Source organism: Oculatella sp. LEGE 06141 (assembly GCF_015207605.1).
In the GTDB taxonomy this organism is placed as follows: domain Bacteria; phylum Cyanobacteriota; class Cyanobacteriia; order Elainellales; family Elainellaceae; genus Oculatella.
On record NZ_JADEWO010000039.1, the window covers coordinates 1 to 57671 of the forward strand.

General features: G+C 51.2%; 43 protein-coding genes, 2 tRNA genes and 2 pseudogenes (1 of these 47 running past the window's edge). 19 read left to right on the forward strand and 28 right to left on the reverse strand.

The annotated features are described in order from the left end of the window. Together IQ268_RS22115 and IQ268_RS22120 are read right to left on the reverse strand one after the other, a co-directional pair. Positions 1-214: pseudogene (locus tag IQ268_RS22115) on the reverse strand (photosystem II q(b) protein); the annotation flags it as partial. A gap of 149 nt (positions 215-363) precedes the next feature. Beyond that, positions 364-714: a histidine triad nucleotide-binding protein gene (locus IQ268_RS22120; RefSeq protein ID WP_193883803.1), complete on the reverse strand. Its 351-nt coding sequence runs from the start codon at positions 712-714 to the stop codon at positions 364-366. A gap of 266 nt (positions 715-980) precedes the next feature. On the opposite strand from IQ268_RS22120, the gene IQ268_RS22125 reads away from it, so the two are divergent. Further along, positions 981-1397 (forward strand): secondary thiamine-phosphate synthase enzyme YjbQ, encoded by a 417-nt coding sequence (locus IQ268_RS22125; RefSeq protein WP_193883805.1) that lies wholly within the window; start codon positions 981-983, stop codon positions 1395-1397. Positions 1398-1527: 130 nt separating this feature from the next. Here the strand turns inward: IQ268_RS22125 and IQ268_RS22130 are convergent, their stop codons facing one another. Beyond that, positions 1528-1770, reverse strand: coding sequence for a hypothetical protein (locus IQ268_RS22130; protein ID WP_193883807.1), 243 nt, complete (start codon positions 1768-1770; stop codon positions 1528-1530). A 198-nt stretch (positions 1771-1968) separates the two neighbouring features. On the opposite strand from IQ268_RS22130, the gene IQ268_RS22135 reads away from it, so the two are divergent. The 4 genes from IQ268_RS22135 (at position 1969) to IQ268_RS22150 (ending at position 10030) form a co-directional block, all read left to right on the forward strand. Further along, positions 1969-3093 (forward strand): succinylglutamate desuccinylase/aspartoacylase family protein, encoded by a 1125-nt coding sequence (locus IQ268_RS22135; protein ID WP_193883809.1) that lies wholly within the window; start codon positions 1969-1971, stop codon positions 3091-3093. Between the two features lie 146 nt (positions 3094-3239). After that, positions 3240-4151 (forward strand): GTPase Era, encoded by a 912-nt coding sequence (gene era / locus IQ268_RS22140; RefSeq protein WP_228035633.1) that lies wholly within the window; start codon positions 3240-3242, stop codon positions 4149-4151. A gap of 235 nt (positions 4152-4386) precedes the next feature. Beyond that, entirely contained in the window at positions 4387-7062 is a 2676-nt protein-coding gene (locus tag IQ268_RS22145; protein ID WP_193883813.1) for a GAF domain-containing protein, read from the forward strand. 238 nt (positions 7063-7300) lie between these two features. Beyond that, positions 7301-10030 (forward strand): PAS domain S-box protein, encoded by a 2730-nt coding sequence (locus tag IQ268_RS22150; protein ID WP_193883815.1) that lies wholly within the window; start codon positions 7301-7303, stop codon positions 10028-10030. A gap of 66 nt (positions 10031-10096) precedes the next feature. Here the strand turns inward: IQ268_RS22150 and IQ268_RS22155 are convergent, their stop codons facing one another. The 8 genes from IQ268_RS22155 to IQ268_RS22190 all read right to left on the reverse strand — a co-directional run bounded on the left by IQ268_RS22155 (position 10097) and on the right by IQ268_RS22190 (position 18069). Next, complete coding sequence (locus tag IQ268_RS22155; RefSeq protein ID WP_193883817.1) at positions 10097-10384, reverse strand: MSMEG_0570 family nitrogen starvation response protein; 288 nt, start codon at positions 10382-10384, stop codon at positions 10097-10099. Between the two features lie 20 nt (positions 10385-10404). Further along, a complete protein-coding gene (locus tag IQ268_RS22160) occupies positions 10405-11640 on the reverse strand; it encodes an MSMEG_0565 family glycosyltransferase (RefSeq protein WP_193883819.1) in 1236 nt (411 codons plus the stop codon). Between the two features lie 73 nt (positions 11641-11713). After that, positions 11714-12709: a sll0787 family AIR synthase-like protein gene (locus IQ268_RS22165; protein WP_193883821.1), complete on the reverse strand. Its 996-nt coding sequence runs from the start codon at positions 12707-12709 to the stop codon at positions 11714-11716. Next, complete coding sequence (locus IQ268_RS22170; RefSeq protein ID WP_193883823.1) at positions 12703-13227, reverse strand: MSMEG_0567/Sll0786 family nitrogen starvation N-acetyltransferase; 525 nt, start codon at positions 13225-13227, stop codon at positions 12703-12705. Before IQ268_RS22170 ends, IQ268_RS22165 begins: the two co-directional genes overlap by 7 nt. Before the next feature lie 75 nt (positions 13228-13302). After that, positions 13303-14466, reverse strand: a complete 1164-nt coding sequence (locus tag IQ268_RS22175; RefSeq protein WP_193883825.1) for an MSMEG_0568 family radical SAM protein — start codon at positions 14464-14466, stop codon at positions 13303-13305. Between the two features lie 21 nt (positions 14467-14487). Then, the gene (locus IQ268_RS22180) at positions 14488-15540 is read right to left on the reverse strand and encodes a Nit6803 family nitrilase (protein ID WP_193883827.1); all 1053 of its coding nucleotides are present in this window, start codon (positions 15538-15540) and stop codon (positions 14488-14490) included. A 76-nt stretch (positions 15541-15616) separates the two neighbouring features. Next, positions 15617-16099 (reverse strand): MSMEG_0572/Sll0783 family nitrogen starvation response protein, encoded by a 483-nt coding sequence (locus IQ268_RS22185; RefSeq protein WP_193883829.1) that lies wholly within the window; start codon positions 16097-16099, stop codon positions 15617-15619. Between the two features lie 1226 nt (positions 16100-17325). Next, on the reverse strand, positions 17326-18069 hold the full coding sequence (locus IQ268_RS22190; protein WP_193883832.1) for a hypothetical protein: 744 nt from the start codon (positions 18067-18069) through the stop codon (positions 17326-17328). Between the two features lie 679 nt (positions 18070-18748). Between IQ268_RS22190 and IQ268_RS22195 the strand changes: the two genes are divergently transcribed. The 4 genes from IQ268_RS22195 to IQ268_RS22210 all read left to right on the forward strand — a co-directional run bounded on the left by IQ268_RS22195 (position 18749) and on the right by IQ268_RS22210 (position 25713). Further along, positions 18749-21619: a glycoside hydrolase family 10 protein gene (locus IQ268_RS22195; RefSeq protein WP_228035628.1), complete on the forward strand. Its 2871-nt coding sequence runs from the start codon at positions 18749-18751 to the stop codon at positions 21617-21619. A 260-nt stretch (positions 21620-21879) separates the two neighbouring features. Further along, complete coding sequence (locus tag IQ268_RS22200; RefSeq protein WP_193883834.1) at positions 21880-23031, forward strand: NAD-dependent epimerase/dehydratase family protein; 1152 nt, start codon at positions 21880-21882, stop codon at positions 23029-23031. Positions 23032-23149: 118 nt separating this feature from the next. After that, complete coding sequence (locus IQ268_RS22205) at positions 23150-24283, forward strand: glycosyltransferase family 1 protein (RefSeq protein ID WP_193883836.1); 1134 nt, start codon at positions 23150-23152, stop codon at positions 24281-24283. A 56-nt stretch (positions 24284-24339) separates the two neighbouring features. After that, positions 24340-25713, forward strand: a complete 1374-nt coding sequence (locus tag IQ268_RS22210; protein ID WP_193883837.1) for a GH1 family beta-glucosidase — start codon at positions 24340-24342, stop codon at positions 25711-25713. A 91-nt stretch (positions 25714-25804) separates the two neighbouring features. On the opposite strand, the gene IQ268_RS22215 is transcribed toward IQ268_RS22210, so the two are convergent. The 4 genes from IQ268_RS22215 to IQ268_RS22230 form a co-directional block, all read right to left on the reverse strand. Further along, a tRNA-Thr gene (locus tag IQ268_RS22215) sits at positions 25805-25876 on the reverse strand. 85 nt (positions 25877-25961) lie between these two features. Further along, positions 25962-26043, reverse strand: a tRNA-Tyr gene (locus tag IQ268_RS22220). Positions 26044-26110: 67 nt separating this feature from the next. Beyond that, entirely contained in the window at positions 26111-27211 is a 1101-nt protein-coding gene (locus IQ268_RS22225; RefSeq protein ID WP_193883838.1) for a hemolysin family protein, read from the reverse strand. Between the two features lie 270 nt (positions 27212-27481). Further along, a complete protein-coding gene (locus IQ268_RS22230; RefSeq protein ID WP_193883839.1) occupies positions 27482-30892 on the reverse strand; it encodes a putative Ig domain-containing protein in 3411 nt (1136 codons plus the stop codon). A gap of 989 nt (positions 30893-31881) precedes the next feature. Here IQ268_RS22230 and dxr point away from each other — a divergent pair. Then, entirely contained in the window at positions 31882-33102 is a 1221-nt protein-coding gene (gene dxr, locus IQ268_RS22235; protein ID WP_193883840.1) for a 1-deoxy-D-xylulose-5-phosphate reductoisomerase, read from the forward strand. Between the two features lie 13 nt (positions 33103-33115). On the opposite strand, the gene IQ268_RS22240 is transcribed toward dxr, so the two are convergent. From IQ268_RS22240 to IQ268_RS22270, 7 genes are all read right to left on the reverse strand, one after another. Beyond that, positions 33116-34036: a matrixin family metalloprotease gene (locus IQ268_RS22240; RefSeq protein WP_228035629.1), complete on the reverse strand. Its 921-nt coding sequence runs from the start codon at positions 34034-34036 to the stop codon at positions 33116-33118. A 9-nt stretch (positions 34037-34045) separates the two neighbouring features. Continuing rightward, a complete protein-coding gene (secG, locus tag IQ268_RS22245; RefSeq protein WP_193883841.1) occupies positions 34046-34285 on the reverse strand; it encodes a preprotein translocase subunit SecG in 240 nt (79 codons plus the stop codon). A 128-nt stretch (positions 34286-34413) separates the two neighbouring features. Beyond that, entirely contained in the window at positions 34414-36012 is a 1599-nt protein-coding gene (gpmI, locus tag IQ268_RS22250) for a 2,3-bisphosphoglycerate-independent phosphoglycerate mutase (RefSeq protein ID WP_193883843.1), read from the reverse strand. A 105-nt stretch (positions 36013-36117) separates the two neighbouring features. After that, complete coding sequence (locus tag IQ268_RS22255) at positions 36118-37824, reverse strand: ABC-F family ATP-binding cassette domain-containing protein (RefSeq protein ID WP_193883845.1); 1707 nt, start codon at positions 37822-37824, stop codon at positions 36118-36120. A 398-nt stretch (positions 37825-38222) separates the two neighbouring features. After that, positions 38223-39188 carry a bestrophin family protein gene (locus IQ268_RS22260; protein ID WP_193883847.1) on the reverse strand — a complete coding sequence of 322 codons (966 nt, stop codon included), beginning with the start codon at positions 39186-39188 and terminating at the stop codon, positions 38223-38225. Between the two features lie 125 nt (positions 39189-39313). Continuing rightward, on the reverse strand, positions 39314-40093 hold the full coding sequence (locus IQ268_RS22265) for a hypothetical protein (RefSeq protein WP_228035630.1): 780 nt from the start codon (positions 40091-40093) through the stop codon (positions 39314-39316). Between the two features lie 334 nt (positions 40094-40427). Then, positions 40428-41459: an adenosine deaminase gene (locus IQ268_RS22270; protein ID WP_193883849.1), complete on the reverse strand. Its 1032-nt coding sequence runs from the start codon at positions 41457-41459 to the stop codon at positions 40428-40430. 269 nt (positions 41460-41728) lie between these two features. Between IQ268_RS22270 and IQ268_RS22275 the strand changes: the two genes are divergently transcribed. From IQ268_RS22275 to IQ268_RS22290, 4 genes are all read left to right on the forward strand, one after another. Continuing rightward, complete coding sequence (locus IQ268_RS22275) at positions 41729-43069, forward strand: adenylosuccinate synthase (protein ID WP_193883851.1); 1341 nt, start codon at positions 41729-41731, stop codon at positions 43067-43069. A gap of 175 nt (positions 43070-43244) precedes the next feature. Then, entirely contained in the window at positions 43245-43889 is a 645-nt protein-coding gene (locus IQ268_RS22280; protein ID WP_193883853.1) for a 50S ribosomal protein L25/general stress protein Ctc, read from the forward strand. Between the two features lie 135 nt (positions 43890-44024). Beyond that, the gene (locus tag IQ268_RS22285; protein ID WP_193883854.1) at positions 44025-45575 is read left to right on the forward strand and encodes an AAA family ATPase; all 1551 of its coding nucleotides are present in this window, start codon (positions 44025-44027) and stop codon (positions 45573-45575) included. Further along, positions 45553-45912, forward strand: coding sequence for a hypothetical protein (locus IQ268_RS22290; RefSeq protein ID WP_193883856.1), 360 nt, complete (start codon positions 45553-45555; stop codon positions 45910-45912). Before IQ268_RS22285 ends, IQ268_RS22290 begins: the two co-directional genes overlap by 23 nt. 87 nt (positions 45913-45999) lie before the next feature. Here IQ268_RS22290 and IQ268_RS22295 read toward each other — a convergent pair whose 3' ends face one another. Together IQ268_RS22295 and IQ268_RS22300 are read right to left on the reverse strand one after the other, a co-directional pair. Then, on the reverse strand, positions 46000-46818 hold the full coding sequence (locus IQ268_RS22295) for an alpha/beta fold hydrolase (RefSeq protein WP_193883858.1): 819 nt from the start codon (positions 46816-46818) through the stop codon (positions 46000-46002). Positions 46819-46835: 17 nt separating this feature from the next. Further along, a complete protein-coding gene (locus IQ268_RS22300; protein ID WP_193883860.1) occupies positions 46836-47546 on the reverse strand; it encodes a 1-acyl-sn-glycerol-3-phosphate acyltransferase in 711 nt (236 codons plus the stop codon). A gap of 768 nt (positions 47547-48314) precedes the next feature. Between IQ268_RS22300 and metG the strand changes: the two genes are divergently transcribed. From metG to lptC, 3 genes are all read left to right on the forward strand, one after another. Then, positions 48315-49910 carry a methionine--tRNA ligase gene (metG, locus tag IQ268_RS22305; RefSeq protein WP_193883862.1) on the forward strand — a complete coding sequence of 532 codons (1596 nt, stop codon included), beginning with the start codon at positions 48315-48317 and terminating at the stop codon, positions 49908-49910. Between the two features lie 86 nt (positions 49911-49996). Further along, a complete protein-coding gene (locus IQ268_RS22310; protein ID WP_193883864.1) occupies positions 49997-50605 on the forward strand; it encodes an NYN domain-containing protein in 609 nt (202 codons plus the stop codon). A 236-nt stretch (positions 50606-50841) separates the two neighbouring features. After that, the gene (gene lptC / locus IQ268_RS22315; protein ID WP_193883865.1) at positions 50842-51993 is read left to right on the forward strand and encodes an LPS export ABC transporter periplasmic protein LptC; all 1152 of its coding nucleotides are present in this window, start codon (positions 50842-50844) and stop codon (positions 51991-51993) included. A gap of 48 nt (positions 51994-52041) precedes the next feature. On the opposite strand, the gene IQ268_RS22320 is transcribed toward lptC, so the two are convergent. Beyond that, positions 52042-53397, reverse strand: a complete 1356-nt coding sequence (locus IQ268_RS22320; RefSeq protein WP_228035632.1) for a D-alanyl-D-alanine carboxypeptidase — start codon at positions 53395-53397, stop codon at positions 52042-52044. A gap of 176 nt (positions 53398-53573) precedes the next feature. Here IQ268_RS22320 and IQ268_RS22325 point away from each other — a divergent pair, with 176 nt between their 5' ends. Together IQ268_RS22325 and IQ268_RS22330 are read left to right on the forward strand one after the other, a co-directional pair. Beyond that, positions 53574-54242: a cofactor assembly of complex C subunit B gene (locus tag IQ268_RS22325; protein WP_193883866.1), complete on the forward strand. Its 669-nt coding sequence runs from the start codon at positions 53574-53576 to the stop codon at positions 54240-54242. Positions 54243-54303: 61 nt separating this feature from the next. Next, positions 54304-54813: pseudogene (locus tag IQ268_RS22330) on the forward strand (DUF456 domain-containing protein); the annotation flags it as partial. A 49-nt stretch (positions 54814-54862) separates the two neighbouring features. Here the strand turns inward: IQ268_RS22330 and rfaE1 are convergent. From rfaE1 to IQ268_RS22345, 3 genes are all read right to left on the reverse strand, one after another. Next, a complete protein-coding gene (rfaE1, locus tag IQ268_RS22335; protein WP_193883868.1) occupies positions 54863-55891 on the reverse strand; it encodes a D-glycero-beta-D-manno-heptose-7-phosphate kinase in 1029 nt (342 codons plus the stop codon). Positions 55892-55972: 81 nt separating this feature from the next. After that, positions 55973-57067: an energy transducer TonB gene (locus tag IQ268_RS22340; protein WP_193883869.1), complete on the reverse strand. Its 1095-nt coding sequence runs from the start codon at positions 57065-57067 to the stop codon at positions 55973-55975. Between the two features lie 76 nt (positions 57068-57143). Beyond that, a protein-coding gene (locus tag IQ268_RS22345; RefSeq protein WP_193883870.1) for a precorrin-2 C(20)-methyltransferase crosses the window boundary here: on the reverse strand, positions 57144-57671 show its 3' portion. The gene runs 198 nt beyond the window's last position; the window shows 528 of its 726 coding nt (coding positions 199-726); its start codon lies off the right edge, out of view — the gene reads right to left on this strand; it ends in the stop codon at positions 57144-57146.

Genomic DNA, 57671 nt, shown 5'->3' on the forward strand with positions numbered 1-57671 from the left:
TCAAGGAACCAGCGACTGGCTCACGGATGCCGTCAATGTCCACTGGAGGAGCGGCGATGAAGGCGATGATGAAGCAGGTGGTGGCGGTGAGCAGGGTGGGGATCATCAGAACGCCGAACCAGCCTACATACAGGCGGTTATCGGTGCTGGTGACCCACTCGCAAAACCGATCCCACAGGTTGGCGCTTTCGCGCTGTTGAATCGTTGTTGTCATGAGTGCTTTTTGTTGAACGAGAAATGTATGATGGGACAGGCCAATCTGGCTGTCTTACTAAGTATATTAAGGGATATGTTGAATTTTGTAAAGGCCATCGTTTAAACTCTTTACGCAGTTCAGCAACCCAACATTGCCCGCTCGACCGTTTAACCGGGCGGCCACGACATTTGACGGCCACCTAAAATATGCAGGTGCAGATGGTAGACCGTTTGCCCACCATCAGAGCCAGTGTTGATGACGACGCGATAGCCATTGGTAAGGCCAGCTTGCTCTGCAACTCGCTTAGCGGTTAACAACAGATGCCCCATAAGAGCATGGTCTTGGGATTCTGCATCGGAGAGTTTTGCGATCGGCTGTTTGGGAATGACCAGAATGTGAACTGGCGCTTGAGGATGAATATCTTTGAAGGCGATCGCCAAATCATCCTCATACACAATGTCGGCAGGAATTTCGCGACGAATGATTTTGCTGAAAAGCGTGTCTGAAGTCTCGCTCATGAAAAATCTCAGATCGGAACTGCTGAAATTTTAAGGGAATGCGGCGATCTGAAGGTGATTTGCACAAAACGATGGAGGAACGTCTCACGATTAGCACCGCGTCTACCAATACTGTCCGGAGTGACTGGCTTATCCTGGATTCAGAGAGGCAGAGGTAGAGCCGTTGCAAATAGACGGTCTGAGGCAACTCTGTCGATCTGCAAAAACGGGCTTGATGTCAATTATTGATGCCTTGATGATCTTCCTCAGAACTATACGGTTTAGTTATGGCGCACCATCAACAGTTTATTGAAGTAAAAACCAACGGCAAATCGCTACACAAAATTACGGATAAAGTCAGGTCTGTGGTTGCTGAATCGGGAATACAGACCGGATTGTGCAGTTTGTTTTTGCGTCACACCTCAGCGAGTCTCATCATTCAGGAGAACGCCGACCCAGACGTGTTGAAAGACCTGGCGAATTTTATGGCGAAGTTGGTGCCAGAAGGTAACCACTATATTCACAGCACCGAAGGGCCAGACGATATGCCCGCCCACATCCGAACCGTGTTAACCCACACATCAGAACAGATTCCGATCGCGAACGGCAGGCTTGTTTTAGGCACCTGGCAAGGCATTTATGTTTGGGAACACCGCCAGCGTAGCCACCTGCGCGAGCTAGTGGTTCATGTCTCTGGAGAATAAATAATGAATAGAAAAAGACCCTGGCTCCAAGAACCAGGGTCTTTTCATGAAAGCGTTAGCGTCATACAGGAGGAATACATAGGATGGACAGCTACCTCAGAAGTGGCTATCCTCAAACGTTTGAGATGTTTTAGATATAGGTACCAAAGTAAATCAGGGAGCCAACGGCACCAGCAACAGCGATCGCGGCTAGCAGGTTGGTGAAGAAGCGCCCCAGTTCTGTATTGCCGCCTAGCGCGGTGTAGTCATGGCTGGCGGTAAAAAACATAGCCCAAGCCTGGGTCTGATTGAGTTGCTGAAACTGATTGAAGTCTGGGCGAAATACAGTGGGTTCGGCCAGGTAGCGACCATCAAACATAGAATCAGTTTTCATATTTCTTCTCCGACATCAACGATGCGTTTAATCTTTATGTAAATCAATGTAACACAAGATTAAGATATTTAACAATGAGTTGACTAAAATTTCTACTGTGCTATTCCTGCCTTGATGAAAGGCTGGTTACGTCCTGAATCCAGTACTGGCTTCTAAAATTTCTGGATATCCTGAATCAAAACAGCTTGACTCAGCCCTATGCAGCCCTCGATTACGACCGTTCCACTACTACAGCTTGCTTCTGGCGATCGCCTATCGCTGCAAACCTATCGCTTTGTCGGTGCAGAACCGGGCAAAAAAGCTTATCTGCAAGCTAATCTGCACGGAGCAGAACTGGCTGGAAACGCGGTGTTACATCAACTGATGGCATGGTTGATGTCGCTAGAGGAAACGGCACTAAGGGGCGAAATTTGGCTGGTTCCTGTGTGCAACCCGCTGGGGGTAAACCAACGGGCAACTCACTTCGCCAGCGGACGGTTTAACCCATACGACGGTAAAGATTGGAACCGTATTTTTTGGGACTACGAAACGGAAAGCGAGGACATTTTGGCGTTTGCCCAATCTCAGCTCAATCTAGACACGATGAGCATTCAGCAGAACTACCGTCAGCGGATTCAAACTCGGTTTGCTGCCCTTGCAGAACAGCTCAACACCTCGGCTGGTGTGCCGTTTGGCGATCGCTACCGTTATCAGCTCCAGTCGTTTTGTTTAGATGCTGACTATATCATTGACCTGCATACCTCTTCCGACCAGGGATTGACCTATTTGTATTACTTTCGCGGACGGGAGGATAGCGCTGCCTTGTTCTCGCTTCCGGCAGGTATTTTGCTCGATCAATACGATGGTGATGCGTTTGACGAAGCGTTTATTAAACCCTGGTTAGCGTTGGAAGACTGTTTTGCCTCCCTGGGTCGATCGCTGCAATTTGATATAGAAGCCTGGACGCTAGAACTGGGTAGTGCAATGCAGCTTGATCCAGAATCGGTGGCATCTGGGTTGCAGGGCGTTAAGCAATACCTGGCACACAAGGGATTGTTGGCTTCAGATCAGGGTTCGGCTCCCATGCCTGCCCAAACCATGCGGTTGGTGTCTAGAAGCCAGGTGAAGCGATACTATTCGCCTGTGGGAGGCATGATTCAAGCGAGAGTTCCGCTTGGCACACAGGTCACCGCAGGGCAACGCATCTATCAGGTACTTCAGTTTAATAAGGACGGCACGTTACCTATTGTTGTAGAGGTTTATGCTGAAACAGAAGGATTAGTATTTGATGTTGCCATCAACCAGGCGGTGAACGAAGGAGAATATGTGTTGGGGATTATGTAACGGGTTGCAGTGAATGAAGATAACTACTGTGGTGGTCTACTGTTATGCACGATAGCGATAGGCAAGAGAGCGATCGCGCCCACGTAAACAGCGCTCAGGCCGCTGCATTGCCAGACATACCGGGGTTCGATGAAGCGGCCAGTGGAATGATTCCAACGGCTCCAGAGGGGTATAAATCTGGGTTTATTGGCATTTTGGGTCGCCCAAACGTTGGTAAATCAACCCTGATGAATCAGTTAGTAGGGCAAAAAATTGCGATCACTTCTCCGGTAGCGCAAACCACCCGCAACCGCCTGCGCGGCATTTTAACGACTCCGGAGGCGCAGTGTATTTTTGTTGATACTCCCGGCATTCACAAACCGCATCATCAGTTAGGAAAAGTGCTGGTTAAAAATGCCCGGATGGCGATCGATTCAGTGGATATTGTGCTGTTTGTTGTGGATGGAAGCGGAGTTGCTGGGGGAGGCGATCGCTACGTAGCCGAATTGCTAAGCCAGACGCAAACTCCAGTGCTGTTGGGAATTAACAAATCGGATCAGCAGGCCGAAGATGCAGAGGCCATCGACCAAACCTATACCGAACTGGCCAGTGTTCAAGGGTGGACAGTAACCAAATTCTCGGCGTTGACGGGCGACGGTTTAGACAGGCTTCAATCCCTGCTAGTTGAACGGCTAGAACCGGGGCCATATTACTATCCTCCTGATCTGGTCACCGATCAGCCCGAACGATTCATTATGGGAGAGCTGATTCGGGAGCAAATTTTGCTGCTGACGCGAGAAGAGGTGCCGCATTCAGTGGCGATCGCAATTGAACGTGTGGATGAAGAACCGGAGATTACTCGTATTTTGGCAACCATTCACGTCGAGCGTCCCTCTCAAAAAGGCATTGTTCTGGGCAAAGGCGGCAGTATGCTGAAGGCGATCGGTACCGCTGCTCGCCTCCAGATTCAAAAGCTGGTGATGGGCAAAGTGTATTTGGAACTGTTCGTGAGGGTGCAGCCCAAATGGCGACAGTCGCGTACTCGACTGGCTGAATTTGGATATCAGGTCGAGGACTGAGGGCGGTCAACGGCATCGTCCAGTCTCAGGCGACCGTTAGTAAACATAATATTAACTTACGTGTAATCTCAACTTTTCCTTGTGATTCTTGATACTAGGACGGGAACGATGGGGGAATGTCGATTGATGAGCCGTACCTGCCGCGATCGCACATTCAATCAGTGTTGCCTGCCTGACGCTTGGATACGCTGGGATTATGACTTTCAACCCTCCATCAAGACCGAGTCTGCGTTCCTTGAGTTCCTTTGATTCCTCACAGTTAGCCCATCCCCTTGATCTCAATCTGGGTCAAACTACGGACACCCTCTCTTCATCAACCGTTCACACTTGTGAGTGCCAACCCCATGCTTCCGACCACTCAGCTTCAATCTATTTGACGTTAGACGCTGACCAGGTTGTGGTAGCGGTTAACCCCAATGGTGCGGCTTGCCTGGGCTACACACCCGATACAATCGTGGGTCAATCGGTTTTCAACCTGTTCAGTTCAGCCGACCAGCCTAAACTCAAATCGTTTGTACAGCATTCGCTAGACGCTACCGAAATCCGTCAGGATGTGCTGCATCTAATTGGTCGAGGCGATCGCCTGTTAGCTGTTCGTGCAACGCTTCAAGCCTGGTATGGTCAAGGTACTCAACGGTTGCTGGCCTGTCATGGGTTACCGCCTCAGTCGCCGTTGTTACAGCTCAAAACCTGGCAGAAGGCTATTTCAGCTATTTTCCCGGTTAGTATTTTTGTTGCCGATGCAAACGGACAGTGTATCGACACGAGCGGCCACTACCGCGAAATGACAGGCATGACAATTACAGAAGTACGTGGGAACGGTTGGGAAGCCGCAATTCACCCAGACGATCGCCAGCGTGTTTGTGCCGAATGGTTGCAAGCCGTGCAAACAGAAGGTGCCTTTCATACAGAACACCGACTGAATCCCGACCGGGCGGCTGTTGTTTGGGTACTGGCACAAGCCATTGCCGAACGCGATAGCGATGGCAATGTAGTGGGCTATGTGGGGACGCTAACAGACATTACTGAGCGCAAATTGGCGGAAGAAACGCTGCGACAGCAGGCCGACCGGGAGAAGTTGCTGCGGGCGATCGGCCAGCATGTGCGCCAATCCCTTGATCTTAAGCAAACGCTCTACACCACCGTTACTGAAATTCAGCAAATCCTGGAAGCCGATCGCGTTCTCATCTATCGCCTGCACGCCAACGGCAGCGGCAGCGTCATGATGGAAGCCGTTGCTCCGGGGTGCAAAGCAATTCGGGGGCAGTTGCTACCAGAAGCAATACTTCCGCCAAACTACTACCAGCTATACCTGGAAGGACGGGTGAGAACCGTTTCAGATGTTGAGCAAGATTCAATGTCTGACTGTTTGGTGGAGTTACTCAAGCAGCTTGAGGTGAAGTCTAAAATAGTGGTTCCGATTCGGCAAAACGATCGGCTTTGGGGACTGCTGATTGCACACCAGTGCCAATCGAGCCGACACTGGCAACCCGCCGAAATTGACCTGCTCGAAGAAATCGCCTCTCAGGTCGAATTTGCGATCCAGCAGTCGGAGTTGTATCAGCAGGTGCAACGCCTCAACGCCGACCTGGAACGGCAAATCAATTTACGAACGGCTCAGTTGCGGCTTGCCTTTGATTTTGAAGCCACGCTTAAGCGCATTACCGATAAAGTTCGTGACAGTTTAGAGGAAGACCAGATTTTACAGGCGGCAGTGCAAGAACTGGCGCAAGTCATTGGGGTCAATTGCTGTAATGCTGCTTTGTATGATTTGGAGCAGGGTACCTCTACCATTCGCTACGAACACACTATCTCTGTTTCGTCGTCGCATGGACGGGTCGCTCAACTGGCAGCCTATGGCGAAATTTACGATCAGTTGTTTCGTGGGCAGTCATTTCAGTTTTGCTCACTGGTACCCCACCCTACCCGTGGCCATGTGGCCATGCTCAGCAGCCCAATTTTCGACGACCAGGGCGTGATTGGCGACCTGTGGTTAATCAACCACAAATACTATGCCTTCAATGAGCAGGATATTCGGTTAGTCGAGCAAGTTGCGAATCAATGTGCGATCGCCATTCGCCAAGCTCGGCTCTATCAGGCGGCGCAGGCGCAGGTGCAAGAGCTAGAAAAACTGCATCGTCTCAAGGATGATTTTCTCAGCACCGTGTCTCACGAACTGCGAACTCCCATGTCTAGCATCAAAATGGCGACGCAAATGCTGGAACTCATTTTGTTTCGCAACCAGGAAAGCAAGGAATTAGCCACCCTGCCATCCAGTTCCGTGGCCGCTTTAACCGTCCCCCACTCGCTATCGGTCACAACAGCAACCTTACAAAAAGCTTCGCGCTACTTTCAAATTTTGCGAACGGAATGCCAGCGTGAAATTAGTTTAATTAACGATTTACTCGACCTGTCGCGTCTGGATGCTGGAACCGAACCCTTGGTATTGACGGCGGTTAGTGTGCCTCAATGGATCGATCGACTGGTGGAACCGTTTATGGAACGAATGCACCAACAGCAACAGCATTTACAGATAGAGCTTCCGTCTGATTTGCCGCTGTTGACGACCGACCGCGCTGATTTAGATCGCATCACCACAGAGTTGCTGAATAATGCCTGTAAATATACTCCGGCAAACGAAACCATAACGGTATCAGCCAGGATACAGGGCGATCGCTTCCAGTTGCAATTTTCTAATTCGGGGGTAGAAGTGCCGCCCGCTGAGCAATCTCGCATCTTTGACAAGTTTTACCGCATTCCAAACCGCGATCCCTGGCAACATGGCGGAACAGGGTTAGGTTTAGCGCTGGTCAAGAAGCTGGCAGAGCATCTGGGGGGACGCATTCAGGTGTGCAGCACCACTCAACAAACCAGCTTCATTCTGGAACTGCCGTTTGTTCCAACTTCCTGAAGCCAGACCAACTTCCTGAAGCCAGATATGTGATTTCATAGCACCTGCAATCTGGACGTTATTTGAACGTTGCGGTTAACGCATTTCTGTACCGTTAGATGGATTATGTAACGCAATATTGCTATCTATCTCACAGGGTAGTAGTCTGGGTCGTTTGAATAGTGATAGCTGCAAGTAAGGACGTACACTGAGTCCCACTGTCCAACCATACGGATTCACCTAATCCTCTATTCGCGGCATGACACACACCTATTTTTCTGTTGCGCGACGCGGTATTTTTGCCAGTCTAGTTGTTTTAGTTGCAGCCGTACTCAAATTCATTCTGGCATCGTTTGTTACGTTGACCAGCCCCTTTTTGCTGTTTTGGGCAGCGGTAGTCATTAGTGCCTGGTATGGAGGCGTGATTGCAGGGGCGATCGCCACCAGTTGGGCGGGGCTGGCCAGCTATTTCTGGTTCACAGTCCCTTACGACACTGTATTAGATGATAGTTTGGGCAAACCCATTTCGATTCTACTATTTGTATTAGAAGGCGGACTGATTAGCGGCATTGTTGGAGTGTTGCACCAGGATGAACAGCGCTATAGCCTGAGCGCCAAACGACTTTCAGACTTACTACGCCAGCTCACGGAGAGTATTCAGGAGGTGTTTTGGCTGGCGTCGGTTAACGATCATCAAATTCTGTACGTCAACCCGGCGTATGAGCAGATCTGGGGAAAGTCCTGCGAGGAACTGTACCAATACCCGCTTTCGTTTCTAGAAACCGTTCACCCTAACGATCGCGATCGCTTAATTGCAGCCCGGTCTGAAGATGTAGATGGCAGGCAAATTCAGGAATACCGCATTATTCGTCCCGATGGTTTAGTGCGATGGGTGCGATCGCGCATGTTTCCGGTACGAAATCGCTCCGGGCAGGTGTATCGCATTGCCGAGGTGACGGAAGATATCACCGATCGCAAACATGCTGAAGCGGCACTCCATCAGTTTGAAGCACGCTTTACCCAACTGGCCGAAAACCTGCCCGGTGTCATTTATCAGTACTGGCAGCACCCGGATGACCGTGCAGACTGCTTCACTTACATTAGTCCCGGTTGTCAGTCTCTTTATGAACTCAGCCCGACCGCCGTTTTGGCCGATGCTGAACTGGCCTGGAATGCCATTCATCCAGACGATCGCGAAGCGTTTAAACGGTCGTTTACCAACCATACAGACGCTGAAATGCAGTGGCGGTTGGAATGGCGAATTATTACCCCTTCTGGCCAGTTGAAATGGGTACAGGGCATGGCGCGATCGCAGCAACAAGCCGATGGTTCAACCGTATGGGACGGCCTGTTTTTGGACATCACCGAGCGCAAACAGGCAGAAGCCGCCTTGCAGCAAAGCGAGTGGCGGTTTCGGCGGTTAGTAGAATCGAACCTGCTGGGAGTGGCGATCGGCAATGCCGAAGGTCAGTTTCTGTATGTCAACGATGCGTTGCTCAAACTCACAGGCTACAGCCGAGAAGAAATGCTCTCAGGAACGATCAACTGGCAGCAACTAACCCCCCCAGAATATCTGTACCTGGATGAACAAGCATCAGCAGAACTGTTGCAACGCAGCGTTTTTACCCCGTTTGAGAAGGAATACATTCGCAAAGACGGTAGCCGCATTCCTATTTTGCTAGGCGGTGCGCTGCTGCATCAAACGAACCAGCAGATCCAGGAGGTCGTTTGCTTCTATCTGGATCTGACGCAACAAAAACAAGTAGAGCGAGAACGAGAGCAGGTATTGGCGGAGGCACAAGCGGCTCGCACCGAAGCAGAATCGCTCAACCGCATTAAAGATGAGTTTTTAGCCGTCCTGTCTCACGAGCTGCGGACTCCGCTGAACCCTATTCTGGGTTGGACTCAGTTGCTCCAGCGGCGCAGACCCGATGATGCAACGTTGCAGCAGGCGCTAGCCACCATTGAACGCAACACGCGACTGCAAACGCAGCTCGTTGAAGACCTGCTTGATGTTTCCCGAATTTTGCGCGGCAAAATTAGCCTGGAGATTCGCCCGGTCAGGTTGCCAATGGTCATTGAGGCGGCGATCGAAACCGTGCGGCTCGCCGCTAGCGCCAAATCAATTCAAATTCACACAGAGTTAGCGAGGGACATTGGCTTTGTCTCTGGTGACCCCAATCGACTGCAACAGATCGTTTGGAACTTACTCTCGAACGCGGTTAAGTTTACCCCGGCTGGCGGACGGGTTTCTGTTTGCCTGACAACCGTAGAGGACGATGGGCAAACCGTCAATCCAGCCTCTGAAGGACTGGTGACTCGCTACGCTCAAATGAGGGTGACCGACACAGGCAAGGGAATTGGTGCTGACTTTTTGCCCCATGTGTTTGACTATTTTCGGCAGGCGGATAGTGCCACCACCCGCACCTCTGGCGGGTTAGGGATTGGATTGGCGATCGTACGGCATTTAGTAGAACTTCACGGTGGCACCATTTATGCAGAAAGCCCTGGCCTGAATCAAGGCGCAACCTTTACGGTACAGTTGCCCCTGATGCAGCCAGGAACAGCAACGGATACCACCCAGAAACCGGCAACGAACATGCCAACCTTAGACGGCATCAAAATCTTAGTAGTAGAAGATGATGACGATAGCCGTAACCTGCTGGAATTTAGCCTGAGGCAGTCGGGTGCCAACGTGCAAGCCGTTGCGTCAGTGGATGAGGCGATCGCCACGCTTCACCACTCGCCTCCCGACCTGCTGATTAGCGACATCGGTATGCCAGAACAAGACGGCTACATGTTGATTCAATACGTGCGATCGCTATCGCCGGACGCGGGTGGACAAATTCCAGCCATTGCGCTCACCGCCTATGCCAGAGATGACGACCGCGATCGCAGTTTAGCCGCAGGCTATCAACAACACATGAGCAAACCCGTGGATGCAGCCGACCTTGCCACCACCATACTGAGCCTGTTACGCCGCCGCTAGCGTCTCGCACCGTTAAGGATGGATGGGAAACGATCAGGTTAGTAACGAACAGGTGAAGTGGCGTTACTACTCAATAAATTGCACCAGGCGGATTTTGGAGCCAGGAACCTGACGATACGGAGCCATAAGGGTTTCAATTCGTGCAATTTGCCCCAACGCCAGACTACAGGGCATTCCGTATTTGGCTTGAACGCGATCGCTGGCAATTTGCAGCGCCGTTTGCGAACGAGCCACAAAATCATCTACTGCATATTCCTGGTTGGGCACAAAGTAGTCTTTGACCACCAGTGAAGGCGAGTAGCAAGTTTCCTGGGAACCATCGGGAAGTTCAATTTGGAACCGAATTTCAGGCATAGAGAGGTTAAAACGCAACGCTAAAGAGATAACGAGGAGGGTGAGATGCGATCGCTCAGTTGAGGATTCCAGCCGGAGGATTCGCCGTACCGCAGACCATGATAATGGTGCAGGTGCATTTGGGCAGAAGCATCCCAGGTGTAACGAGGCAGAATAGACTGACTCTGAGCCACAAGCAAGCGAGCCAGGGTGGAATCGGTCACGGCTATCATTGCGGAGGCGATCGCTTCTGGTGAGGATGGCTCGACCAGCAGGGCTTGTTGTGCAGAGAGGAATTCGGTAAACGGAGGCTGGTTAGAGGTGATCACAGGCAGCCCTGAGGCGATCGCTTCCAGCACAACTAAGCCCCACCCTTCGGTGACTGATGGAAATACAAACGCGTCCGCCGTGCGATACAAAGCAGGCAAATCTTGTTCTGGAATTACGCCAGGTAGGATGATTGAGCGGTTTAGCTCAATATTTAAAGTGTGGGCGATCGCAAAAAACTGCTCTCGATACGGCCGATAGTCAAACAGGGTTTCGCCACCCGCAATGATCAACTGAGCCTGGGGAAACGATGTCAATACCTGACGGAACGCTTGCAGCAGCGCGATCGAGTTTTTGCGCGGCTCAATCCCGCCCACGGTCAAAAAAATCGGCGTTCCGGTTAACCCTAACCGTTGCTGAAGTGCTGCTTCCGAACCGTCCAGGGTTGGGGTAAACCGTTGAGCATTGACACCGTTTAGCACTCGTGAGGCTCGAATCTGGTACTGCCGCCACAATGCCTCTTGCCAGATGGCACTAACACAGAGGCAGAGGTCAGGGGCATGAAGCGATCGCTCCTGGCAGGCTTGTAGATAGGGGCTGTTAAAGTCTTCAATGTGATGCACCGTTCGCACAAAATGAGGAATAGTGCGAGAAGTAGCGGTTCTAGGAATTTCGTCCCGCACGCGAGCCAGGGCATTGGCGCTAATGCAATCCTGTGCGTGGTAAATATCATGGGGGCGCTTAAACTGGCTTAACTCGTCTCCCAATTCCTGAATGCGCTGTTGAATGAGTGCGTCAACCTCTGCCGGAGCCGATCGCGCCGGAACGAGCTGATAATCACAGGCGGGAGCGCGATCGAACCCGGTGCCGTCCTTATCCAGGGCATACACGCAAACCGCTTGCCCCAGACGATGCAGTGCTTCTGCCAGTTCCAGCGTATGCACCACGCTGCCTCGCGGTTTAGTCGAATAGGTCACAAGCGCAATACGCAACGGGGAAGCAGTGTTCATAAGAGCCAGGAAATAGAGGCCGTTGATCGATGGCGGCAAGCTATAAATGAGTCTAATGCTAGGGAATCGCAGTCTACTCTGATCGGGTATCTGATGGAATGTCTGACGGGGTAACAGCGGCAAAGCCGGTTAACGCCTGCTGAGACAAATCCCAAAACACGCTGGAGGCTGCCCCAGACTGCAAAATCAACTGGTGCGTGGGCTGTACGTCCCCAATCGCTTCACAAACCAGATCGCGCTGCTGAAAGTGCGATCGCACCGATTCGACGCATTCAGGACGAACGCTGAGCAAAAAGCCGTAACTGGGAAAGCATAGCAGCCAACGCGCCAGGGCAACCGTCTGCGGGCAGGGCACCGCATCCAAATTTACCGTAGCGCCGCAGCCAGAGGTTTCTAGCAACATCAGCAATGTGCCGATCACGCCTCCCATGCTGATATCTTTACCCGCATCACACAGGTCTGCTTCTGCCAAATGCGGCAAAATAGCCAGGTCGTGACGCAGTTGCGCGGGGTCAGCCTCGGTTGCAGCATTCCAAAAGGGGTATTGGGGGTGCGGCTTGCCCCGCAGGTCGATCGCCATCAGTAAGCGATCGCCCGGTCGGGCATTGAAACTCGACAACAGACGGCTAGCCCGTCCCAAAATAGCAACAGACAAAGCGCTGTAGGGACTGCGGCAGTTGGTATGGCCTCCCACGATGGGAACGTTATACGCCATCGAAGCGGCTTGCATCCCCTGCCAAAGAGCCTCGCTGAGCGCTTGAGATTGGCTCCAGAAGGTGTCTACCACGGCGATCGGTCTGCCGCCCATGGCATAGATATCGCTGACGTTAACCATCACAGCGCACCAGCCCGCAAACCACGGTTCTGTTTCAACTAGCTGTGGCAACATGCCCTCTGCCGCAAATAGTAAATACCCCGTTCCGTCTGGAATTGCCGCGCAGTCGTCTCCCAGCAAGATATCAGCGTCAGCGCTACTCCACCGTTTCATTTGTTGCGCTACGGTTTGGATATCTTGCTTTTGCAAAATTCCCAACGACTGCCGCAACTGGTCTACCAACTCGGTTAACACGCCGATGCCTCGCCGACGAGCGTTGATAAGACGGGGCGGCCTTCGTGACCGGGCGGATAAAAGTTGAGGTCAGCTTCCATTAAGTGATGGGGGCGATCGCAAATCAAGATTTCCTCCAGCGATCGCCAATGCTGCCGCTGAAAAAACCGCACATTCTGGAGTTGCACGGTCGCCAAAAACTGCCGACAGCCCCAGGTGTTCGCCGTTGTTACAGCCTTGTAAATCAATCCTTTACCAATACGTCCGGCGCGGCGATAGTCTTGATGCACGCCCAATCTGCCGCCGTACCACAATCCTGGTTCCGTCTCATAAATTCGGACGACCCCAACCACAGGGTTGCCTGTCGTCAGCGTGTTGTCGATCGCCACAATTGGATAAGCGTGATGATCGATGTCATCTTCATCACTCTCGGCAAACAACGCCTGCTCATGACAGAAAATCGCTTGCCGCAACTGGAAGTAAGCGCTTACGTCCCAGGCTGATGTAGCAAGCTTGAAACTATAGCGATCGCCTGCCATGAATGGTAACTCCTTCCTGCTGAATCATTTTGAACGACAGCGGTTTAACGCCTGATTTAGCGCACTGGCGTAGCGTCAATCTTGAGTCTCAAAGGTTGACAGCGCTGAACAGGCTCCGCACTTGGCACATCCGGCTTTCATCTCCTGTGAAGACAAACCAGCCCGTTGAAGCATGGCACTCACCTGCTGGTAAAGCGCCATCATCAATTCACTGCTTGGTGCGGGTTGGTGAGCCAGTGGCGTTCCGGTGATGGGCACAAACGGCACAACAAATGGATAAACACCCAGTTGAGTCAGGCGATCGCACGCCTCTAACAACGTGGGCAAATCGTCACCCAACCCGGCCAGCAGATAGGTGCTAACCTGCCCCCACCCAAACACATCCACAGCGGCAGCAAATGCCTCGAAGTAATAGTCCAGCGGGACGCTGGCCTTTCCAGGCATCACCCTTGCCCGCACCTGCGGATCAACCGCTTCCAAATGCATTCCCAAGCTATCAACACCCGCCGCTTTCATCCGCTGGAACCAGGCAAAATCATCCGGCGGTTCGCACTGCGCCTGAATTGGCAAATCAACCACCGCTTTAACAGCTCTGGCACACTCTGTCAGGTAGGCAGCACCGCGATCGCTGGTGTTAGGGGTTCCCGTGGTCATCACCAGATGTTTTACCCCGTCCAACCGCACCGCTGCCTCGGCCACCTCTGCTAACTGCGCCGGAGTTTTACGGGCGATCGTGCGTCCAGCCTCCAGCGATTGACCAATGGCACAAAACTGGCAGGATGTTGCCGCATCGCTGTAGCGCATACAGGTCTGCAACACCGTTGTGGCTAAAACATCATGGCTATGCAGCAGGGCAATTTTCCAATAGGGAGTACCGTCTGCTGTGGTAAGACGATAAAACTGAGGCTGCGTCGGAAAACTGATGGGGATTGGGTTCACTCCATCCCGCTTCAAGACCGTTTGCTTGGTCACCGGGTCAAACTCGGTTTGATAGGGCGACTGTGTTGCCGTACTGGTGAAGATAGGCACCATCACCGTTGTGCCGTCAACTGTCACCGCTTTGTGGTCGGATGGCCCCGCGCCACCCTTACGGGCAGCCGCACTCAGGTCTTGGGGGTTTAACAGCACAGCGTCTAGAGTCGAAGAGACAGGGAGTTGTCCGGCTTCGTTCTCTAAATGTGTGGCTCCGACCTTTAGCCCGTTCGATTGTAATTCTGTAATTAACTGCTGTTTGTTCATTGGCAAGGAGCTTATCAGCGTTTAGCTGTCAGCAATGAGCTGTTTGTCTACACTGTCGGATGACAACGGATAAATGGGTGAGGCGATCGCCAGCAGCGGATCATCATGACTGCCTTTCCCCGGTGCCGACACCGCTTGAGGATTAATTTCGTTTAGCACCGCGCGTGCGTCTGTGTTCAGCCCCAGTTGCAACAGGTCAGGACGAGCATAATGCCCTACCGAATCCATCATGCGCTTGCGCTTGGTAATCAACGAAAAATCGAGATCTGCGATCGCCATTCCTTCTCCCTCTGTAATCGGAGAACAGAGATGGTTTCCCTCTGGGCCAATGATGGCTGTATTGCAACCCCCGCTTAGGACCCGCTGCAACGCTTCATCGGCTGTAATTTGACCGACCTGCTCTGGCGACAGCCAACCCGTCGCGTTTACCACAAAGCAGCCCGCTTCCAGAGCATGATGGCGCAGCGTCACTTCCATTTGATCGGTGAAAATTTGCCCCACCATTGAGCCGGGAAACTGAGCGCAGTGAATCTGCTCATGCTGTGCCATCAACGCATACCGCGCCAGTGGATTGTAATGCTCCCAACAGGCCAGCGCCCCCAGCCGACCAACAGCCGTATTCAATACCTGCAAGCCAGAGCCGTCTCCCTGCCCCCATACCATGCGCTCATGGTAGGTGGGCGTAATCTTGCGTCGCTTCAGCAAGAGGCTGCCGTCAGCATCAAAGATCAGTTGGGCATTGTACAACGAACCCGCATCTCGCTCGTTTACACCCAAAACCACAACGATGCCATAGGAACGAGCCGCACGGCTCACTGCATCCGTCACGGGACTGGGCACCTCAACCGCCTCTTCATAAAGGCGCATGTGCTCTTTGCCCATCAATACGGGAGGTTGAATGAAGGAGAAATAGGGATAGTAGGGAACAAAGGTTTCTGGAAATACGACCAGTTGAGCGCCTGCTTTAGCAGCGGAGGCGATCGCCTGCAACACCTTTTCAGTGGTCCCATCTCGACTAAACAGCACCGGACTGATTTGTACGGCGGCCGCTCGAACCGTGCGCGAGTAATCCATAACGATCCTCCTATGTTCGACATAACGCACAAGTGAAGGCTGAGAAACAAACGATTTCTCAGCCTTCTTTTACCTGTTAGAGCGTCCAAGTATCGAGAATAAAGGCTCCATCTTTACGATGCAACAATACTAAATCCAGCACGTCTAGAGGATTGATAGGGCGAATCCCAGGAATCAGTGAAGGCTCGCCATGACCGTAAAGCGCTTGTAGCGCAAACCGACAGGCATAGACCTTGCCACCCTCATCCATAAACTTCTTGAGCTGGTTGTTGAAGTTTTGTGCGCCCGGAAACGCCTCATCACCCAGGGTTGGGAACCCGCGTTGAATACCCAGCGTTACACCGGGGCCATAGAGCAAAACTGAGGTTTCAAACCCTTTGCGAAGTAAACGAAGAGCCTGCAACAGGTTAACCAAACCAATTGACCCTTCAAACGCAACGGTATGAAACGTCACCAACGCTTTCTCACCTGGTTCTGCTTTGACATCAGGAAAAACTTTCTCCTCGTAATCAACAAAGAAGTCGCCAGACTTATGAGCAGGAGTTTCTACTGTAGGCATCAATTTCCCCTATAAAACACAACGTTCACCAACAACAGAAAGACTCTGAAAACGAGTTCTTTTCTATCAACCAATTCAAACACAACTTTAAAGTTAATGCCACCAGATAGTGTGTATTCATCGATACAAGCGACGGATTTTTACTTACGTTTGACGTTCAGAAATTTTAATAACTGACCTCCATCAAACCCAACACTTATTGTCAGCTACTTGTCTGAAAAAACAGAAACTAGAAAAAACAAAACGCTGCGATCGAGTAACCTCAAAGCATTAACCCTTGACTTGCTATTAATAAATACTGCACCAATCTGCCAAAAAGCAGTATAGCGGATTGAATAAGCAGACGTTATTGAAGATTTATGTTTCGTAGATTTTCCTCATCTTTGTCTATGCTTGTTGTTTGTTCCGACAGATAGGCGATCGCCTCCTCTCAATCAACAAATATCATTCAGTTCAAAGAATTTTGGAGTATCTATTGTGCAGTTCAATACTTAAAATCTAACCATTCGTGTAGCCTTTCTTCTCTCAATAGAAACTGATGTAAACTTTCAATTTGCCTGGTTTTGCAGCTCGCCTTACCTGCTGTAGAGGCTGCATTAAACGTGCTGAATGTCACACGAACCGTTCCTTTTTGGCGTGCAGGCGCTAAGCTTCCACGTCTGCGGAATGTTGAACCAGGACTGGCTCAGAGTCTCCCCAGAGAGATCCAGAACAAGAGATGTAGAGAATTGATGCAGCACAGTTGCTACGGTTCAAACATCATTGCAGACCGATTCAGTTGCATCGTTGCAGAACACCATAAAGCTCTACTGACCCAAGTTCTGAGTGTTTGTGCAGCTTATTCCCAGAACGATCGCCTCCTATTACGTGCACAGTAAAAGGAGGCTGAATGCAGCCTTGTATCTTCAGCTACAAAATTGAGGCGGAGAGGTCGAGGTCTGATGGTTAGGACAGGATGATTGAAGCGATCAAGTCCCTGGTGATGAATTAAGCCTGCTAACCCTGTCGATTTAAACAGGAGTGATCTCAACGTGGCTCCAAACTAGTCGTAGACCCATGAGAACATGAGGAAGAAAGCCTGGAAACTTAGAACTCTCTTCCTCACGGGTTTTCTTAACCTAACAAACGAACTTGAGAAACGGATGGATGTTATAAGGCAGATAGTCAACCACACTACTGACACTACTCACACACGCGATCGCTACGCCAAGTGGCTTGGTTCGCGGTTATCTTACTAACTGACCCTGCGCGAAAACCAACTCCCGATCGAAGGTAGATACCGCAATTCGGACATAGGCAGACACCCACTTAAACAGATCTGCTGTTTCCTGGGGCACCAGTGTTTTGGTAAACAGAATGATGGCAAACAAGTTTCCAGACGGCAACATTCCGCCAAATCCCAGCACAGAACCAATACGGTGAGGAATTACAAATTCCACCTGTGCTGGAATGTGATCGCTACCCAACGCGTCAGGCACATAAAACACATTGAAGGTCGTTCGTTCTAAATCCATGATCAAGGAGGTCGCTGGTTCCAAAACGGTGTTGACTTCTAAGCCAAATTGCTGAATAAGCTGCAAAATCATCGGCGCTCGGTAAATGAAGTCCAGATCCACCAGCGGAATCGCTTGATGCCCTGTGGAACCATATCGGGTGTTCCATTGCGGTTTATCACCTGCTGTTGCCAGCAAGGTCAGGCATTTCGTTTTTAGCGAAACAGGACGACCTTTGAGGATGGCGCGAGCCGCTTCTTGCAAATCTTGAGTTAATTCGCCATAGGGATGGGTTTTAAAGAAACGAACCAGAGCACAAGCAGGTTTGCCAGTTTTGGGATCAATCAAATAGTGATAGAGGTGGCGAACCATACGGTTGGCAACCTCTTCCATGCTGCTAGCACCCAGATCCATACCGCGCAGGGCGATCGCACAATCGTACATATCATCCTGGGTAAACCTCGATAAGTCGTACATAGTCAGACGTCCTAATCTCTATATGGCTCTATGTGGTTATCGATGGGGCTTCATCACCTCATCATTCAGCCAAATAGCGGTTGCCACAGGACAAATATTATGAAATTAAGAAAACTTATCATCCTAAAAATTAGACATCTAAGCTTAATTGACGCATGAAGATTTTGCCCATTGCATCCAGCAGCGCTAGCCAAAGCGCTTGGGTTATGTACTCCGGTTTTGGTAATTATTTATCTTTAACAACTTAAAAATCTGTTTGTAAAAGTTCAGTTAAATCTGCTTTTTTTTCGTATCATCTGCCACTTTTTGTACGACGGTGGATCTCATGTCAATTTGGTTTTCTAAGCGATGTCAGGGCGATCGCTGTTCGGTCTCTAGTTTGGTATCTAATTCATGGCTTCAACTCAGGCATAGCTGAAACTCAACTGATTAGCACGGCGTTGTTGGTTAGCACGGCGTTGCTGAAGGCTGTCTCTTGCTTCACATCAATCAGGTGTAGGTTAAGCCCGAATGGAATGAACACCGCAATTCAGGGAGCTTCGGTTCTAAACTCAAAGGCTGGTTTCAACAATCGCTAACGCGAAACTTAAAAGCATTCCGGGCATTCTAGTTTCAGGCATCCTTGGCGGTGGATTAGCCACCGCTTTGGTTAGTTGTTTTGACGTGAGGAGTAAGGTTCTTGGTTCAGTATCGTCTTGTTCGTTCACTCCGCTGGCAGCACAGCCTATTGGCTGCTTCCGCCGTTCAAACCCTTGGCGAGGTTTTGGTAGCAACGCTGGCAGGAAGCTTGCTACTCATACCCAGCATTGCGCCACTTGCCCAGGCGCAAGCGGTTACGGGCGGTCATGCCAACCCGGTTGAACGTCAGCAATCTATTGTGCTAGGAGTCGTGCGGAGCCAGGATAACTCGGCTCAATGGCCGCAAATTATGGCTCGTCTGCAAGCAACAGGCATTCCCCATCGCGTCATAGACCTTCAGGCCGTGCTGAATCCAGCGGATCTGGCAGATATTGACGTTCTGTTTTTGCCCAATGTAGAACTCATTACCTCAACCCAGATGATTGCCCTGGAATCCTGGGTGAATCAGGGTGGACGACTCATTGCCAGTGGGCCAATCGGGCACCAATCGTTTCATGGCGTTCGGCAAGCAATGCGATCGCTGCTTGGAGCCTATTGGTCTGCCCCCTTACCCCAACCCGCACAGCTCGCCCCAGTCGAAGGGGCAAGCCAGTCTTGGACTCAGCGCGGTGATATTACTAATTCCGTTGCAGGCGGTGCAATCGTCCCGATTGGGTCAGGCAGTGAAACGCTGCTAACCTGGAGCAACGGCTCTGTTGTAGTGCCATCGCCACCTCCCCCTACTGCAAGCGTTGCGGCTCAAAATACTGCCGCTGTGGTCACCACTGCTCAAACAACGTTCCTCGGATGGCAGTGGGGAAGTACTGCCGTTCCCAGCCAGTTTGATCAGGTGTGGCTAGAAGCCGCTGTCCATCGTTTCCACGACCTGCCTCCGGTTGCCGCCCGCCCAGCACGACCCGTTGCCGCTGCTCGCCCAACCGCACCCGTCGCCATCAACCGCAACCGTCCCTTAGCGTTGCCCACCGCACCTCAAAATCCGGTTCCTCAATCTCAAAATCCGGTTCCTCAATCTCAAGACCCGGCTGAACAGGTTGCCCCAGCAGGCATTGATGTGGGGTATGGCGATCGCGTCATTACAACGATGGAAGCGATCGCCATGCGGCAAGAGCTAGAAAACCTGATCGGTCGGTTTGAAAGCGCGCTGCTCTCGGCCAACTCAGTTAATACCTCCTCAGACTTAAAAGCGATCTCTCCCCCAGCCTCGGCTCCCCATGTAACCCGTTCCAGTCCGGTTTTAACGGCCAGTGCCGACGATGCGTTTCCACCCCGAGCCACCCTGAGATCCTCTGCTCAGGCCACTACTCAGGCAACGCTGGCAGAAGCACGCCAAATTCTGGATAATTTTCCCCAACTCGTCGCTCAGCGCAACTATGGAGACGCTCGGCAGCAGTGGCTGCAAGCTCGACAGCTTTTATGGGACAACTTTCCGACCGATCGCCCTACTGCTCCGTCGGAAGTTCGGGCAATCTGGCTCGATCGCGGCACCATTGTGGAGGCGCGATCGAAACAGGGACTCGCACGAATTTTCGATCGCATGGCCGAGGCAGGAATTAACACGGTCTTTTTTGAAACGGTGAACGCGGGGTACACCATTTACCCCAGCCAGGTGGCTCCCCAACAAAACCCGCTAACCGTTGGTTGGGACCCGCTACAGTCTGCCGTTGAATTGGCTCACGAGCGTGGGATGGAGCTTCATGCCTGGGTGTGGGCATTTGCCGCTGGCAACCAGGCGCACAATACGATTGTGAATCTTCCGGCAGACTATCCAGGGCCAGTGCTATCGGCTCACCCCGAATGGGCCAACTATGATAACCGGGGCAGCATTATTCCTCCGGGTCAGGGCAAACCGTTTCTTGATCCGGCCAATCCAGCGGTACGAAGCTACCTGCTGCGTCTGTTTCAAGAAATTGCAACGCGGTATGACGTAGATGGCCTGCAACTTGACTACATCCGGTATCCGTTTCAAGACCCAGGAGCCAGACGGACTTATGGGTATGGGGTCGCAGCGCGGCAACAGTTTCAGCAGTTAACCGGGGTCGATCCGGTTGAGATTTCTCCTGGCGATCGCCAACTGTGGCAGCAATGGACTGATTTTCGAGCAGAGCAAATCAATTCATTTGTTGCGGAAACCTCTCGCGTGCTGCGCCGTCGCCGTCCTGATCTAATTTTGTCCGCCGCTGTTTTTGCCATGTCTGAACATGAGCGCATCCAGAAAATTCAGCAAAACTGGGAAGTGTGGGCGCGTCAAGGCGACATTGATCTGATTGTTCCGATGAGCTACGCCATGGACACCAACCGTTTACAGCGGCTTGCTGGCCCCTGGTTAACCAACAGCAGCAACTTAGGCTCGGTTTTAATCTTGCCCGGAATCCGTCTGTTGAACCTGCCAGAATCGGCGGCGATCGACCAGATCCAGGCGTTACGAGACATGCCCGCTGGAGGGTACTCCCTATTCGCGGCGGCTGACCTGAACGATACGCTGCAATCTATTTTTACCCGAACCCAGGGAACAGAACGTGCCGCTACGGCAGGCCCCATTCCCTATCGTGAACCGTTTGCCGCTGCCACCGACCGCTATACCAGTCTTCAGCGAGAGTGGGGCTATATGCTGTCTAGCGGCGAGCTGTGGATACGCGAACGCGAACGGCAAGAGTGGCAAGCCAGGGCAGACGAGTTGGGGGTGGCTTTAGCGGAGTTATCCAACAACCCCTCCCAACTACGGCTTCAGCAAACCCGTAGACAGCTCGATCGCTTTAATCAGCAGTTTGATAGCTGGATGCGGCTACAATCGCTCAACCAGAGCTACCGGGTTCGCACCTGGAAGAATCGGCTAGAAACCATCGAAACGCTGTTGAACTATGGCGAACGCGTCGTGTTGGAGCCGGAGAGCGATCGAAGAGCCGTTCGATAACCCGGCCACCTCAGCCAATAGCCATGTGTAGCGTCAGCGCCAGTTGGGCACTCTGTCGCAGCTTTGATGTGTCTCTATAGATAGATGCTGCAACTCATCGATTAAACGAAAAATCATGAGAAGTGGGTTTTCAGACGAGTCCAGGAATGAGTTCTGCACCTTCAACCAAAAGATGGATTAGGAAGAATTGGCCTGAGTGGTTTAGATGGTGCATAAACCTGGTAGATTTAGCGGAGTATCAGTAATCAAGACTCAGTCAGATGAAAGTCCTAGTTATTGGCGGCGATGGCTACTGCGGTTGGGCAACCGCTCTTTACCTCTCCAATCGAGGTTATGAAGTTGGTATTTTGGATAGCCTGGTGCGGCGGCATTGGGACGCGACTCTTTGCGTTGAAACCCTAACTCCGATCGCTCCTATCCAGCAACGGCTCCAACGTTGGAAAGATTTAACGGGCAAGTCGATCGACCTGTTTGTTGGAGATATCACCAACTACGAGTTTCTCCACGATGCAATGCATCGGTTTGAACCAGAAGCAGTTGTGCATTTTGGTGAGCAGCGATCGGCTCCCTTCTCTATGATCGATCGCGAACATGCCGTTCTAACCCAGGTCAACAATGTGGTTGGAACGCTGAACTTGCTCTACATTATGCGCGAGAGTTTCCCAGATTGCCATCTGGTTAAGCTCGGTACGATGGGCGAGTATGGCACCCCCAACATCGATATCGAAGAAGGTTACATTACCATCGAGCATAACGGACGGAAAGACACCCTACCTTACCCCAAGCAACCTGGCTCTTTCTATCACCTCAGTAAAGTACATGATTCCCACAACATTCACTTTGCTTGCAAAATCTGGGGTTTGCGGGCTACTGACCTGAATCAGGGGGTTGTGTATGGTGTGCTGACCGAAGAAACCGGCATGGATGAGCTGTTGATTAACCGTTTAGACTATGACGGCGTGTTTGGTACCGCCTTAAATCGGTTCTGTATCCAGGCGGCGATCGGGCACCCTCTCACGGTTTACGGTAAAGGTGGGCAAACGCGAGGGTTCCTCGACATTCGAGACACGGTGCGCTGTATCGAGTTGGCGATCGCAAATCCGGCTGATGCTGGCAAATTCCGCGTGTTTAACCAGTTCACTGAAATGTTCAGTATTGGCGACCTGGCGCTTATGGTGAAAAAAGCTGGGAACGCTCTAGGTCTCAATATTGATGTTAAACACCTGGACAACCCACGGGTTGAGCTAGAAGAACACTACTTCAACGCCAAAAATACCAACCTGCTGGACTTGGGTTTGCAGCCGCATTACCTGTCTGATTCGCTCCTTGACTCGTTGTTGAATTTCAGCATCAAGTACAAGCATCGAGTCGATGAGAACCAGATTCTGCCCAAGGTGAAATGGAAGGGATAATGAACTGAAACGTGGTGATGGGCGATCGACTTCTCCTATCACCGGGTTTCTGGTGCCTTGATATCTGCTCCAGTTGTTTTTAGTCAGTTGCCTTAAGCCAATTGCCGATTGCGTTTGTATGCGAATTGCCCTGTTCACAGAAACCTTTTTGCCCAAGGTTGATGGCATTGTTACCCGTCTAAGCCATACCGTTGACCACCTGCAACGCCTCGGAAATCAGGTGCTTGTGTTCTCACCTGATGGTGGATTAACTGAATACAGGGGTGCCAAAATTTATGGAGTCTCTGGATTTCCGTTGCCGTTGTATCCTGAACTGAAGCTGGCGCTGCCTCGTCCTTCGATTGGGCAAGCACTGGAAACGTTTCAGCCCGATTTAGTTCATATTGTGAACCCTGCCGTTCTAGGACTGGCTGGACTGTATTACGCCAAAAGCTTAAAGCTGCCGCTGGTCGCTTCTTACCATACCCACCTGCCCAAGTATTTAGAACACTACGGTCTAGGCATGTTGGAAGGGGTTTTGTGGGAACTGCTGAAGGCAATGCACAACCAGGCCGAACTTAACTTATGCACCTCTACCGCCATGCAAGAGGAGTTGACCACTCATGGCATTGAGCGGGTTGCTTTGTGGCAGCGTGGGGTAGATACAGAACTGTTCCAGCCGAATCTGACGAGTCAAGAGATGCGATCGCACCTCTCCCAGGGGCATCCCGAAAGTCCGTTGTTGCTATACGTCGGGCGGTTGTCGGCTGAAAAAGAAATTGACCGCATTAAGCCCGTTCTGGAATCGATTCCAGAGGCGAGACTGGCTCTGGTAGGGGATGGCCCCTATCGGTTGGAGCTAGAGCGGCATTTTGCCGACACGCCGACCCACTTTGTGGGATACCTGACAGGGCGAGATTTGGCAATGGCCTTTGCATCGGCAGACGCATTTATTTTTCCGTCGCGCACGGAAACCCTGGGGCTGGTGTTGTTGGAGGCGATGGCAGCAGGTTGCCCGGTGGTGGCAGCCAGAGCAGGGGGTATTCCTGATATTGTCACGGATGGGGTAAATGGTTACCTGTTTGACCCAACCGACGAACGAGGGGCGATCGGAGCGACTCAGCGGCTGCTGAGCCAGCGACATGAATGTGAAACCATGCGGCAAAATGCGCGAGACGAAGCCGAACGTTGGGGATGGCCTGCGGCTACTCGCCAATTAGTGAGCTATTATCAAACCATTCTTGCTGCCCAATCTCTACCCACTGCCGCTTAGTTAGCAAGGTGTGGATAGATGGGATGAATCGTACACCCGCCATCCATTGCTAACCAATGCCGAGCTACCAATTTCCAGACCATTTCCAGTGGGGCACATCAACTGCGTCCTACCAGATTGAGGGAGCCGTTGCCCAGGATGGTCGTAAGCCTAGCGTTTGGGACACCTTTAGCGCTACTCCCGGACGCACGCTCAATGGCGATACAGGCGCGATCGCCTGCGACCATTACCACCGTTACCTGTCGGATATCAAGCTGATGGCGGCGCTGGGGGTAAAGCACTACCGCTTTAGTCTGGCCTGGTCTCGCATTATGCCAGACGGTCGGGGAACGGTGAATGAAGCGGGCATTGATTTTTACAAGCGGCTGGTTGATTGTTTGCGTGACCACGGCATTACGCCACACGCCACGCTGTTTCACTGGGACAGTCCACAAGCCCTGGAAGACTTATATGGCTCATGGCGCAGTCGAGAAATGGCCACCGATTTTGCCGATTATGCTACAGCAGCCGTGAGTCGGTTGGGCGATCGCATCACCCATTGGATGACAATCAACGAAATTGCTTGTTTTACCCACATGGGCTATGCCGTTAGTGCCGATCCGGTTCATGCGCCGGGAACCAGGGTCGATCGCATCAAAGATGTATGGCAAACCTCACACCATGCCTTATTAGCGCACGGGTTGGGCTGTCAGGCTATTCGAGCTGCCTCACCCGTGCCTTGCGAAGTGTCTCTGGTCGATAACTTTGTTCCTCCCATTCCCATAGACGAGTCGCCCGCCAATGTAGCAGCGGCTCAAACCGCCTTCCCTGAATTTTCTACAAACGGTGGCATTGTCGTTCCTGCCTTGACCGGAGCTTACCATCCTGCATTATTGGAACGCTTAAAAGACGACGCACCAGAGATTCAACCGGGTGATTTGGAAACCATTCATCAGCCGCTCGATTCCTTTGGCTTCAATATTTATTTTGGGGTCTACGTGCGAGCTGCCGACAATGAGCAGGGCTATGAAATTCTAAATTTTCCGAAGAGCTATCCCAAGCTAGACATGCCCTGGCTCAACATCTCGCCAGATAGCCTGTACTGGGGGATTCGCTACGTTAATGAAACACCTGGATGCTCTAATCTCCCCATTTTCATTAGCGAAAACGGCTGTGCTGTCCAGGATGAACTGACCGCCGATCGAGAAGTCATTGATAGCGATCGCATCTTTTATTTACGAAACTATCTTAAAGCGGCTCATCGGGCGATCGACGAAGGCTATCCGCTCAGGGGTTATTTTCTCTGGAGCTTTATGGATAACTTTGAGTGGGCATGGGGATACGATCGCCGTTTTGGCATTGTTTACACCGATTACACCACGCAAGAGCGCATTCCCAAAAGTAGTTATCACTGGTACGCCGAATGCATTCGCCAGAACCGTGTAGTGTAGCTACCCCTACAGAGCAGGGTAACTTGCAACCGTTGCTATGTGACGTTGACGTTCGCGACATTTAATGTGCGAATGTACGCAACAATATAAAAGCCCGTGACGAGGATTGAACTCGTGACCTCACCCTTACCAAGGGTGTGCTCTACCACTGAGCCACACGGGCAAACCAAACCTGGATTGTAGATCTACGGTTTTTGATCTTACACCAATTTAAACCTTGTAACCTAAAACCCAAAGGTTTACGTGGATGGGCCGGGCTGGATTCGAACCAGCGTAGGCGTAGCCAGCGGATTTACAGTCCGCCCCCATTAACCACTCGGGCACCGACCCGCCCATTCCACGGATACTGATAGTAACATACTTGCAAGCTATGTTCTACTGTTTTGCCAATCTTTTTTCAAAGAGGCGATCGCGACCCACGACCAAAGCGGCGCTGACTGCCGCTACTACGGTGAATGCGGGATGGAAAATCGCTCTCATCGTAAATCTCACCAACCAACTCTTCCAGGATATCTTCCAGAGTAACTAGCCCCACAGTGCCGCCGTATTCATCGACCACGATCGCGATATGCAACCGCTGTTGGAGCATTTCCTTCAACAAGTCGGCCACGCGCTTGATGTCGGGCACATAGACGGGCGGGTCCATTGCTCGAGTCACCAGGCCATCGGTTTGGTTTTCCTGCCGTAACGCTTTCAATTCTTGCAGGGCACGTTTGATATGCACAATGCCAACAATTGCATCTTTCGATTCTTCCTGCACAGGAATACGCGAATAGCCGGTTTCTAAACAGAGATTGACCAAATCGTTCAAAGAAGCCTCATGCGATATCGTCCGCATGTCAACCCGAGGTTTAACGACATCACGAGCGCTGACCCGATCGAGGGTTAGTGCCTTATTGAGTAACTGATGTTGACTGAGATCCAGTTGGCCTTTGCCGCCTAAAATTTCGATCATGAGTTGGAGATCTTTGACAGACTCTCCCTGCTGCACCACATTACCTTGAAAAATGCGAATGGCGGCTTGGGCGATCGCCTCTAAAAACTGCGTAATGCCAAAAAACGATAGCGCCCTCGAGAGCCAGTAGATTGGGCGAACCGCTAGCCTAAAAATAGGCATGATGTTGTTGATTGCCAACGATTTTGGCGTAATTTCACCAAAAATTAGCACCAGCAGCGTTACCACAGCCGTGGCAAGCCCAACCCCAGCACCACCAAACCACACGGCAAACAAATTACTGGTGAGGATGGCAGAAAAATTATTCACCAGGTTGTTGCCCACTAAAAGGGTGGTGATGAACCGTGCTCGCTTTTCCAAAACCAGCGTAAACATCTTGCTAGGATCGCCAGTTTCTTTAATTAGGGCACGCAGCTTGAGGTTATCGAGAGCTGTAATCGCGGTTTCTGAACCAGAAAAGAACGCAGACAAGACCAGCATCAACACCAGGATGGCGATATCCAGTTTGGTATCCCCTAATAGAGGACCAACTTGGGCAAGCATGAGGGGAACTGAAATAAACGGAGAAATCACAAGAGGCTTATGGCTTAGTGCAAGCCATCAGTACAGGTTACGAAGAACACGTTCCGGGAGCAAGGAAATGATCTCCTTAAACCGATATTAAGCTCCAAAAATTGAGAGTGCGAAAATCGGTTGGTAGAGTTCGTTGCAAAAAAACGGTGGTTTTGGACTGGGAGACAATACAAAGAAGCGGAAGAAACAGAAAGCGTATCCTGTCTCTTCCGCTCTATAAAATCAAGTATTTGCCAGGGGTCAGGCTTTTGTAAAGTCAGCTGCTGTGATTTGGTTCGCTTGAACGCCTGTCAAAATAGCCAACTGATCGCTACCGATACTAATTGTCGTATTGCGTCCCTGCTGTGCAATTCTTAACTTGTCGAAGCTCATCCCTTTCGACAGGGCTAGCTTGTCTTGGCGATCGGTGAAGTCGAGAATGACATCTTTACCAGAGCCAGTTTCCAGAACAAAGCTATCTCGCCCTTTGCCCCCCACTAACTTGTCACTACCTGCTCCGCCTATTAGCTTATCGTTGCCGCTACCGCCGATCAGTTTGTCGTTGCCACCCAGACCAATTAACGTATCTTTGCCGCCTAGCCCTTCAATCACATCTTTGGCGCTGGTGCCGATCAGGCGATCGCTTCCTTCCGATCCTCGAATGACACCACTTCCTGAACTGGGAGTCTCACCGCCAATACTGCCGCCGCCAACAGTACCACCCGTACTGCCACCCGTACTGCCACCTGTACTGCCACTGGTGTTACCGCTACCGCCCGTATTGCCGCCTGTATTCGTTGCGCCACCCCCTCCCGAAACAACAGGCGAATTGATAGTGAGCCGAAAACTATCGCTCACCATTTCACCCGCCCGATCCGTTGCGGTCAGCTTGACGTTCAGCGTACCAACCTGATTGCTGCCAGGGGTGCCGCTGAACGTGCGAGTCAATGGATCAAAACTTAACCAGGTCGGTAAACTGTTGCCGTTATCGAGACTGGCCGTCAAAGACAAAACATCACTCACGTTGGCATCGCTAAAGGTATTAGGCGCAATCGTAAAGTTGAAGCGTGTGTTGGCGGCGACCGTTTGATCAGGAACCGGACTGCCCACAACCGGAGCTACGTTAGCAGAAACGGTAAGGTCAAACACACTTTCAACCATGCCACCGTTCCCATCCGTGACCACCAGAGAAACTGCGTTCGTGCCGATCGCCGCAGTTTTACCGCTGATCATGCCTGTACTCGCATCCAAACTTAACCCCTCTGGTAAATCAACTGCAAAATACGTCAGCGTATCGCCGACATCAATATCGGCAAAGTGACTGCTGATATTGACGGCAAAGGGAACGTTTGCGATCGCATTTTGTTGTCCCACAGGCGTGACAACAATAGGATCGTCATTGGTATTAGCGATCGTGATCACAAAGGGATTGCTGACAGTACCACCGTTCCCATCGTTGGCAATAACCGTGATGGTATGGCTGCCTACTGCTGCATTGGTCGGAGTGCCGCTAATCAATCCGGCGTTGCTAATGCTTAAGCCATTGGGCAACCCCATCGCCGAGTAGGAGAGCACATCTCCCACATCAATGTCAGAGAAGTAGCTGGTGATGTCCAGCGCGATCGCTCTGTCTTCGGTGGCTGATTGAGCAGGAATAGGAGTAGCAGTGGGAGCGTCGTTCGTGTTGGCAACCGAAATCACAAACGAGTCACTTACCACACCGCCATTGTTATCGCTGGCCGTCACGGTTACTGTACGGTTGCCCACTGCTGCATTGGTCGGAGAACCGCTAATCAATCCTGTAGCCGAGTCGAGGCTTAACCCATCTGGCAGCCCGGTGGCAAAGAAAGTGAAGGTATCTCCAACGTCAATATCGGTAAAGTTGTTGCTGATATTGAGGGTGAAAGGCTGGTCTTCGATCGCCTGTTGATCAGGAATTTTAGTAGCAACAGTTGGGTCGTCGTTGGTGTTCAGCACCGTCAGCAGAAAGGTATCGCTCGTCGTTGCCCCTTTGCGATCGCTGACGGTTACTTTAATTGTGCTAATGCCTACCGTGCTGTTGGTTGGAGTGCCGCTGATAATGCCGGTATTGGCATCAATGCTTAATCCGGTCGGCAAGCCTGTGGCCATATAGGTGAGGGCATCTCCAACATCAATGTCGGCAAAATGGCTGCTGACATCAAACGTAAACAGGCTGTCTTCTAGAGCGGTGCGATCGGGAATCGGAACAGCAACCAGCGGAGCATCGTTGGTATTAATGACTGTTAATTTAAAGACGCTACTCGCCGTACCACCATTACCGTCACTGGCTGTTACAGTGACCTCTCGTACACCAACCGCCGCATTGGTCGGAGAACCACTAATGATGCCAGTTGTCGCGTTGATGGCTAACCCATCCGGCAGGTTGGCCGCAAAGTAGGTAAGCGTATCGCCCACATCCATATCAGCAAAATTGTTGCTGACGTTCATTGCAAAGGGAGCATCTTCCGTGGCTGTTCTATCAACGATGGGCGATAGCAGCGTTGGTGCATCATTGGTGTTGATCACCGTGATCGAAAAGGCGCTGCTGACTGAGCCACCTTTGCCATCGCTGGCCGTTACGGTGATGGTTCGTGTACCCACTGCTGCATTGGTTGGAGAACCACTGATGATGCCAGTTGTGGCGTTGATCGACAGCCCATCGGGCAATCCTGCCGCAGAGTAGCTCAGCACATCTCCGACATCAATGTCGTTGAAGTTGGGTTTGACATCAAGGCTGAAGGGGCTGTCTTCCGTAGCGGTTTGGCTGCTGATTGGAGTTGTGACAATCGGCGCATCGTTCGTGTTCGCGACCTTGATGATGAAGCTTGCTTCAACCGTGCCGCCTTTGCCATCGTTAGCAATCACCTTTACCAGGTTGTCACCCACCGCATCATTGGTTGGCTTGCCGCTGATGACACCGTTACTGCTGATAGTCAGCCCATCGGGTAGCCCCATTGCCGAGTAGGTCAGTACGTCCCCCACATCAATATCAGCAAAGTTGCTGCTGACATTCATGCTGAAGAAGGTGTCTTCCGTGGCTGTTCTATCAACGATGGGCGATAGCAGCGTTGGTGCATCATTGGTGTTGATCACCGTGATCGAAAAGGCGCTGCTGACTGAGCCACCTTTGCCATCGCTGGCCGTTACGGTGATGGTTCGTGTACCTACTGCTGCATTGGTTGGAGAACCACTGATGATGCCAGTTGTGGCGTTGATCGACAGCCCATCGGGCAATCCTGCCGCAGAGTAGCTCAGCACATCTCCGACATCAATGTCGTTGAAGTTGGGTTTGACATCAAGGCTGAAGGGGCTGTCTTCCGTAGCGGTTTGGCTGCTGATTGGAGTGGTGACAATCGGCGCGTCGTTCGTGTTCACCACCGTGATACTAAACGTGGTACTAACAATGCCACCTTTACCATCGTTTGCGGTAACCGTGACGGTGCGTACCCCAACGGCATCATTGGTCGGCTTGCCGTCAATTACTCCAGTGACGGAATTAATACTCAATCCGTCAGGCAGATTTGTTGCCGTGTAAGTGAGTATATCTTTGTCAGCGTCAGAGAAGTTACTGCTAATATTTAAGCCGAAGAAAACATCTTCAGTTGCCGATTGATTTTGAATTGGAGTAACGGTGGGATTGCTGTTAGCCATGACAAAGAAGCCTAATTCGCTTTAAGAAACGGAAGAAATACAACTATTGCGGACTAGTTATTGACTAGTTATTGACTAGAAGAAATGCGGCCAAAGAAACGGACACACTCGCACGTCAGCCATGCGATCGACATCAAGTCAAGCGATGTGAATTAGAAGCAGGTGTTGCGATAACAATCAGCCAAACAAAAAGCTATTTGAAGAGAAGATGGGCGCATTAGCTCCCTCAATTCCCCAGGCAGAAAATCAAAGACCGTTTCTGCTTCAACAGTCTTATTCAATTGAGGATTCACATTGAAACTCAGAATTGAGGATCTAATACCTGCGGCAAACAAGAGGCAGTTCAAATTTGCTCAACCCTTTTCGAGAATGCTTAAAGAGTGCGGCTTGAGCAGTAAACCGCTATCCTCTTAAACTATTCTCTAATTCATTCAGCTCCAATTTGAGATGAATCAATAGATGTTAAAGATAGTACGTTCTATTGCTCAACCATAGAACAGCAGACTTGCAGTTAATAATATGGCATCAGTCGTAGTTAGTTTTGACCAGATATGTCACCTGTTTGATAATAGTGAAACTCAGGCATTAGATATTAATATATCCATCATTTTTCCTGAAAGAGGAAAGTGATTTTTAATTCATCACAACCTCTTCAACCTCTTTTTTTAAGAGATAGGCTTGCCGTAGAAGAACTACTGTCTTCAGTATAAAAAGCCTGGAAATATGCAACTTACTCAAATTCAACTAGCAGATATTGACAGATGTTGATTCAATAACTGGGTTTGAATATGAGATTAAATAGCGAGCATTCGGTGGTAGCGATCGCTTCTATTCAATCCCTAGAATTCCCTAAAAATCAGCGAATATCATCACATACAACGCAAATTATCTGCAATGTTGTGTAGAAGATAAGACCGTTTGCCTGGAAGAGTATAGAAAACGAGTCCCAGTCATTTTATAGTGGAGGTGCTGCTCAATCTGAATTTATTGTGAAAGCGATTACACTGCTTGGCTCCACTGGCTCTATCGGAACTCAAACGCTTGATATCGTCAGCCAATATTCTGATCAGTTTCGACTGGTGGGCTTGGCAGCCAGGCAGAACGTAGATCTGCTAGCCCAGCAAGTTCGCCAATTTCGGCCTGAAATAGTGGCTATTTGCGATACTCGCCAGTTGCCCAAACTGCGAGAAGCGATCGCTGACCTTGACCCTCAACCGATTTTGCTGGCGGGCGAAGAGGGAGTCATAGAAGTTGCGGGCTATGGAACAGCAGAAGTAGTGGTAACAGGCATTGTTGGCTGTGCTGGGTTGTTACCAACGATCGCTGCAATTAAAGCTGGCAAAGACATCGCTTTGGCAAACAAAGAAACATTAATTGCCGGTGGGCCAGTCGTTTTGCCGCTGATTCAAAAGCACGGGGTAAAACTATTGCCTGCCGATTCAGAACATTCAGCCATCTTTCAGTGCTTACAAGGGGTGCCAGAAGGGGGCTTACGGCGAATTCTATTGACGGCATCAGGAGGCGCATTCCGAGATTTGCCCACCGAGCAACTCGCAGCCGTTACAGTTCCAGATGCGTTGAAGCATCCAAATTGGACGATGGGACAAAAGATCACCATCGATTCTGCCACGCTGATGAACAAGGGTCTGGAGGTGATTGAAGCCCACTTCCTATTTGGGGTAGATTACGACCACATCGAGATTGTGATTCATCCTCAAAGCATTATTCATTCGCTGATTGAACTTCAGGATTCGTCAGTGCTGGCGCAGCTTGGTTTGCCCGATATGCGCTTACCTATTTTGTATGCCCTCTCCTATCCAGAGCGAATTTTTACGGACTGGGAGCGGCTCGATTTATTTAAGGTGGGTACTTTAACCTTTCGAGAACCCGACCATCAAAAATATCCCTGTATGCAGCTTGCCTATGCGGCTGGACGCGCCGGGGGTTCCATGCCTGCGGTGTTAAATGCGGCTAACGAACAGGCCGTCGCTCTGTTTTTAGCTGAAAAAATTCAGTTTCTTGATATTCCCAGGCTGATTGAGCAGACGTGCGATCGCCATCAAGCGAATAACGATGCCCATCCCAGCCTTGACGATATTGTGGCGATCGATCAATGGGCACGGCAGCAAGTTTTAGCCACCAGCACCAAACTAAGCCAGGACAGTACAACAGTTTGGTCGGCTCAATCTCCTGCGGTAAAAGCAGTCTAACCCAACGCTTCGGTTATTCCGCCCCGTTGGTTCTCATTGATGAGGGACTATCGTATGGCAAGACCCATCCCAGGCGAGTCGGCTGCTCGTAGATCCGCTGAAGGGTATTGATATCCCTCACCGAGATGGCCGGCGGATTTCTCACCTGGGAAAAATACATCACGTCGCTGTCGAGCAAGCTATGCCCCCAAAGCCCCAAGGCATGGCCTAGTTCATGACGAGCTGCAGCTGTAATGTAGTTTGCAGATTGACCCGGTCTGAGCTGAATCGTAAAGCGATGCGATAAAACGGCTTGGGCGTTCACCGGGCGATCGATATAGACCTCATACCGTGTTTCCGCCGAACGCGCCCGCAGGGGGATCTGCCCTGGGTTTTGCACATCAGACGGACGACTGACCTGCAATGGTGGAGCGCTGCGCCAAACCGAAATATCTGCATCTTCGGGTGAGTCAACCCATTCCAGAGGCAGGTAAGCACTCCAGTCGTCTACTGCTTGCCGAACCGCAGTAACCCAAACCTGGGAGCGATCGGTTTCAACACCTAGCGCGGCGGGTTCAACGTAAACTCGCACGGGAAACCGCGACCACACCAAATACCCCAATCGAGTCGGCTCAATTTCTGAAAAGTAATCGCCTTGATGTTCCAGATCGCGCCAGTTCATCAAAGCGGGGGGCAATGGATGTGGAGAGGCAACAGGAAGAAGCGCCTCCAAATTCGGAGGAGGAGACACAGCATCCTGTGCCCGTGCAGATGGCGCAACCAGCAAATGAACGCTGATGATTAAACCGCCTGAACATATGGCGATCGACAGCCACAACCCAAGCCACCGCACCCTTATCTGCGATCGACCAAAGCAGGTTTTTGCTCGTTTGAGCCACAGACGAACGGCTGAGTGCATTCGCTTTAGCGTTGCTTCGCTTAAGAGAAGAGTCAAGCAGGTGCCTTATACCTGCGGCCCCAACCAGCCAGCACTCAAGACCACTGTTAGCCCCATAAACAGAGCTGTAAGCGTCCAGGTTACCCGGTTGAGAGTCGTTTCAGCACTTTTGGTGCTTGTGAAAAGCTGAGCCTGACCGCCCAAACCCCCCAGCCCATCGCCCTTAGGGCTATGCAATAACACCAGGATAATCAGCCCTAGAGCAGACAATCCCCAAATCAGTTCCAACCCTTTAACCAGTGTCATAGTAAAACCGATGTAGCTCTCAAACTAGCTCAGCCGTACCTCTGCGTCACCTTCCTGGGAAAAGCAACCGTTGGTCAGCCTGACGACTGAGTAGGATTAACCTTTCTATTCTACAGAGTCGCCCTGCGTTAGAGAGAAACTCGAACCGGACTGCGGTTTGAACGTACGTCAAAGCCTGCCGACTGAATCATCGATCGCCCGGTCATTTCAGCAGGTTGAGGCAGTTTCAGAATATCTAGAATGGTGGGCGCAATGTCGGCCAGTTTGCCATCTGAACGCAGAGTTACATCTGTACCATGTCCAGGGATCTTCCGTCCCTCACCTTCCACCAGGATGAACGGAACAGGGTTAGTAGTATGCGCTGTCCAGGGGTTGCCCTGCTCATCCCACATACACTCAGCGTTGCCGTGGTCGGCAATAATGATAGCTGTACCGCCCGCTTTGCTAATGCTTTCTAGCAGTCGCCCTAAGCAGCGATCGACCGTTTCCAGCGCTTGAATGGTCGAATCGATCTGACCGGTGTGCCCCACCATGTCAGGATTGGCGTAGTTAATGACCACTAGCGAATAGATTTGTTTTTCAACCGCCGCCACCGCAATATCAGTCACCTGACGGGCAGACATTTCTGGAGCGCGATCGTACGTGGCCACCATTGGACTGGGGACTAATTCTCGGTCTTCTCCGGCAAACGGTTCTTCAATGCCGCCGTTGAAGAAATAGGTGACGTGAGCATATTTTTCGGTTTCAGCCGTCCGGAATTGGCGTAACCCGTGCTGAGCAATCACCTCTCCTAAAATATTGTTGAGGTTTTGCGGGGCAAACGCCACTGAAACCGGAAAGCCAGGATCGTACTGGGTGAACGTCGCAAAAGAGAGGGGCTTGATCAGTTCCCGCTCGAACCCGTGAAAGTTGGGATCAACAAAAACCTGAGTTAGCTGGCGAGCGCGATCGGGGCGGAAGTTGAAGAAAATGATGCCATCGCCCGGTTCAACTGCACCGCTGGAAATGCGAGTAGGCAAAACAAACTCATCGGTCACCCCGTTGTCGTAGGAGGCTTGTAGCACCTCTAGAACCGATCGCCCTTCTCCTTCGCCGTCGGTGGTCAGCAGATCATAGACGTTTTGCGTTCGATCCCAGCGATGATCGCGATCCATCGCGTAGTAACGACCGCTCAGGGTAGCAATGCGTCCCACCCCAAGCTGTGAAATATAATCTTGAAGTCTCTCAACAGTGGCTAACCCGTCTGTCGGTTTTGTGTCTCGCCCATCGGTAATGACATGAACGCATACATCGGTTAGAGATTGATCTTTGGCTAAGTCGAGCAATCCTAGCAGATGGTTGATGTGGGAGTGAACACCCCCATCGGAACACAGCCCAATTAAATGCAGCTTGCTGTTGTTGAGGCGCACCTCTTGACAGACTTTAACAAGCGCTGAGTTGCTAAGCAGCGTGCCGTCTTCAACGGCATCGGTGATGCGAACTAGCTCTTGAGGGACTACGCGCCCGGCACCAATGTTTAGATGCCCAACCTCAGAATTTCCCATTTGCCCTTCGGGCAATCCGACCGCTTTGCCGGATGTCCGAATCAGCGTATGCGGATAGGCGGCCCACAAACTGTCCATAACTGGGGTGTTAGCGGCTGTGACAGCGTTACCGTCGGTGTCTTCACGATAACCCCAACCATCTAAGATCACTAGCACTACTGGAGAAACCGACGCCTGTGCCATGTAGAGATCCTTATAGTTAACATTTTTTAGCAATGATACCATTCAGGCTTTGAGTCTATTTGCAGGACGGCAGAAAATCTTCGCCCCTATGCTGGCCTTAACCTCTTAGCCCTTTCTCGCCTTCTCTTTTTGCTTCTGCTTTTCTCGCTTTTCAGCGTCTTTAGCCGCTTTTTGAGCCGCGATTGCTTCCAGTCTAGCTTTCTCTTTTTCCTCTGCTAGTTTGTCTAAATAGTAGTGGTAATCGCCCCGATATAGCAGTAGGTCACCCTCGCGAATTTCCACAATTTTGTTGGCAACCTGAGAGATGAAGTAGCGATCGTGGGAAACGATAATGACGGTTCCATCATAGTTCTGGATAGCTTCTTCTAACATCTCCTTTGCAGGAATATCAAGGTGGTTGGTCGGCTCGTCAAGAATCAGTAAATTTGCCGGACGCAGCAACATCTTGGCGAGCGCCAGACGGGCTTTTTCACCTCCACTGAGGGCAGAAACCGGTTTGAAGACGACCTCGCCGCTGAATAGAAACCGGCCAAGCAGGGTTCGCACGTCTTCATCTTTCCAGTCGGGTACCTCGTTATGAATGGTGTCCATCACAGTCTTGTCGAGGTCAAGTGCTTCTGCCTGATTTTGCTCGAAATAACTGGGGAGAATGTTATGATCCCCTAACTTAATGCTGCCTTCAGCGGGCTGCTCCATGCCCATCATCAAGTGCAACAGAGTTGATTTTCCGGCTCCATTTGGCCCCACAATGGCAATGCGATCGCCCCGTTCAATCAGCAGATTGGCACCTAAGAACAGGATGTTTTCGCCGTAGGTGTGTACCAGGTCTTTGATGATCACCACTTCTCGACCGCTACGAGGCGCAGACGGAAAGCGAAAATGCAGCGATCGCAGGTTGCCGGTGGGGGCTTCAATGCGTTCTACTTTCTCAAGCTGCTTTTCTCGACTCTTGGCCTGGGTGCTGCGGGTGGCGCTGGCTCGGAATCGATCGACAAAGGCTTGCTGCTTGTCTAGTTCTTTTTGCTGCCGTTCGAAGGCGCTGAGTTGCGCCAGTTGCGCTTCTGCTTTTTGTTGCAAGTAGGCGGTGTAGTTGCCTAAATAGGTGGTTGAGACACCACGCTCTGTTTCAACGATCTGGGTGCAGAGGCGATCGAGAAATTCCCGGTCATGGGAAACAATGACCATTGGCGTGGTCAGACCTTTTAAGTAGGTTTCCAGCCATTCAATCGTTTCCAGATCGAGATGGTTGGTTGGCTCGTCTAACAGCAATAAATCAGGCGATTGCAGCAGAATTTTGCCCAAACTCATCCGCATTTGCCAGCCGCCGCTAAAGGCACTGACCAGGCGATCGCCATCTTCTATCGAAAAACCCATTTCGGGCAAAATTCGTTCAATTCGAGATTCCAACCCGTACCCGTCCAGTGCTTCAAACTGTCGTTGCAAACGATCGAGTTGGTGAATCAGTTCATCTAACCGCTCCGGGTTGGCGGTTTGCATATCGTGATGCACCTGATTAATGGAATGCTGTACCCGGTTGGCCTCACCAAACACCGTCCAGAACTCTTCTCGCACGGTACAGCTAGGATCGACCTCAAATTCTTGCGTGAGATAGGCAATGTGCAACCGCGCCGGACGAATAATTTCGCCAGAGGTTGGTTCTTCTTCTCCAGCAATAATGCGGAGCTGAGTCGATTTTCCGGCACCGTTTACCCCAACCAAACCGATGCGATCGCCAGGCTTAACTTCCCAATTAATGTCTTTGAGTACTTCGCCCGTCGAATAAATTTTGCCAATGTGTTCCAGGCGCAGCATCAAGTGTCTCCCAATTCAATACTTCTTATTGTGATTGATCAGCCAAAGCCAACGACTTAGATCAGGTTTAACTCGCCAAGCCACCGAGTTTGAGCCTAAACGCACCAGGCGATCGAGCTATGCCTTTCTGCTTCAGTCCTTAAGTGCCAGTCTAAATCAGTGACCCAACTTTAAGAAATTTTAATTTATAGTTCACCTTTGAGTCAGCCCTGGTTTCACCCTGGAGGATGTTTTAAAAGTGCTGATTGCCGAACCACCCCCTTTTCTGGCTACCGCAGGCGCTAATCTCACCAGAATGGGCAACTTTTCCGTTGTCCTCAGAGGCTTTGGAGGCAAGGAACGTCCCATCAGCATCCTTTAGAAGGTGGTTTGTAGGGCATTCGCAGAGCATTCAACGTTTAACTTGTGGGCGTGGCTGGAAAGGATGATTGGGGATCAGATGCGGTGACTTGACCCAGCGTTGGGAACGAGCGATCGCCAGGGGTTAGCAGCCGGGTTCGTTCAACATTATCCCTAACCGTTTGGCATAGCTCATCCAGCGGCAGATCGTTTGAACTGCTGCCAAACGGGGTTTCAATTTCGTTGCCAATCTCTTCAATTCCCAGCAACACAAAACTGATTAAAGCAACCGCAAATCCTGTCCACCAGTTGAGAATATCCACCAGATTAAAGGGCAGCAATCCACAATAAATTAACAGCAACCGCTTGAGATAAATTCCATACGCAACCGGAACCGGAGTCTTTAGAATTCGTTCGCAGGTGGTCAATCCTTCGATCAAATTACTGAGCTGATTACTCATAATCAGGCGATGAGTTGGATCAATATGACCCTGTTTATATAACTGCTCAATATTATTGCCAAGCCATAAGGTTACTTCTAGCGGTGGATTTTGCGCTTGACTCAGCCGATCGCGAGCGCTGGGAGTGACCAGATCCAGCAGCTCTTGATTCAACGGCTCCTGACGCAGGTGAAGCTTGGTGACGATCGCAAACGCTGGCAGCAACCGTAACGAAGAGTCCTTCAGCAATGAACTCAGTTGGTCGGTCTCCGAAACGCTAGTTTGAATCTCTCTGGCTAAATTTCTAATGTTAATGACGAACGTACCCCATGCTTTTCGCCCTTCCCAAAATCGGTCGTAGGCTGTGTTGGTTCGAAACACAAGCAACAAACCTAAAACCAGATTAAAAGCAACATTATTAGTAATTTCTCCTAAATCTTCAACTTCAATCGGCAGTTCAAAATAGTAAACAGCCGAAACTAAAAAGCCGAGTATTCCAAATAAGAGTATTCGAGGCAAAATAATAGGAAAAACAGAGCCACGAAGCTGCATTGCGCTGAAAAACCAGTTTATTTTCTCTGCCATAGATTAGTCGAATTAAGCTGCTTAATTTCCTCTAGTTAAAACGATAGGCTGCCACACGGCTTCTGTCTGGTCGAACGGATTTTGTTGACTTGAGCCAGGATCAGCCGTTAGCCGAGCCGCACTAGCTAATAATCAATCAGCAACAGGGTATAGAGGATTGCGCCCAACCCAAACGCCCAAAAGCGACTTTCCCTTTCTTCTGGTAGTTCTTCTTTCAGCACGTTGAGGATGATTCCACCCGACAGGAACGCAAACAGGGTCGCGATCGCCGCATCGTGAATGCTGGTAAGCTGCCCAACGCCCCAGCCTAATATCACCGCTGCCGCCAGTAGCCAGCGACCAATTCGGTCGTAAGCTGTTTTGTGATGAACTCGTAGCCCGTAATCATTCACCACAAAATGGAGCGCGATCGCCACAGAAAACAGAATGAGTTCCCCCGATCCAGATAGTTGTTGATGAACCAGCAGATAGCCAATCAGCGCGTTGTACAGAGCAAACGAAGCAATATGCAAGATAGCAGCACGGGGGCTAGTTACATCTCCCCCCTTGTTCTGGCGATTTTGCTGCCGAGATGTGATGGCAAAACGTTCCAGGCCATAAAACACAGCAAAGCCTACCAACGCCACCAGATAAACATGGTGTTCGAAGAAACCAACCAGGGAAGCACCCATTTGTTCAAATGCTCTTTGGTGATAGTTCAACTCTGGAAAGATATGCACAAACACATAGGAAACGGATGCACCACCCGCAAGCGATAGCCAGGAACTTCGGGGAATGACTCTGAACCCTCGTAGATTTCCAGCAAACAAATGAACCGCTGCCAACCCGATCGCCAGAAGGACTGGTAGAAATGAGTCATCAGGACGTGACCACGATAGTTGAGACAGGTATATTGCAAGAACCAATCTGTCACCCCGTAAACAGAGCGTGTTTGAATCACATCGCGCCTGGTCTATCCTGTCATCGGTCGGAAGTCACAACCGCAGAACGTTCGAATAGCGGTGTAAGCGGCAGTGCAGAGCGGGCTGACTGACATAAAACCCTGATTTTTGCATCGGTTGGGTGCCGCGAACGCTAAACCCAACCTGCACGCTGAAGATGGGTCAGCCCGCCAGGTGCCAGCGACCCGATCTAAGCCAACCCAACTAGAAGCCAGCGATCGCCCCGGGGAACGAATCAGTTTGATAGACAGTTTCGTAGCGTTTCGTAGAGTGACAATGCCCGCTCTACTACGGGAGTCTAGCCCACTGGCTTCAGTTCTGGATTGAGAATATTGCTCAAAATCGACGCTGGGGGCTGCTTATGTGTCCAGGCAAATGCATGACGAAACGCCGCGTCTTGACACAGTTGCAGTTGGTGAAAGTCGATCACATCGTGGGTCAACAAGCTCTCATATTCAAACGGCAGACGAACGTTGTGCAGTCCAGCGTTATCTGTGCAGATGGCAATGTCAACTCCAGCCTCAAAGCAGCGATCGAACACTACTTTTAACTGATTAATGCTCTCTAGCGTGCCAGTCTTTAAATAAGTGGTGGGGCACACTTCCAAACACTGCCCCTGTGCAGCTACTTGCTTCAACAGGTCTGGGTGCCGCAGCGGGATTTGAATCCCATGTCCAATTCGCATCAGGTAAGGCAGCAGTTCAGGATAGCAGCCCTCTGTCGTCTCATAAAGATGCCCGGTGGTTTTCAACCCGCAAGATTGGGCGTAGGCATATAGTTCCACAAACTCATCTAGGCGATCGGCATAGTAAGCATCTCCCCCAGCCAGGTCAACGCCACAAACGTAGTGCTGCATTTGAGCAGCTAGATCTACGATCGCCCGGTTCACCTCATAGGGCAAGCGAGAATGCATACAGAGAATTTGGCTGGTCACAATCGGATATTCACCAATCTGGCTGGCCTTACCTACAATCTCAACGATGTCAGTCATGCGGTCAATCCGTTCAGACTGGCTCAGGTGGTCTGGAGTTCGCAGGTAGGGCGTGTACCGCAACTCCAAATAAGCCAAACTCTCGAAAATATAAGCCCCACGCATCAAGCGGTAAACAAAGTAAGGTAGGGTTTCGTCAGTCTGTACACCTTCAACCAGCGTGTGCAGTTCCAGATATTCGTCCAGAGTGTTGCGGGGCTTGGTGTAAAAATCTTCAAACCCCTCGTAGTTGGAAAACGGTTGCGCCAAATCAGTACGATTTCGCTGGAAGTACCTCCACAAAACACGAGGTACAACTGAACCACCCAAATGGCGGTGCAATTCAGCATGTAAAGCCACAGGAACCTCTCGTTGTATTAGTTTGAGTGAACAGAAAACGAAAGAACTAAAGCAGTATTTATAAGGCAGCCATTGAATTGGCTCAATTACGCGCCGTCTGGCGGTTAGGGATGGGTTGTTCTGGCTAGCTAGCACCACCCGATCTATTCTTAGATCGACTCAATGTGATCTGGAGAACAGACAACTCTGAAAACAACGTTGACAGCCGCCGCAATAGCTGTCAATAATTAGAGTTTGTGTAATATTTGCATTCTAGCAGTAGAAATCTCTTGGCTAACGTTGTTGTTATTGGTGCCCAATGGGGTGACGAAGGAAAAGGCAAGATTACAGATCTGTTGAGCAAATCAGCAGATGTCGTTGTCCGCTACCAGGGCGGTGTCAATGCCGGTCATACTGTCGTCGTCCACAACCAGACCTTTAAGCTGCACTTAATTCCATCTGGAATCTTGTATCCCGATACGGAATGCATGATCGGCAGTGGAACAGTTATCGATCCTAAGGCTTTAATTGAGGAGCTAGATCAGCTAGAAGCGCTGAATATCTCTACCCAAAACCTGCTGATTGCCGAAACGGCGCATGTGACCATGCCGTATCATCGGTTGATTGATCAAGCCTCTGAAGAACGACGCGGTAGCCATAAAATCGGTACGACGAAGCGTGGAATTGGGCCGACCTATGCCGACAAATCCGAGCGGATTGGCATTCGCATGATCGATTTGATGGACCCATCTGGGTTGCGAAGCCAGTTGCGCTGGACGATCGAGTATAAAAACGTCATTTTAGAAAAGCTTTACGATCTGCCGCCGCTCAATCCGGATGAGATCATTGAAGAATACTTGAACTATGCTGAGCGGCTACGTCCACATGTGGTCGATAGTTCATTACGAATTTACGAGGCGGTTCGCCAGAAGCGCAATATCTTGTTTGAGGGAGCGCAGGGAACTCTACTCGACCTCGATCATGGTACCTATCCCTATGTCACATCTTCTAACCCTATAGCGGGCGGTGCTTGTGTGGGTTCTGGCGTAGGGCCAACCATGATCGATCGCGTCATTGGTGTCGCCAAGGCTTATACCACTCGCGTCGGTGAAGGCCCCTTCCCAACCGAATTGAATGGCAGAATGGGAGAGTTGCTGTGCGATCGCGGTGCCGAATTTGGCACAACCACCGGACGCAAGCGACGCTGTGGCTGGTTTGATGCCGTAATTGGGCGTTATGCCGTTCGCACCAACGGGCTAGACTGTCTTGCCATCACTAAATTAGATGTGCTAGATGAGCTAGACGAGATTAACGTCTGTGTAGCATACGACATCGACGGTCAACGTTGTCAGGATTTTCCCAGCAATGCCCGTCGGTTTGCTCGTTGTCAACCCGTTTACAAAACGCTGCCCGGTTGGAAGCAATCGACAGATCACTGCCGATCGCTGGACGACCTTCCCCATCAAGCCCTGGATTACCTCAAGTTCCTGGCAGAATTGATGGAGGTGCCGATTGCGATCGTCTCCCTGGGTGCCAGCCGCGACCAAACGATTATTGTGGAAGACCCAATTCACGGTCCAAAGCGAGCCTTGTTAGACAGCAATGGTGTCGTTCGAGCGGCAGGAGTATAAGCCCAAGCAGCCAGCAACCGCACAAAACAGCAAATAAACCCTCGCCTCCGGTGGGGTTTAACGTCAGGTGAGCCGCGACGTTTAACTCTCAACCCTAGTGATTTCTGCTGCTACTCACGCTTCGGCAGGTTTCCCTTTTAGATGTTTACTCATGTTATTTAGGTAGCGACTTCCTATGGAACTCACCGTTCAGTGTCAAAAACGTGCGCCGAAAAGTAAGAACAATGCCCTTCGCCGTGAAGGGAAATTGCCTGCTGTTTTGTATGGTCACAATGGAACCGAATCGATCGCGTTGACGCTTGATGCCAAAACAGCCTCTACTATCGTCAAAAAAGCATCGATCAACAATACGCTCATTCAGCTCAACGTGACCGATGTTCCCTGGAAAGGGTCAACGCTCTTACGAGAAGTACAAACCCATCCCTGGCGGGGTGATGTTTACCATCTCAGCTTCTTTGCCGTAGCAGGACATGGCGATCTTCAAGTCACAGTACCGCTGCATTTTGTTGGGGAAGCCGTTGGTGTGAAGACCGATCGCGGTGCCCTTGATACGGTTCTTAACGAACTTGAGGTGGAGTGCGCTCCTGAAAACATTCCTGAAGCGATCGAGATTGACGTTTCAGACATGAAAATCGGAGATGCCATTCATGTGCATGAGCTAGTGTTGCCCAAGGGCGTAACCGCATTAGGCGAACCTGATCGCGTTGTGGTGAGTGTGCTGGCTCCAACCGTGGGCGAAGAAACCACGGAGGAAACCTCTCCTGAAGTGGCCGAAGCATTGGCTGCAATGGGTGAAGATAGCTCTGAGTCAGAATCCTAACGTTCGGTTTCCTTCGTTTAGGAACACAGCAGTTAACCAGGTTGATAACTAACTTGGCTTTTTTCTGAGCCAGAGGGTGACCTCTGGCTTTTTAATGTTATCCAGGCAACCCTACGCTATAGGCTCACGAAAAACATGGCCGATACGACTCTTCCGCCTCTAATTCAGCAGATGATGCAGCCGGAGTTTTATCCTCATCCAGTGCAGACTCCCATTCCTCTAATTCAAACCCATGTTTCCTATGTGTTCTTAACGGGAGACTATGCCTATAAGGTCAAAAAAGCGGTAAATTTTGGCTTTCTCGACTATTCCACCCTGGAAAAGCGACAGCATTTTTGTGAGGAAGAGCTGCGTTTGAACCAACGGGGCGCTCCGGCACTATATCTTGACGTTCTGCCTGTGACGCAGCAAGGAGAGCAATTTGGCCTTGGCGATGGGGAACCTGTTGAGTATGTTGTGCGAATGCGGCAGTTTCCTCAAGAAACCTTGCTAACCAGCATGTTCGATCGCGGAGAACTGACCGAAGACCTGTTGCAGGATTTGGCAAAAGCGATCGCCGCCTTTCACCTGAACGCAACCACTAACGACTACATTCGCACGTTCGGTGAAGTGCCTTCCATCCGTCACGACTTCGACGAAAATTATGAACAAACGGCTCAGTATATTGGCGGGCCACAAACGCAGCAGCAGTTTGATGAAACTCAGGCATACACCGATCGCTTCTTCGCTGAACAGGAAACACTGTTTGCTGAGCGCCGGCAAAATAACTGGATTCGTGAATGTCATGGTGACTTGCACCTGAGAAACATCTGCTACTGGGAAAACCAACTGTTGCTATTTGACTGCATTGAATTCAACGAACCGTTTCGCTTTGTGGATGTCATATTTGACATCGCCTACATCGTGATGGATTTAGAAGCCCGTCACCGCCCCGATCTCAGCGCCCTATTTCTGAATACTTATGTAGAGCAAACCGGGGATTGGGATGGGCTACAAGTTTTGCCCATCTACGTCAGCCGTCAAACCTACGTTCGAGCCAAGGTCATTTCGTTTTTGCTCAACGATCCGGCAGTTCCAGAGGCCGAGAAACAAAAAGCCGCAGAGTCGGCAGCGCTATACTATCGACTGGCATGGAACTATTCGCAGCCGCGCCAGGGTCGGCTGTTTTTGATGTGTGGCTTATCTGGATCGGGAAAGAGTACCACCGCTCGGCTATTGGCAAATGTGACTGGAGCCGTGCATATTCGTTCTGATGCGGTTCGTAAACACTTGGGCGGCATTCCGTTGCATCAGCGGGGCGACGACGATTTGTATACAGCAGACATGAGCCAAAAGACGTATGAGCGATTGCTCGATCTGGGGATCAAGCTGACCAAGCAGGGATATACGGTGATATTAGATGCAAAATACGATCGCCAACCGCTACGACAAGCGGCGATCGCTCAGGCTGTAGCCGAACAGATTCCGCTGACGATCTACCACTGCAATGCACCGCTGGAGATGCTGCGCGATCGCTTGCAGCAACGGCAGGGAGACATCGCCGACGCGACCGCCGATCTGTTGTCGCACCAATCGGTAGACCCATTTAGCCCACAAGAGCAGGCTTACGTCACAATAGTGAATACGGCGCAGGAGGTTGGAGCAATTCAGGAATGGCTACAGCATGAACTCAAACGAGGGCGTTAACGCCGGGCTGCAAATTTGGCTAATCTTCCTCATCGGGTTTGCCTTGATGGGCTATTCTGCCCTCATCAGCTTGACGATGGGAGCGATCGCTGGCGGCGCTGGCGGCTTTCTTGTCTATTGGTTGAAGGGAACTTTTGTCCTTGAGGAAGATAGCTCAACTGCCGACGATAAACCTGAAACAGGTTCGATCTTCAACCGAGCCAGATTAGGATTCAGCCGCATCAGAACGTGGAACAGCCGGGACGCAAACGAAACCGATGCACGGTCGTCCAACTGGATGAGTAAATGGGTTCGCCGTAGACCCTCTCGCCGTTCTGGCCGTTCCCGGCGACGCTAGCGATTGTCAGAGCGCAGCACGAAGGGGGGCAGCACTGTGTTTCCCTCGTTCCATTTACTAACCCGATTGATTAATAGGGCGCGATCGCTATCTAACCGATTCAGCTTCTGTAGCTAAAGAGGCTGCCTCCAGAAATTTTGCCTCTTGCATCATTTCATACAAATTGATACCTGCTTCCAGCAAGCAGGCGTGTCCACTATTTGGCAAAATCTGCATCTGAGCGTTCGGAAAGGTGCTGACTAAATGCTCGGCCTCCGCAACCGAGGGCAGCAGGCGATCGCTGCGGCTCGCCACGACCAAAACGGGTTGAGTGATTTGAGCCAGCTCGTCGTCCTTGATGTTGAACTGTCGCAGCATCGACAGCCGCCAAACCGAAGTTGCCTGCGAAACAGACTGAACCGCCTCTAAAAGCGCCTGACGATCGGCGGCGGCAATTCGCCCAAACGAGGCTAGGAACGGCAACAGTGCCACACTTGAAGTTTGGTAAACGGCCTCAGGCAAGAAGCGGCTGATTTGAGTGCCCCACAAAATCCAGGGACGACGGTTAAAAGACGAGGCTGGATTCACCAGAATGAGATGGCTAAAAAGCCGGGGCGATCGCAGCATCACCATCATGGCCAAACAGCCGCCAAATGACTCGCCACACAAGTAAACAGAGCGATCGGGGTTGTCTTGCAGTTCAGCCGCAATCAAGTTAACAACCTGCGCCGCCAACTCCTGCCAATCGGTTAAATCGTCGGGTGGAATAGCCAAACACCGTACATCAAAAACGGAGCCTAAGCCCTCGGTTTGAGTACGTAACAGCCGACCTGTACCATCCATTCCTGGCAGAAAAACAAACAGCGGTGCTTCTGGTTGGCGTTTTCGAGGAGTTAGAAAGTAAGCTTGACGAGCAGGTTCTGGCATGATTCTTAATCTAAATGTTATTGCAGCAGACGGCGGATTTCCGCCTGACAATGGGCAGTCAGTTCTGCCACCAGAGGTTTTGCCTGCTTACCCTGATAGCCTTTTTGCTGGGATGGCGTAATCCACACCGGACGCCCAATTAAAACGTTAACGCGATGGTAAACCACCATAGGATGCCAACCGGGCTGATCGAAAAGCGGTTCAGACGGATCAATCCACCGTAGCAACTTCAGCGGCACTGCCGAGTTGATGTCTTCTGATTGAGATTCGATCGCCACTGGCAAAACAGCCAGGTTAGAAATTGGTGCCCGTAGCGCCAAATGAGCAAATCCCCGATGAAAATCTCCCATATCCTGTGGTGCCGTCAGTTTTACCATTGGGCGCGCCCCTTCGGGAAAGATGCCGACAACCTGCCGCGCCTGAAGCAACTGAATGGACTGTTGAAAGAACGATTGTTGCCGCTGGTCAGGAGCATCTAAAGGAAAACCGCCTAAGCGTGTGACAATGTCGCGCATCAGGGGTACCTGCCCCATATAGTGGTGGCAAGCAAATCGAATCGAGCAGTCTACCGCCGACATCAGAACCGGCGCGTCCATGAAGCTACGATGGTTGCTGACGACCAGGAACGGTGCAGTCTCAGGAATTCGATCCTGATGATGCACAAATAATCGAGTCCCCAATGCAGACAGCAACTGGCGAGAGAGAAAGAGTGGGCTGTTCAATACCATGCAAAACAGAGCGGAACGATGAGGATCTGCAAACCCGTAACAGTGGCAGAGTAGCTCTTAATATTAATTTACAATAGTTGCTCTACTTCATCTACCCGCAGTCTGAAGCTCGGAACTCTTAAGACAGAGGCAAGGTACAGGCAAGACCATAGAGAGGAACCATAGAGCAAGCAGGAGCAACTGAGTTTGCTGGCCAATAAAGCGGCTCAATCACGCTGCTCGATCCAGATTTTAACGGTTGCCTGGATTGAGCTGGCTAAAAGCGTCACTCAAACTAAACGACTTTAGAGGCGGTTTGAACCCCACACGCTTTGTTCAACAGTGCTGGGACGCTCGAAGAGACTGTTTGAACCGCTAAGCTTGCGGACGTATCAAAAAACTTTGGTTCATATTTGGTTCATATTGGTTTCAGGAGTTTTTTGCACCGCCAGGGCTAAACAACGTAAGTCATTGGTGTGCGTTAATTCATAACCGTTCTATCAGGCAAGGCTGAACAGCAGTTAGAGACAAATAGCGCCATCGCTCCATAAAGTTATGTGCTTGTTTTAAGCCGTTGTGTTGCTGATTTAAGCTTTTTTGAATATTTTTGTGAAAAAACGACCCATATCATAGCAATAGTTATTACTCCTATAAGAAGGTCAACTCAATAGTATTTCCTGTTTAACTATAGGACAGTTATATTGGTGGATGGTAGATTAGCCAAATACACTTGTACGCCACAGCCCCGCATTCTGACTGATATTTTGGGGGTTCTCTTTAAAGATTTCCATGACTTTTAGTGCGATAAACAACGATCGATTTTCAATTACAACGCCTCTTTACTACGTTAACGATCTGCCCCATATCGGTAGTGCTTACACTACGATCGCTGCTGATGTGATTGCTCGGTTTAATCGCCTGCAAGGAAAGCCCGTGCTGATGATAACGGGCACAGACGAACATGGCCAAAAGATTCAGCGCACCGCTGAAGCATTAGGGCGATCGCCTCAAGAGCATTGCGATCAGGTAGTGGCTGGGTTCAAATCGCTCTGGGATCAGCTCAATATTCAGTACGATCGCTTCAGCCGCACAACCGCAACCAGGCACGAAGCGATTGTAAACGAGTTTTTTCAGCGAGTCTGGGAGCAGGGCGATATCTATTTAGGACAGCAACAGGGCTGGTACTGCGTGTCCTGTGAAGAATTTAAAGAAGATCGAGACTTGTTAGACGGGCATCGTTGTAGCATTCACACCAACCGCGAAGCCGAATGGCGAGACGAACAAAACTACTTCTTTCGGCTATCAAAATATCAACATCAGCTAGAGCAACTCTACCAGGAGCAGCCTGAGTTTATTCAGCCGGAAAGTCGTCGCAACGAGGTATTGAGCTTCGTCAACCGAGGCTTACAGGATTTTTCCGTGTCACGGGTCAATATGGATTGGGGCTTTCCCGTTCCGGTTGATCCCAACCACACTCTCTACGTGTGGTTTGATGCCCTGCTGGCATATGTCACAGCGCTGCTAGAACCAGAAGACGAGCCAACTCTGGAGAAGGCGCTGTCCTACTGGTGGCCGATCTCCATTCATCTCATCGGTAAAGACATTCTGCGCTTTCATGCCGTCTACTGGCCAGCGATGCTGATGTCGGCAGGTTTACCCGTATCGTGTCGGGTTTTTGGTCACGGCTTTTTAACCAAAGATGGGCAGAAAATGGGTAAAAGCCTTGGCAACGTGATCGATCCAGTAGAATTGATTAGCCGTTATGGGTCAGACGCTGTTCGCTACTACTTTCTTAAGGAGATTGAGTTTGGGCGCGACGGAGACTTCAGCGAACTGCGCTTTGTCAATACGCTGAACGCAGATTTAGCCAACGATTTGGGAAATTTGCTCAACCGCACGCTGAAGATGGTGCAGAAGTATTGCGATCGCAACGTTCCGTCTGTCGCAGGCAACGACATTGTAGATAGCGACTTGCTGAAGTCCAAAGGGTTGATCCTGGCTAAAGAGGTAACCCAAGCCTACGAGGCGTTAGCCTTTAGCCATGCTTGCGAAGCAATTTTCGCATTGGTGCGTGCCAGCAATAAATATATTGATGAGCAAGCACCCTGGACTCTTTATAAGCAAGGCCAACAAGCAACGGTAGAGCAGGTATTGTATACCGTGCTTGAAACAGTGCGCCTGGCCGCCTATCTCTTGTCTCCTATCATTCCTAACATTAGCAATGCCGTTTATCGGCAATTGGGCTTCTCGGTTGATTTCAACCAAAAGGAGATCGGTGCAGCGATCGCATTTGACGATCACGCCCGTTGGGGCATTTTGCCCTCCGGTCAGGCTCTGGGTGACCCTGAACCCATTTTCCGCCGCCTCGATCCCCCAGCCGAATGAGCCATCATTAACATTAGCTCTACATCGTTTCAGTTAAGTCTTCACGAATTAACACCCTTTGATAAAAAACTGAGGTATAGCATTCCATGTTTAATCACCACTTAGAAGGGGATTCTGCGTTTACGCCAGAACAAGTTTTAGAAAATAGGGGCAGAGTCGCGATTTTTATCGACGGCTCTAATTTGTTCTATGCGGCTCTACAGCTTGGTATTGAAATTGATTACACGAAGCTGCTGTGTCGGCTGACCGCAGGCTCGCGCCTGCTGCGATCGTTCTTCTACACCGGGGTGGATCGAACCAACGAAAAACAGCAGGGCTTTTTGCTGTGGATGCGTCGCAACGGCTATCGTGTCATTTCAAAAGATTTAGTGCAATTGCCCGATGGGTCAAAAAAAGCAAACTTAGATGTAGAAATCGCGGTTGATATGATGGCACTGGTGGGTTCCTACGACACCGCCATTCTGGTGAGCGGTGATGGCGACCTGGCCTACGCCGTGGATGCGGTGAGCTATCGGGGGGTTCGGGTTGAGGTGGTGAGTCTGCGATCGATGACCAGCGATAGTCTCATTAACGTGGCCGATCGCTACATTGACCTCGATAACATTAAAGAAGACATTCAAAAAACGCCCCGTCAGAGCTATACCTATCGTCCTTTGTCTGGGATCGGCCTGGTAGAAGAACAGCCCGATGCATAACCCGTAAAACGGTGACTGGGATCAACCCGACGGCAAATCACCGGATGCAGAGGATCGAACCACAATTATCAAACACCGTGGATCTAATTTGAGGTCTTGTACGTCTAACCTGGAAGTTAGACGTACTTTTTATTGTCACGACTCGTGCCAAACCACAGTCAGAACGTTCAGGAGTATGAAGAGTATCCATGCTGACTCTGCTCAACTTGAAGACAAGCAGTTGGTTTAGGTCTGGAGTGTGTTTACTCACACTAACCATAGCTTTAGCGGGAATAGGAGGCTGTCGCAGCGGCAGCCGAGGAGCAGAACGCCTTGCAGAAGATAGCTCTGCGGCTCAAGACCTGAATAGCAATTTGACGTTTAACAATATCACGTTGGAACAAGCCGACGAGCAAGGAAAACGGCTCTGGCAGGTGGAAGCCGAGCAGGCCACCTACAGTTCCGACCAGAAGATTGCTCAGGTAACCAACCCGGACGGAGAACTGTACCAGGATGGCGAACTCGCGTTTCGGGTGAAAGCGCAGCGAGGAGAAGTGCGGCAAGACGGGGAGCGCATTCTGCTAAAAGGGCAGATTGTCGCCACGGATGTCAAAAGCGGTGCCATCTTACGAGGCGATGAACTGGTATGGACACCGGAAGACAATGTTTTGGTCGTTCGCAATAACTTAAGAGGTACTCATCCTCAGTTTCGAGCAACAGCACGAGAAGCACGGGTCTATAACCGAGAGCGCTATATGGAGCTGGAAGGGCAGGTTGTGGCTACAACCCAGGACCCTAACTTACGCCTGAATGCAGAGAAAATGGTGTGGCGCATTGATGACGAAAAGGTTAACAGCGATCGCCCCATTCAAGTAGAGCGTCTCAATGGTCAACAGGTGACCGATCGCGCCAATGGCAACCAGGCCGATGTTGATTTGGAGACCAAAATCGTTCAGCTTCGACAAAACGCCCAACTCGTGACGGTTGATCCACCGCTTCAGGTCAACAGCAACCTGCTGGTTTGGAATTTAGCGAATGAAACGGTTACGTCCGAGCAACCTGTGACCATCGTGCAGCGACAGCAGCAGGTGACAGCGACCGCCGATCGGGGTCGTATGGATCTGGAGCGCCGGATCGCCTATTTAACGGCTAACGTGCGAGCCGTAGCCCAACGCAATCGCTCGCAGCTCAGTGCCGACAGCCTGACCTGGAACGTTTCGACCGAACAAGTCAACGCGGAAGGCAATGTTGTGTATCAACAGGCCGATCCGCCACTGACATCCCGAGGGCCACGAGCCGTAGGCCGATTACAAAATCAAACCATTGTGGTGAGCGGAGGCCGAGTCGTCACTGAAATCATTCCTGACCAGGCCGATCTCAATCAGCTAGCGCCGGAGCGTGCCAATTAGTGCCTCGCTCACATCCTGCCGACAGCATCAACTAACGGCACCTCCTCGCTAGTTTTTCACAATTTCGTTGCGGCTGGGGGCACCCAGGCGATTGGCTTCGCGCCCAGCACGGGCACTTGGTGTTAGCGCGGGTGGAATGGGGTTGGGATCGCCCCACTGTTGCTTTAGGCGTTGCAGCAGGACATCTTGCTGATCGTGCAGTGCATCCAGATCGGCATTGCCCAGGTTAATGATCGTGAACCAGACCAGATCGCGATCGCGCGTTGGCACCACACCCGCCAGAGAGCTAACTGCATTCAGCGTTCCGGTTTTTACAGCCGCTCCTAGCGGTAGCTGACGGCGGGACAGGGTACCGCGATCGCGCCCCATCACCGGAAAAATATCGGCCACATTCATATCCAGCGGCTCCAGATAGCGCTGAATCTTCACCAGCATGGCACACACCGCTCGTGGCGAAATTTGGTTCTCTTCCCCTAATCCAGAGCCATTGATTAAGCGAATTTCATCGACTGGAACATTGGCCGCTTTCGCTGCCCGAAGAGATACTTCCTTGGCACCGCCGATATCTTGAGCAATCATTTCGGCCATCACGTTGTTGCTGTAGATATTCATCGCTTTGAGAATTTCAGCCATTTGCAGCGATGTGTGGCGAACAAGCAGCGTTGTGGGTTTCCCGATCGCCTCTACCGTCGGCACAGTTTGCACAGAACCAGTAATGACAACTCGCGGACTGGCCGTGCCGTTGGGTAGCGTCAGGTATTGGGTTTGAATTTCGGGCGACCACTGTTCTGAATTCAGGCTCTGTTTCAATAACTCTCCGGCGATCGCAGGCTCTGTCTGAAAGTTCATCACAAAGTTGCCCACAATTACCAAATTGCCGTTAACCTGGTTAATTCCCGCCTGGTTGAGAGCGTTACCCAGGGCGATCGCCTCTTCCCAGACAAAAAACGGGTCAGCACTGCTCTGAATAACTAAATCTCCCTGTAATACCCCAGATTCAATCGAGCCAGTGGTGCTAACCAGCGTTTCAAAATCGCGATCGGGACCCCAGGTTGAGAGAGCCGCCAGGGTTGTGGCAATCTTGGTCAACGATGCGGCGGGTAAGGGGGTAGTACCTTGATTTTCAGCCAGAATCAGATTGCCGGATTGAATCCAAATGCCGTTATTGGTTTGGGGTAAGCCGAGGCTGTTGAGTGCTGCCAGATGTTGCTGCATGACTGCGATCGCCTCCGGATCGGGAGCCGCCTGGGGTTGACCGAGTTCCTGAATCCAGGACGAGTCGGCAGACCACGCCGCTAACTCTGTTGAATGCAACACCTGCAACTGTGGATAGGGAAGCCACTGTGCCAAAAAACTAAAAATCAATAGCGGTAGCACGTCGCGTTGTCCTCCGAAGCGCTTCAAAATGCTCAAATAGAATAAGGGTTCACACCGTTGGAACGTTCTGTAGTTATCGTTGCTCCGATGCATTTATCCCAGACGGTTCAACCCCGGCGGCAATAGCGTAACTCCTGAGAATAATAGAACGTAGCGTCTGAGAATAGTAGAAATTTTGCGGCTAAGGATAACTTTTTCATCACATGGCTCAATCTGATCCAAATCAAGTGTTACGACGGTTGCCCATCATTGTGGGTGCCTTGGCCGGTTCCTTGCTGATGGTGAATCGGTTTCTAACGCCAGAGTTGACCAATGCTCAGGCTCGTTCGGATGCCTTGGGAGTGATGGTCAGTGCCGTATTAATTTTGACTGGCTTGCTGTGGCAACAGGTGCAGCCGCGATCGCCCGACACCGTAGAATTGACAGGCGAAGAGGGGTTTGAGCTAATGCCCGACCTACCAGAATCAGTTAAGACTGAATTGGCCTGGTCGTCTCATCTGCTGCTGACCAATACTGTAACGCGATCGCTCGTTGTTTGGTATCAAGGGCGGGTGCTATTGCGACGAGGTATTTTGGGCGCTAACCCCAGCGTTACACCGGGAACCATCGTGCAGCGCGTATTGGCGACACAGCGGCCTGTTTATCTGGTCAGTCTAAAGCTATATCCCGGTCGGGTCGAGTTTGACTACCTGCCCGAAAATACGCAGGGTGTTATCTGCCAACCCATTGGCAATCAAGGTGTACTGGTCTTAGGGGCGAATGCTCCTCGTAGCTATACCAAACAAGACGAAACCTGGATTGCCGGACTGGCAGACAAATTAGACAACACCTTGAGCCAGTATCGAGAACTGACCCAACCACCTGTTTCTTGAGTGACGAAGCTTGATACATCTAGGGTAAAGATGTGGGTTAGCACTCGAACGAGTTGAGAACATGACACTTTTATATTGGCTACTCGTTGCCCTGATGGTCGTTGGCATTGTTGGTGCGGTCGTTCCGGGCATTCCGGGAGCCAGCCTGATTGTGACGGCGATCGTCGTTTGGGGTATTCTTTACGGTTTTGGCAGCTTGGGACTGCCGTTAACAGTGGCGATTCTAGTCTTGCTGCTTAGCATCGGGGTCGATTTTCTGGCGGCTTACTGGGGAGCCAAGCAAGCCGGTGCCAGCCGCTGGGGGCAAATTGGAGCTATTATCGGCTTGCTGCTTGGGTTCTTCGGTCTTTTGCCAGCCCTGCCCATCGGCGGCCCCATTCTGGGGCTACTGATTGGGCCATTACTGGGTGCCATTGTGGGCGAGTTTCTGTATCGCAAGGATCTGCAACTGGCGGTCAAGGCCGGAATCGGGATTGTGGTGGGATCATTGATCGGGAACCTGATTCAAGGGCTGTTGGCGATCGCCGCTGTGGTTGTGTTCTTGTTTGCCACGCTGCCAACGCTCTATGGTGGGGATGCAACCGTTGCGCCGATACCGCAGAGTCTACCGCCGGAGCCGCTCAACTCTCCTCCAGCAGAGCTTGTAGCGCCAGCTTCATCTCTTCAATCGATGTGGTTGCCGTCCCAAACTGACGCACCACAATACTAGCAGCCAGGTTGCCCAAGATTGCAGCCTCCCACACGGAAGCACCCGCCGTTAGCCCCAGGGTCAGGGCCGCTACCACCGTATCCCCGGCTCCAGTCACATCAAAGACATCAGTGCGGTTAAAGGCTGGAACCGTTGCCTGGTTGCCGCTGCGGTCAAATAACGTCATTCCTTCTTCGCCGCGTGTAATGAGGATATGTTGAGCTTGCGTCAGGGTAAGCAAGTCTTGTCCGGCGCGTTTGAGATCCTGTGGGGTGGCGATCGCATAGCCTACCGCTTTTTCTGCTTCGGGCAGGTTAGGGGTAAACAGCATGGCACCCACATAGCGCGACAAATCGCTCTGGGCATCCACCACACTACGGGAATGGGCAAGAGACGCTTCAATCACCGGTGGGGTTAACACACCGTCTCCATAATCGGAGCAGACCACCGCATCAACGGTAGCCACCTGCTGACGGATGTACTGTGCCAGTTGCAGTTGCAAGTCGGTGTCGGGTAACTCGTCTGACTTGCGATCGACTCGGACGATCTGCTGCGTCACAGACTGACGAGCATGGCCAGAAATCCGGGTTTTGGTTACTGTGGGCCGTAGCGAATCGACCAACACCCCCTGGGTATCAATCTGGGCAGCGGCAAAAATAGTTCTAAGCGCCTGCCCCTGCTCATCTTTACCCACCAACCCGACTGCTTTAACGGTTGCCCCCAGTTTGGCAAGGTTATACACCGCGTTTGCGCCTCCACCTGGAATTTGGCGCGTTTCCTCATGCCGCAAAATCAGGACGGGCGCTTCTCGCGATAACCGCTCCACTTGCCCGGTCAAAAACTCATCCAGGGTCAAATCGCCTACTACTAATATGCTGGCTTGGTTGAAGCGATCGAGCAACTCATTGAGTCGGCCAGCAATCGCTCTTAGATGAGCTGCGAAGTCCGCATCCAGGGTCATATGCGTTCAGAAATGAATGAACAAGGAGATGATACCGAGGTCTAGCAATTATCATCCCTTTACCGTTATGAATTGTGATGGCTAGCTGTTTTGAGCCGGGGCACGAGCCGTTCCAGGTGGGCAAATTTCAGCCGTAGGCTCGAACTGAACTGGAACCAGATAGGCGGCTCTATTGCCAGTTGCTTCAAACTTGTAGTCGCTCAGGGTTTCCAATGCAAGCTGGTTGAAAATGCCATATCCAGAACTGACTAAAACCGTCGGCTCAGGCTCATCAACCACCTCTCCGTCTGCATTGACCATTACACCCACTAATGCCGTTGCCGATAGGCGGCGCAAACAGGCGGGCACAGGATATGACCCAGCGATCGCCTCAATGGGTTGAGTATCTAGAGTCTGCTCGTCGCCAATCCATTGAGCCGCTTCTTGATACCAACCGGTGATTTTTTCACGCACTGGGGTCGCAGCCGTATCCGTTCCCTCATCATTAAAACTATAGAGCGCTCTCAACTGCTGCTGCTCCTGGAGCAGCGCTTGGCGTTGGTCGGGCGTTGGCGATGGGGTAGACGCAGGCGTATCTGTTTCTGGCAAAGTAGATTCCGCGTTTGGCACATCAGAAGGTGCGTTCGGATTAGCATCTACGGGAGGTGCAATATCGGTAACGCTGCCAATTCGTTCGGGAGATGGTGTTGGCGATGCATCAGGTCGTGGACTGGGAGATTGCCCTGGCGTTGCCGGAGGCGGTGACGGCGCGACAGACGGGGTCGGGCGAGGGGATGGCGTCACCGCCTGCGGTGGACTGGGAAATGGGTAAAGCAGCAGCGGCGGAGCGGGTGGAAAATTCAGGGGTGGCAGTCCTTGAGGGGGAGCCAGCGGAGCCGGAGACGGAAACGGCGAAAACGAAAACGGGTCATTGGGTTGAACCGATGGCAATTGGGGCGGCGATGCCGTTGAAAAATCGGGCAAGCGGCTTTGTTCTTCGGGTGTCAGTTCTAGCAGGGCAACCGGTTGCCGAATTTCGGGTTCAGAGGCTTCACGGGCAGCAAAGGGCAAAATAGGCAGCAGAATTAAAAAGATTCCATGCAGACCAAAGGAGAGCAGCACTGACCAGGCCGATGGCTCTCTCAACTTTTGGCGCAGCGCAAGTGGCACAGATTTGATATTGGATGCTTTAACCATAGCCCTATCTCAACCAAGACCGTTGACGCTCTACGGACGACTGTGTCCAAAAACCTCACACCCTACACCCTACACTCTATTTCCCTGGATTGACCTGAACAATCAGTATAGAAAAATAAGGCAAGATCAGGCTGGGGCGATCGCTCAAATCGGCATAAATCACCTGATTCGGCAATGTCGCTCGTTCTACAACATAGCTGTGTGGCAATAAACCGTGCTGTTTTAATACAGTCCAGACCTGTTGGTACACAGAACTAACCTTCATTAAAACGATGACATCAACGGTGGCGATCGCAGTTTCCAAATCTGCAACGGTGTATAGCGCTGGTAACACCATCAGCCGTTGCGATCGCACCGTTAACGGCATTCCCAACATAGCCGCTGCCGCCATTGGCGAGGACACGCCAGGAATCGCCTCAACCTCAGCTTCAGGATGAAGATGCTGTAAAGTTTGAGCGAGATATGTAAAAGTACTGTAAAACCCGATATCGCCTTCAGAAACAAACACCACATCCTGGCCACGGTGCAGAAATTGCCACACCTGAATCGCGGCAACCTCCCACGCCTGCTTCAGTTGAGCGTCATCCAGAACATAGGGAAACAC

Excerpts from the sequence above, each read along its gene's own strand:
- IQ268_RS22120 (WP_193883803.1), bottom strand. The coding sequence starts at position 714 with ATGAGCGAGACTTCAGACACGCTTTTCAGCAAAATCATTCGTCGCGAA.
- IQ268_RS22125 (WP_193883805.1), top strand. The coding sequence starts at position 981 with ATGGCGCACCATCAACAGTTTATTGAAGTAAAAACCAACGGCAAATCG.
- IQ268_RS22130 (WP_193883807.1), bottom strand. The coding sequence starts at position 1,770 with ATGAAAACTGATTCTATGTTTGATGGTCGCTACCTGGCCGAACCCACT.
- IQ268_RS22135 (WP_193883809.1), top strand. The coding sequence starts at position 1,969 with ATGCAGCCCTCGATTACGACCGTTCCACTACTACAGCTTGCTTCTGGC.
- era (WP_228035633.1), top strand. The coding sequence starts at position 3,240 with ATGATTCCAACGGCTCCAGAGGGGTATAAATCTGGGTTTATTGGCATT.
- IQ268_RS22150 (WP_193883815.1), top strand. The coding sequence starts at position 7,301 with ATGACACACACCTATTTTTCTGTTGCGCGACGCGGTATTTTTGCCAGT.
- IQ268_RS22155 (WP_193883817.1), bottom strand. The coding sequence starts at position 10,384 with ATGCCTGAAATTCGGTTCCAAATTGAACTTCCCGATGGTTCCCAGGAA.
- IQ268_RS22160 (WP_193883819.1), bottom strand. The coding sequence starts at position 11,640 with ATGAACACTGCTTCCCCGTTGCGTATTGCGCTTGTGACCTATTCGACT.
- IQ268_RS22170 (WP_193883823.1), bottom strand. The coding sequence starts at position 13,227 with ATGGCAGGCGATCGCTATAGTTTCAAGCTTGCTACATCAGCCTGGGAC.
- IQ268_RS22175 (WP_193883825.1), bottom strand. The coding sequence starts at position 14,466 with ATGAACAAACAGCAGTTAATTACAGAATTACAATCGAACGGGCTAAAG.
- IQ268_RS22180 (WP_193883827.1), bottom strand. The coding sequence starts at position 15,540 with ATGGATTACTCGCGCACGGTTCGAGCGGCCGCCGTACAAATCAGTCCG.
- IQ268_RS22185 (WP_193883829.1), bottom strand. The coding sequence starts at position 16,099 with ATGCCTACAGTAGAAACTCCTGCTCATAAGTCTGGCGACTTCTTTGTT.
- IQ268_RS22190 (WP_193883832.1), bottom strand. The coding sequence starts at position 18,069 with ATGTACGACTTATCGAGGTTTACCCAGGATGATATGTACGATTGTGCG.
- IQ268_RS22200 (WP_193883834.1), top strand. The coding sequence starts at position 21,880 with ATGAAAGTCCTAGTTATTGGCGGCGATGGCTACTGCGGTTGGGCAACC.
- IQ268_RS22205 (WP_193883836.1), top strand. The coding sequence starts at position 23,150 with ATGCGAATTGCCCTGTTCACAGAAACCTTTTTGCCCAAGGTTGATGGC.
- IQ268_RS22210 (WP_193883837.1), top strand. The coding sequence starts at position 24,340 with ATGCCGAGCTACCAATTTCCAGACCATTTCCAGTGGGGCACATCAACT.
- IQ268_RS22225 (WP_193883838.1), bottom strand. The coding sequence starts at position 27,211 with ATGCTTGCCCAAGTTGGTCCTCTATTAGGGGATACCAAACTGGATATC.
- IQ268_RS22230 (WP_193883839.1), bottom strand. The coding sequence starts at position 30,892 with ATGGCTAACAGCAATCCCACCGTTACTCCAATTCAAAATCAATCGGCA.
- secG (WP_193883841.1), bottom strand. The coding sequence starts at position 34,285 with ATGACACTGGTTAAAGGGTTGGAACTGATTTGGGGATTGTCTGCTCTA.
- gpmI (WP_193883843.1), bottom strand. The coding sequence starts at position 36,012 with ATGGCACAGGCGTCGGTTTCTCCAGTAGTGCTAGTGATCTTAGATGGT.
- IQ268_RS22255 (WP_193883845.1), bottom strand. The coding sequence starts at position 37,824 with ATGCTGCGCCTGGAACACATTGGCAAAATTTATTCGACGGGCGAAGTA.
- IQ268_RS22260 (WP_193883847.1), bottom strand. The coding sequence starts at position 39,188 with ATGGCAGAGAAAATAAACTGGTTTTTCAGCGCAATGCAGCTTCGTGGC.
- IQ268_RS22280 (WP_193883853.1), top strand. The coding sequence starts at position 43,245 with ATGGAACTCACCGTTCAGTGTCAAAAACGTGCGCCGAAAAGTAAGAAC.
- IQ268_RS22285 (WP_193883854.1), top strand. The coding sequence starts at position 44,025 with ATGGCCGATACGACTCTTCCGCCTCTAATTCAGCAGATGATGCAGCCG.
- IQ268_RS22290 (WP_193883856.1), top strand. The coding sequence starts at position 45,553 with ATGAACTCAAACGAGGGCGTTAACGCCGGGCTGCAAATTTGGCTAATC.
- IQ268_RS22295 (WP_193883858.1), bottom strand. The coding sequence starts at position 46,818 with ATGCCAGAACCTGCTCGTCAAGCTTACTTTCTAACTCCTCGAAAACGC.
- IQ268_RS22300 (WP_193883860.1), bottom strand. The coding sequence starts at position 47,546 with ATGGTATTGAACAGCCCACTCTTTCTCTCTCGCCAGTTGCTGTCTGCA.
- metG (WP_193883862.1), top strand. The coding sequence starts at position 48,315 with ATGACTTTTAGTGCGATAAACAACGATCGATTTTCAATTACAACGCCT.
- IQ268_RS22310 (WP_193883864.1), top strand. The coding sequence starts at position 49,997 with ATGTTTAATCACCACTTAGAAGGGGATTCTGCGTTTACGCCAGAACAA.
- IQ268_RS22325 (WP_193883866.1), top strand. The coding sequence starts at position 53,574 with ATGGCTCAATCTGATCCAAATCAAGTGTTACGACGGTTGCCCATCATT.
- rfaE1 (WP_193883868.1), bottom strand. The coding sequence starts at position 55,891 with ATGACCCTGGATGCGGACTTCGCAGCTCATCTAAGAGCGATTGCTGGC.
- IQ268_RS22340 (WP_193883869.1), bottom strand. The coding sequence starts at position 57,067 with ATGGTTAAAGCATCCAATATCAAATCTGTGCCACTTGCGCTGCGCCAA.